General features: G+C 42.1%; 53 protein-coding genes and 2 other annotated features. Of the genes, 47 read left to right on the top strand and 6 right to left on the bottom strand.

Going from position 1 to position 55,420, the window contains the following annotated elements:
• Positions 1-423 precede the first annotated feature (423 nt).
• On the top strand, positions 424-1,122 hold the full coding sequence (locus tag FKZ59_RS11530; RefSeq protein ID WP_141602910.1) for a hypothetical protein: 699 nt from the start codon (positions 424-426) through the stop codon (positions 1,120-1,122).
• A gap of 1,091 nt (positions 1,123-2,213) precedes the next feature.
• On the opposite strand, the gene FKZ59_RS14785 is transcribed toward FKZ59_RS11530, so the two are convergent.
• From FKZ59_RS14785 to FKZ59_RS14980, 3 genes are all read right to left on the bottom strand, one after another.
• Complete coding sequence (locus tag FKZ59_RS14785; protein WP_181733281.1) at positions 2,214-2,360, bottom strand: hypothetical protein; 147 nt, start codon at positions 2,358-2,360, stop codon at positions 2,214-2,216.
• A 320-nt stretch (positions 2,361-2,680) separates the two neighbouring features.
• Positions 2,681-2,995, bottom strand: coding sequence for a DUF4368 domain-containing protein (locus FKZ59_RS14985; protein WP_246045881.1), 315 nt, complete (start codon positions 2,993-2,995; stop codon positions 2,681-2,683).
• 71 nt (positions 2,996-3,066) lie between these two features.
• Entirely contained in the window at positions 3,067-3,381 is a 315-nt protein-coding gene (locus tag FKZ59_RS14980; protein ID WP_246045882.1) for a recombinase zinc beta ribbon domain-containing protein, read from the bottom strand.
• A gap of 317 nt (positions 3,382-3,698) precedes the next feature.
• Here FKZ59_RS14980 and FKZ59_RS11515 point away from each other — a divergent pair, with 317 nt between their 5' ends.
• The 32 genes from FKZ59_RS11515 to pheA all read left to right on the top strand — a co-directional run bounded on the left by FKZ59_RS11515 (position 3,699) and on the right by pheA (position 36,627).
• Positions 3,699-4,691, top strand: coding sequence for a tetratricopeptide repeat protein (locus FKZ59_RS11515; protein ID WP_141602909.1), 993 nt, complete (start codon positions 3,699-3,701; stop codon positions 4,689-4,691).
• Between the two features lie 110 nt (positions 4,692-4,801).
• On the top strand, positions 4,802-6,094 hold the full coding sequence (tig, locus tag FKZ59_RS11510) for a trigger factor (protein ID WP_141602908.1): 1,293 nt from the start codon (positions 4,802-4,804) through the stop codon (positions 6,092-6,094).
• A gap of 203 nt (positions 6,095-6,297) precedes the next feature.
• Positions 6,298-7,572 carry an ATP-dependent protease ATP-binding subunit ClpX gene (gene clpX, locus FKZ59_RS11505; RefSeq protein WP_141602907.1) on the top strand — a complete coding sequence of 425 codons (1,275 nt, stop codon included), beginning with the start codon at positions 6,298-6,300 and terminating at the stop codon, positions 7,570-7,572.
• Between the two features lie 329 nt (positions 7,573-7,901).
• Positions 7,902-10,220, top strand: a complete 2,319-nt coding sequence (gene lon, locus FKZ59_RS11500; protein ID WP_141602906.1) for an endopeptidase La — start codon at positions 7,902-7,904, stop codon at positions 10,218-10,220.
• Positions 10,221-10,802 (top strand): ribosome biogenesis GTP-binding protein YihA/YsxC, encoded by a 582-nt coding sequence (gene yihA / locus FKZ59_RS11495; protein ID WP_141602905.1) that lies wholly within the window; start codon positions 10,221-10,223, stop codon positions 10,800-10,802.
• A gap of 276 nt (positions 10,803-11,078) precedes the next feature.
• Positions 11,079-12,434, top strand: coding sequence for a glutamyl-tRNA reductase (gene hemA / locus FKZ59_RS11490; RefSeq protein WP_141602904.1), 1,356 nt, complete (start codon positions 11,079-11,081; stop codon positions 12,432-12,434).
• A 101-nt stretch (positions 12,435-12,535) separates the two neighbouring features.
• Positions 12,536-13,357, top strand: a complete 822-nt coding sequence (gene ccsA, locus FKZ59_RS11485) for a cytochrome c biogenesis protein CcsA (RefSeq protein WP_141602903.1) — start codon at positions 12,536-12,538, stop codon at positions 13,355-13,357.
• Between the two features lie 18 nt (positions 13,358-13,375).
• A complete protein-coding gene (hemC, locus tag FKZ59_RS11480) occupies positions 13,376-14,305 on the top strand; it encodes a hydroxymethylbilane synthase (protein WP_141602902.1) in 930 nt (309 codons plus the stop codon).
• A complete protein-coding gene (locus FKZ59_RS11475; protein ID WP_141602901.1) occupies positions 14,298-15,050 on the top strand; it encodes a uroporphyrinogen-III synthase in 753 nt (250 codons plus the stop codon). Before hemC ends, FKZ59_RS11475 begins: the two co-directional genes overlap by 8 nt.
• Positions 15,050-16,030: a porphobilinogen synthase gene (hemB, locus tag FKZ59_RS11470; RefSeq protein ID WP_141602900.1), complete on the top strand. Its 981-nt coding sequence runs from the start codon at positions 15,050-15,052 to the stop codon at positions 16,028-16,030. Before FKZ59_RS11475 ends, hemB begins: the two co-directional genes overlap by 1 nt.
• Before the next feature lies 1 nt (position 16,031).
• Positions 16,032-17,321: a glutamate-1-semialdehyde 2,1-aminomutase gene (gene hemL, locus FKZ59_RS11465; RefSeq protein ID WP_141602899.1), complete on the top strand. Its 1,290-nt coding sequence runs from the start codon at positions 16,032-16,034 to the stop codon at positions 17,319-17,321.
• 106 nt (positions 17,322-17,427) lie between these two features.
• Positions 17,428-18,309 carry a hypothetical protein gene (locus FKZ59_RS11460; RefSeq protein ID WP_141602898.1) on the top strand — a complete coding sequence of 294 codons (882 nt, stop codon included), beginning with the start codon at positions 17,428-17,430 and terminating at the stop codon, positions 18,307-18,309.
• 279 nt (positions 18,310-18,588) lie between these two features.
• Positions 18,589-18,812, top strand: a binding site (T-box leader).
• A 54-nt stretch (positions 18,813-18,866) separates the two neighbouring features.
• Positions 18,867-21,515 (top strand): valine--tRNA ligase, encoded by a 2,649-nt coding sequence (locus FKZ59_RS11450; protein ID WP_141602896.1) that lies wholly within the window; start codon positions 18,867-18,869, stop codon positions 21,513-21,515.
• A gap of 212 nt (positions 21,516-21,727) precedes the next feature.
• Positions 21,728-23,035 carry a bifunctional folylpolyglutamate synthase/dihydrofolate synthase gene (locus FKZ59_RS11445; RefSeq protein WP_141602895.1) on the top strand — a complete coding sequence of 436 codons (1,308 nt, stop codon included), beginning with the start codon at positions 21,728-21,730 and terminating at the stop codon, positions 23,033-23,035.
• Positions 23,019-24,287 (top strand): bifunctional folylpolyglutamate synthase/dihydrofolate synthase, encoded by a 1,269-nt coding sequence (locus FKZ59_RS11440; RefSeq protein ID WP_141602894.1) that lies wholly within the window; start codon positions 23,019-23,021, stop codon positions 24,285-24,287. Before FKZ59_RS11445 ends, FKZ59_RS11440 begins: the two co-directional genes overlap by 17 nt.
• 162 nt (positions 24,288-24,449) lie before the next feature.
• A complete protein-coding gene (locus FKZ59_RS11435; RefSeq protein ID WP_141602893.1) occupies positions 24,450-25,082 on the top strand; it encodes a hypothetical protein in 633 nt (210 codons plus the stop codon).
• 96 nt (positions 25,083-25,178) lie between these two features.
• Entirely contained in the window at positions 25,179-25,766 is a 588-nt protein-coding gene (locus tag FKZ59_RS11430; RefSeq protein ID WP_141602892.1) for a Maf family protein, read from the top strand.
• A gap of 14 nt (positions 25,767-25,780) precedes the next feature.
• Positions 25,781-26,479 (top strand): RadC family protein, encoded by a 699-nt coding sequence (radC, locus tag FKZ59_RS11425; RefSeq protein WP_141602891.1) that lies wholly within the window; start codon positions 25,781-25,783, stop codon positions 26,477-26,479.
• A 351-nt stretch (positions 26,480-26,830) separates the two neighbouring features.
• Positions 26,831-27,850 carry a rod shape-determining protein gene (locus FKZ59_RS11420; RefSeq protein WP_141602890.1) on the top strand — a complete coding sequence of 340 codons (1,020 nt, stop codon included), beginning with the start codon at positions 26,831-26,833 and terminating at the stop codon, positions 27,848-27,850.
• An 11-nt stretch (positions 27,851-27,861) separates the two neighbouring features.
• Positions 27,862-28,776, top strand: a complete 915-nt coding sequence (mreC, locus tag FKZ59_RS11415) for a rod shape-determining protein MreC (protein ID WP_141602889.1) — start codon at positions 27,862-27,864, stop codon at positions 28,774-28,776.
• Positions 28,776-29,306, top strand: a complete 531-nt coding sequence (gene mreD, locus FKZ59_RS11410) for a rod shape-determining protein MreD (RefSeq protein WP_141602888.1) — start codon at positions 28,776-28,778, stop codon at positions 29,304-29,306. Before mreC ends, mreD begins: the two co-directional genes overlap by 1 nt.
• Before the next feature lie 27 nt (positions 29,307-29,333).
• Complete coding sequence (locus tag FKZ59_RS11405; protein ID WP_141602887.1) at positions 29,334-29,999, top strand: septum site-determining protein MinC; 666 nt, start codon at positions 29,334-29,336, stop codon at positions 29,997-29,999.
• A gap of 1 nt (position 30,000) precedes the next feature.
• A complete protein-coding gene (minD, locus tag FKZ59_RS11400) occupies positions 30,001-30,798 on the top strand; it encodes a septum site-determining protein MinD (RefSeq protein WP_141602886.1) in 798 nt (265 codons plus the stop codon).
• Positions 30,799-31,013: 215 nt separating this feature from the next.
• Complete coding sequence (locus FKZ59_RS11395) at positions 31,014-31,565, top strand: M23 family metallopeptidase (RefSeq protein ID WP_181733280.1); 552 nt, start codon at positions 31,014-31,016, stop codon at positions 31,563-31,565.
• Positions 31,538-32,176 (top strand): M50 family metallopeptidase, encoded by a 639-nt coding sequence (locus tag FKZ59_RS11390; RefSeq protein WP_141602884.1) that lies wholly within the window; start codon positions 31,538-31,540, stop codon positions 32,174-32,176. The genes FKZ59_RS11395 and FKZ59_RS11390 overlap by 28 nt, the downstream gene beginning before the upstream one ends.
• Before the next feature lie 38 nt (positions 32,177-32,214).
• Positions 32,215-32,295 (top strand) — a sequence feature (ribosomal protein L21 leader region).
• Between the two features lie 14 nt (positions 32,296-32,309).
• Complete coding sequence (gene rplU / locus FKZ59_RS11385; RefSeq protein ID WP_141602883.1) at positions 32,310-32,618, top strand: 50S ribosomal protein L21; 309 nt, start codon at positions 32,310-32,312, stop codon at positions 32,616-32,618.
• A gap of 11 nt (positions 32,619-32,629) precedes the next feature.
• The gene (locus FKZ59_RS11380; protein ID WP_141602882.1) at positions 32,630-32,986 is read left to right on the top strand and encodes a ribosomal-processing cysteine protease Prp; all 357 of its coding nucleotides are present in this window, start codon (positions 32,630-32,632) and stop codon (positions 32,984-32,986) included.
• 5 nt (positions 32,987-32,991) lie between these two features.
• A complete protein-coding gene (gene rpmA, locus FKZ59_RS11375; RefSeq protein ID WP_141602911.1) occupies positions 32,992-33,282 on the top strand; it encodes a 50S ribosomal protein L27 in 291 nt (96 codons plus the stop codon).
• A gap of 136 nt (positions 33,283-33,418) precedes the next feature.
• A complete protein-coding gene (locus FKZ59_RS11370) occupies positions 33,419-33,934 on the top strand; it encodes a Spo0B domain-containing protein (RefSeq protein WP_181733279.1) in 516 nt (171 codons plus the stop codon).
• A 4-nt stretch (positions 33,935-33,938) separates the two neighbouring features.
• Positions 33,939-35,225, top strand: coding sequence for a GTPase ObgE (obgE, locus tag FKZ59_RS11365; protein ID WP_141602880.1), 1,287 nt, complete (start codon positions 33,939-33,941; stop codon positions 35,223-35,225).
• A gap of 13 nt (positions 35,226-35,238) precedes the next feature.
• Entirely contained in the window at positions 35,239-35,694 is a 456-nt protein-coding gene (locus FKZ59_RS11360) for an ACT domain-containing protein (protein WP_141602879.1), read from the top strand.
• 60 nt (positions 35,695-35,754) lie between these two features.
• Positions 35,755-36,627, top strand: a complete 873-nt coding sequence (pheA, locus tag FKZ59_RS11355) for a prephenate dehydratase (protein ID WP_141602878.1) — start codon at positions 35,755-35,757, stop codon at positions 36,625-36,627.
• 139 nt (positions 36,628-36,766) lie between these two features.
• Here pheA and FKZ59_RS11350 read toward each other — a convergent pair whose 3' ends face one another.
• Positions 36,767-37,294, bottom strand: coding sequence for a transcription repressor NadR (locus FKZ59_RS11350; RefSeq protein WP_141602877.1), 528 nt, complete (start codon positions 37,292-37,294; stop codon positions 36,767-36,769).
• Positions 37,295-37,434: 140 nt separating this feature from the next.
• Between FKZ59_RS11350 and FKZ59_RS11345 the strand changes: the two genes are divergently transcribed.
• From FKZ59_RS11345 to FKZ59_RS11310, 8 genes are all read left to right on the top strand, one after another.
• Positions 37,435-38,652: a LysM peptidoglycan-binding domain-containing protein gene (locus FKZ59_RS11345; RefSeq protein ID WP_181733278.1), complete on the top strand. Its 1,218-nt coding sequence runs from the start codon at positions 37,435-37,437 to the stop codon at positions 38,650-38,652.
• Positions 38,653-39,513 carry a phosphotransferase family protein gene (locus FKZ59_RS11340; protein ID WP_141602875.1) on the top strand — a complete coding sequence of 287 codons (861 nt, stop codon included), beginning with the start codon at positions 38,653-38,655 and terminating at the stop codon, positions 39,511-39,513.
• A 120-nt stretch (positions 39,514-39,633) separates the two neighbouring features.
• Positions 39,634-40,254: a Holliday junction branch migration protein RuvA gene (gene ruvA, locus FKZ59_RS11335; RefSeq protein ID WP_141602874.1), complete on the top strand. Its 621-nt coding sequence runs from the start codon at positions 39,634-39,636 to the stop codon at positions 40,252-40,254.
• A 15-nt stretch (positions 40,255-40,269) separates the two neighbouring features.
• The gene (ruvB, locus tag FKZ59_RS11330; protein ID WP_141602873.1) at positions 40,270-41,274 is read left to right on the top strand and encodes a Holliday junction branch migration DNA helicase RuvB; all 1,005 of its coding nucleotides are present in this window, start codon (positions 40,270-40,272) and stop codon (positions 41,272-41,274) included.
• 16 nt (positions 41,275-41,290) lie between these two features.
• A complete protein-coding gene (gene queA, locus FKZ59_RS11325; RefSeq protein ID WP_141602872.1) occupies positions 41,291-42,334 on the top strand; it encodes a tRNA preQ1(34) S-adenosylmethionine ribosyltransferase-isomerase QueA in 1,044 nt (347 codons plus the stop codon).
• Between the two features lie 45 nt (positions 42,335-42,379).
• Positions 42,380-43,525, top strand: a complete 1,146-nt coding sequence (tgt, locus tag FKZ59_RS11320; protein WP_141602871.1) for a tRNA guanosine(34) transglycosylase Tgt — start codon at positions 42,380-42,382, stop codon at positions 43,523-43,525.
• A gap of 113 nt (positions 43,526-43,638) precedes the next feature.
• A complete protein-coding gene (gene yajC / locus FKZ59_RS11315) occupies positions 43,639-43,899 on the top strand; it encodes a preprotein translocase subunit YajC (RefSeq protein WP_141602870.1) in 261 nt (86 codons plus the stop codon).
• 113 nt (positions 43,900-44,012) lie between these two features.
• Positions 44,013-44,660 (top strand): DUF421 domain-containing protein, encoded by a 648-nt coding sequence (locus FKZ59_RS11310; RefSeq protein WP_141602869.1) that lies wholly within the window; start codon positions 44,013-44,015, stop codon positions 44,658-44,660.
• Here FKZ59_RS11310 and FKZ59_RS11305 read toward each other — a convergent pair.
• Positions 44,631-46,148, bottom strand: coding sequence for a putative polysaccharide biosynthesis protein (locus FKZ59_RS11305; protein WP_141602868.1), 1,518 nt, complete (start codon positions 46,146-46,148; stop codon positions 44,631-44,633). The genes FKZ59_RS11310 and FKZ59_RS11305 overlap by 30 nt on opposite strands.
• Before the next feature lie 94 nt (positions 46,149-46,242).
• On the opposite strand from FKZ59_RS11305, the gene FKZ59_RS11300 reads away from it, so the two are divergent.
• The 6 genes from FKZ59_RS11300 (at position 46,243) to dtd (ending at position 55,152) form a co-directional block, all read left to right on the top strand.
• Positions 46,243-46,569, top strand: coding sequence for a post-transcriptional regulator (locus tag FKZ59_RS11300; protein WP_141602867.1), 327 nt, complete (start codon positions 46,243-46,245; stop codon positions 46,567-46,569).
• Between the two features lie 243 nt (positions 46,570-46,812).
• Entirely contained in the window at positions 46,813-49,080 is a 2,268-nt protein-coding gene (gene secDF, locus FKZ59_RS11295; RefSeq protein ID WP_141602866.1) for a protein translocase subunit SecDF, read from the top strand.
• Between the two features lie 214 nt (positions 49,081-49,294).
• On the top strand, positions 49,295-51,616 hold the full coding sequence (gene recJ / locus FKZ59_RS11290; protein WP_141602865.1) for a single-stranded-DNA-specific exonuclease RecJ: 2,322 nt from the start codon (positions 49,295-49,297) through the stop codon (positions 51,614-51,616).
• Between the two features lie 13 nt (positions 51,617-51,629).
• Positions 51,630-52,142, top strand: a complete 513-nt coding sequence (locus tag FKZ59_RS11285) for an adenine phosphoribosyltransferase (protein ID WP_141602864.1) — start codon at positions 51,630-51,632, stop codon at positions 52,140-52,142.
• A 354-nt stretch (positions 52,143-52,496) separates the two neighbouring features.
• The gene (locus FKZ59_RS11280; RefSeq protein ID WP_141602863.1) at positions 52,497-54,692 is read left to right on the top strand and encodes a RelA/SpoT family protein; all 2,196 of its coding nucleotides are present in this window, start codon (positions 52,497-52,499) and stop codon (positions 54,690-54,692) included.
• 19 nt (positions 54,693-54,711) lie between these two features.
• Positions 54,712-55,152, top strand: a complete 441-nt coding sequence (gene dtd / locus FKZ59_RS11275; protein ID WP_141602862.1) for a D-aminoacyl-tRNA deacylase — start codon at positions 54,712-54,714, stop codon at positions 55,150-55,152.
• Between the two features lie 129 nt (positions 55,153-55,281).
• On the opposite strand, the gene FKZ59_RS11270 is transcribed toward dtd, so the two are convergent.
• On the bottom strand, positions 55,282-55,420 hold a 139-nt coding region (locus FKZ59_RS11270), incomplete at its 5' end, for a transposase (protein WP_141602861.1).

Here is a 55,420-nt window from a genome sequence, read left to right as displayed (position 1 = left end):
TGACTTCCTCCTTATGGATTTTTGTGGTTTGGTCACTTCAAAATTCTACAAATAAGGGGTGAAGTCCTTTTTTATGCTTTAGAAAACCTTATGACTCTTGGGTTGAAAAATGTGCAAAATGCTCAAATAAAAAAACCGCAGAATTACATAGCCTAATTGTTTTGGGCTATATAACCTCTAAGGTTTTCGCTTGGGTTTCTTATTACTTAACCCATTTGTGAAAACAAGAATTTATAATAAAATCTAATAACTTATTAGAATTTCATCATTTTAAAAAAATTACAATATTTTGAATATTAGTAATTTATATTCTAATATGTAATATTTTTTTGTTATTATTTATTTAACTCGAGTTAATTAGATTGCTATAGCAGTCATTAAAAAATTAAATTTCATTTAGAAAATCTAAAGTGGAGGGTTATAATGAAACGTAAATATGTCTTTAAAAATTTAGCGATATTCATGTGTACTATCTTACTAATCTCTACACTTGGATTTGGATTACCACAAGATGCATCTGCAGCAGAAATTGATTATATTGCATTAGAAGAGAATTTACATGAAGAAATCCTTAAGGAAGGAATCCTTGATGAAGAGATTTCAAACCTTTTATCCACAGACAATGATTTATACAAATTTTTAGAAGGACTTGAACAATTACCACCCGGAATTGAAAAACAAGGCCCGAATAAAATTGCAAAGTGGATTACTAATAAAACTGGTGTAGAAGTAATAGTTGAAGGTGAGAATTTAATTGTACCTTCTTTAGAAGATTTTGGTGAAAATATACCAAGTTCAATTTCAAGTGAAATAAATAATGATAAAATTGGTACTATGGGAGTAGTGGACTGTATTATAGCTGTTGGATTAGCAATTGGTTCAGTTGGATTCCCTGCTTCAAAACTTTTAAAATTAAAAAGTGCTTTAAACCTTCTTGGTGGTATTAATAAAACTGTACAAAAAATATATGATCGATATAAACTGTTAAAAAGTTGGAATTATAGAACATCAGCTGCTTGGAAATATTCAATTGAGTATGTTTCAAAAAGTCTACCAAGTGATCTTCGTAATGCATTTTTAGACTTTTTTGGCATAGCGAATATTATTAGGGCATGTACTTAAGGTGAGGAGGATAAAATGAGAAAGCCCGTGATTCCTTCTAATTTAGCTTTTATTCTTCTAGCATTAATTCAACTATATATAATATTTGCTAATTGGGGAGGAGACACTCTAACTATTATTTTTTCTTTTCTAATTTTTATTGGCTGCATAGCTATTTTAATTGTAAGTATACTTTATAAAAAAATATAAAATAATCAAATAAAATACTATAACATAATAAAGCTATTAAATAGTTTTTTCAGTATTTTATAATATAGCTTTTCCAAATAAAAATTGGCTTGGAGGGAAATTTTTTCCTCCAACCTTTTATTTTAGCTTACTTTACATTTGCTATTATTCGACATACACTTTGTAAGTATAAGTATATTTCTAATAGATTTTCGTAGATTGATAATTTCCTCAAACTCATCCTGCGTTATTATCTTTTTACTCATTGCTGTTTGTAAATTACTCTCTAGTTTGCTTAGGCGCGTCAAAGCATTGTTGAAAAACCTATTCTTAACACCGAAGTATAACTGTTTAAATTCAGCAATATTAGCTACAGTGAAAGTAGCATACTTTTGTAAACTATATAACGAGTCCTTCTATCTCCAAAAACTTCGTTTCCTAGTAATTTCGTAAATTTTATCCGTTAATGTTAAAGCAATCTCATATGCTTTAATTTTTTTACATCCATTCCGTTTTTTTCTACTCGAGAGTGTCCAGTGTTTACACGCTAGTTTTAAACTACAAAAGATTATGTGGAATTTTATGCGGTATTATATGGTAATTACATTATGTGTTTTTGTCAATATAAAATTGAGCCAGAGCGATTACATCAAAATTGAGCCACTTACTCATCGGTAACTAATTGAATCATTGGGAATGAGTGGTTCATTTTTTATATAAGTTTCTCACTCTAAATATGTTGCTTTTCCTCTGATTTCTGATGTTTCAAACTTTCCCTGAAATGATAGGATTCGCCATTCAGTAAAAGAGGATATGGGCTTTATGGGTTAAACGGTCCAGTAATGCAGCTGTGATCTTTTCATTCCCAAACAGATTGGTCTATTCAGAGAACGTCTTTGACGTTGTTTTTCCTCCCGGGTTTGCTATTCCGCCTCCAACAATACCAATAGAAACTGTTTATAACTCAGATTCCGTTCTTCCGCTTCCCATGCAATGGAACGGTATTGTTTTCCGATGGTCGGCATTCGCAATTGTTTTACAATATGATTAAGCAAAATTTCCGTATCCACTTCCTCCGACCTCCTGTTAATTGCTCGTATTGCGAAATGTTTGCCCTTTTCACTTTGTAGTTTAATAGATTGACAGGCGTATCCTCTTTGGATAATCATGTAATTATTTTGAGATTTTAAAAACATACTTTTTGTAAAAGTAGGTGTATCATGGAAATATTTATCATAATAAACATATCACAAAAATAAAAGGGAATCTTAGTATAAGGCAAACACTGCTACATCAATATGTCTGCGATTACCACTCAAGTCACGTTGAGTGTGTATCGCAGTTAATTTTAAAATGAAAAATAAGGCAAGATGAGTTTCCTTATCTTGCCTTATTCAATTTTAGGTATAGAAAATCGATAGTAAATAATTGGTGAACCGTCTGCCTTTACCTCGATTCGATCAATCAGACGATGAAGCATATCCTCAGTTAATTCATCAAAATTTAGGAACTGCAGCAATTCTCTTTTTAACTTTTCAAGAGTTTCTAAAGTATTTTCGCTTTCCATTAGCGTAAGAAGTTCATTATGTTGTTTCATTAATTCGTTTAATTCCTTATTTGTTGCTTCAATGCTCTCATGATAGTCATCCTGTGTAATAATTCCATCAGCAAGTAAGTTAATGAATTTTCTTTTTCTATTTTTCAAAACGTCTATCTTTTGATTAATCCTGTTAATTTTCTTTTGAGTTTCTGATTTTGTGCTTTTAGCCTTTTTTTCTATTTTTTTATATATTGTTCTTTATCAATTTGTTGGGTTAGGGATTTAATGTCATTTAGAATCATTTCTTTTAAAACATTCTCTTTTATTGTGTGGGAGGTACAAGCTTTTTTTCCGTGGCGCGCATAAGAGCCACAAATATAACCGTTTCGATTACTGCGATACCACATTCCTGTACCACAGTCGGCACAAAAAAGGATGTTGGTGAAGAGATGCAGTTTCGGTGCTGTAATATATTTTTTTCTGTTTTTAAGTTGATTTTGTACAGCTTCAAATGTTTTTCTAGATATGATGGCTTCATGTGCGTTTCTTATAATAAATTGTTCTTCAACGGGCGTTCTTTTTTGTTTTTAAAAAAATGGTCCATTTTTATGCAATGTGATTCGGAAGAGCTTCATCCTTTTTATTTTCTAATGACTTTCTTATGGCTTGCCTATAAAATTATGTCCAACGAAAGCAAAGCGCTTCAATAAATTAGAAATTCTTTACTATAATAAGAGCAGTGTTGTCATTGGTTGAAAAGATGGAAAATAGGGGATTATATAGAATTAGAACGAAAGGTGTTTAACCTGCACGGAAAAAAGGTAAGGTAATGATTGAACCATCTTCTTCTTTTTATGGAGTGAAAAATGTGAAAAATAAAAAATCTTCCAGTAAAACATTTCAAAATGTGATTGTATTTCCCGGAACAGTGGAACGGCTATTTTCGGAAGCCCTGAAATATATGAAAAATAACCAATTTGAAAAGGCCAACCGGTTTTTTGAAGAAGCGCTGCAATTTGCGGAAGACGATGAGCATTTGATGAGCATATATGCTTATTCATTATATGAATCAAAATCCTTCCGGAAAGCAAAGGAAATTTGCGAGAGGCTTCTTCGGATTGGCCCGGCCATGTATTTTGAAATAATGGAATTATATTTGACCATTTGCATGCAATTAAAAGAATATCATAAGGTTGAAAAAATCATTTCTTCCCTTTTGGATGAAGGGGCGATTCCGGATGAGAAAATTGAACAATTTAAAAGATTGAAAGAATTAAATGCCAATATCAGCGAAAAAATGGGCAAGCAGGACGACAAGACGAGCACGGTCAAGCAATTCGATCCTGAACAGTTTGAACCGGAGCATTTTTTTTCGTTGCATCTTGCGGAACAAGCGGGCAAATTAAACGAGCTGGCCTTTGCAAACATCCGCCCGATTCTCTTACAATTGAAAGAGATTATTGAAAACCGGGATACCCACCCTTTTGTAAAAAGTCTCATCCTAATCTTGATGAAGGAGCAAGGCGTTGACACGGAAGTAGAAGTGGAAAAATTTAACCGGGTTATGTTGGTAAATCCCTCTAAAATTGGGTTGCCAACGGAGTTGACACAATATAAAATGATTTCAAATATAGTAAACGATCAGCTCCAACAAGAGCCATCAATTTTGGAAATGGTTGAAGATATAATTGCAAAACATTCAATTGTAACGTATCCTTTTGAGTGGCTGGATTTTCAGCCGCAGGAAGTGGCCGAATGCTATATTCATTTTGTTCGCCAAATGTTTGGACAACACAGCGAAGGAAATCAGGAAATTCTTGGTTTTATCCGGGAATTAGAAAGCTTTTCAGAACTGCAATAAACATGAAATATGTTGAAACTCTAGCCACTTATGTTATACTAAAATGGTTGTCAAAGTCGTATAAACTTAAAGTTTAAAATATGCAATTTATTTTTGGAGGTATTAATAATATGTCAGCAAAATGGGAAAAGAAAGATGGAAATACTGGAGTATTAACGATTGAAGTTCCTGCTGAAAAAGTAAATAAAGCATTGGATCAAGCATTCAAAAAAATCGTAAAACAAATTACAGTGCCTGGATTCCGCAAAGGAAAAGTGCCACGCAAAATCTTTGAAAAACGTTTCGGCGTAGAAGCGTTGTATCAAGATGCCTTGGAAATTTTGGTTCCTCAAGAATATTCAAGAGCAGTAGATGAAACTGGCATCTTCCCGGTAGATTATCCGGAAATCGGAGAGCTTGACGGTTTTGAAAAAGACAAAGATTTCACATTTACTGCAAAAGTAACGGTAAAACCTGAACCAAAACTTGGCGAATACAAAGGGTTGGAAGTGAAAAAATTAAGCACGGAAGTAACGGATGAAGAAGTGGAACAAGAAATTCAAAATTTATTGAACCGCAAAGCGGAATATGAAATTTTGGAAGACGAACCAATCGCTGAAGGCGATATCGCTTTGATCGATTTTGAAGGATTCATCGGCGATGAAGCCTTCGAAGGAGGTAAAGGGGAAGACTATCCTTTGGAAATCGGTTCCGGCCAATTCATTCCTGGTTTTGAAGACCAATTAGTGGGGGTAAAAGCCGGCGAGTCCAAAGATATCCAAGTAACTTTCCCTGAAGAATATCATGCGGAAGAACTTGCCGGTAAAGATGCGACATTCAAAGTGACTGTAAAAGAAGTGAAAAGAAAAGTGCTTCCTGAATTAAACGATGAATTCGCCAAAGAAGCGGATCCGGAAGTTAATTCGGTTGACGAGTTGCGCAGCAAAATCAAGGAAAGATTGGCTGAACAAAAGAAAAATGAAGCTGAGAGCACGCTTCGCGACGAATTAGTGGAAAAAGCTGCCGAAAATGCTGAAATGGATATTCCTGAAGCAATGATTAATACAGAAATTGACCGTATGATTAATGAGTTTGCTCAACGTCTTCAAATGCAAGGCATGTCGCTTGATCTTTACTATCAGTTCTCCGGCCAGTCAGAAAAAGACTTGCGCGAGCAATTTAAAGCGGATGCAGAAACACGCGTGCGCATTTCTTTGACATTGGAAGCAATCGCAAAAGCTGAAAATATTGAAGTGACCCAAGAAGACATCGACAAAGAACTTGAGAAAATGGCTGAGCAATTCAAAATGGAAAAAGATCAAATCATCACGGCTTTAGGCGGTACAACGGAAATTTTGGAAAACGATATCCGCACGCAAAAAACAGTAGAATTTTTAGTTGAGCATGCCAAAATAACTGAATAATTTTTTGTTTTCCTTTAAAATAGATAATGAGGATAATTGAATATGTTATGAACAAGGTACGGCATAAACTACCGTGCCTTGTTTTATACCGCAAATAAAATCACTACATACTTACAGATAGAAAAACGTTGCATCCGGTACTTCTTATTTGCTAAAGCGCTCAATATCTTGTAAGATTGTTGCTTGAATAGGGGTGAAGCAAATTGTTTAAATTTAATGATGAAAAGGGCAATTTAAAATGTTCTTTTTGCGGGAAACCGCAAGAGCAAGTACGTAAATTGGTGGCTGGACCCGGTGTTTACATTTGCGATGAATGTATCGAACTTTGTTCGGAAATCGTAGTGGAAGAATTGGGTGCAGAAGAGGAAATCAACTTTCAAGATGTACCTAAACCAAAAGAGATCCTGAGCATTTTGGATGAATATGTCATTGGACAAGAACGGGCAAAGAAAGCACTTGCCGTTGCTGTATATAACCATTACAAACGAATCAATTCCAACAGTAAAATAGATGATGTCGAATTATCAAAATCCAACATCATTTTAATCGGGCCTACAGGAAGCGGTAAAACGCTCTTGGCCCAGACACTCGCCAGAATTCTCAATGTGCCTTTTGCGATTGCGGATGCTACTTCGTTGACGGAAGCAGGTTATGTAGGGGAAGATGTTGAAAACATCTTGTTAAAGCTGATCCAGGCCGCTGATTATGACATCGAGAGAGCGGAAAAAGGGATCATTTATATAGATGAAATTGACAAAATTGCCCGCAAATCTGAAAACCCGTCCATTACCCGCGATGTTTCCGGTGAAGGTGTCCAACAGGCATTGTTAAAAATTCTTGAAGGTACAGTTGCCAGCGTTCCTCCTCAAGGCGGCCGCAAGCATCCTCATCAAGAATTTTTGCAAATTGATACGACAAATATTCTATTTATCTGCGGCGGAGCCTTCGATGGAATCGAAAATATCATTAAACGCCGTTTGGGGCAAAAAGTCATCGGTTTTGGTTCGGATATGAAAAATAAAAACGTGGAAGGCGATTCATTGCTTTCACAATTAATTCCGGAAGATTTATTAAAATTTGGTTTAATTCCGGAATTTATCGGCCGTTTGCCTGTAATCGCAACCCTCGAGCAATTGAATGAAGATGCATTGGTGAGAATTTTGACGGAGCCGAAAAATGCTTTAGTGAAGCAATATCAAAAAATGCTGGAATTGGATAATGTGGAATTGGAATTTGAAGAAGAAGCTCTACGCGCAATTGCAAAAGAAGCGATCGAACGCAAGACTGGCGCCCGCGGACTTCGCTCCATCATCGAAAATATCATGCTCGATATGATGTATGAATTGCCGTCCCGTGATGATATCGTAAAATGCATCATTACAAAGGAAACGGTGACGGAGAAAGCGCAACCAAAATTAATTTTAAAAGATGGTACAGAATTGAAGGATTTGAAGGACAATAAAAAAACTTCTGCATAAAGTAGTAAGAAGTATGAATATATAAGGAAACCTTAAGGAGCTGACTGCGATTTTGCGTTTGCATTCTCGTTAGTCAGCTCTTTATAACGAAAGTGTAAATTACATTTTTTTACAAAACTGTTTAGATATTTTATTGAAAAGTTTTTTTATTTCTTTTTCAATAATGAGTTTGTGGAAAAAATGATTCATGGAAATGATGAAATTTAGATCCCTAAACAAAAATTCAGGAATTGCTATGTAAATCCAAGTGAAAACTTCTTATTTTTTCACATACTAATCTTGAGAAGCGGGTGCATTCTTTAAGAAGATAATGGAGGTGAAGGGCCCGCATGACTGAAATAAAGAAAAATGTTCCGCTGCTTCCTTTGCGTGGACTGCTCGTTTTCCCTTCAATGGTGTTACATATCGATGTCGGACGGAAACGTTCAGTCGCAGCATTAGAACATGCAATGATGAACGACAATAAGATTTTCTTGACCGCTCAAAAGGATTTGCGCATAGAACTTCCGGAAAAAGAAGATTTATATATGATCGGCACATATGTCTCCGTGAAACAGATGCTGAAATTGCCGAACGGCACATTGCGCATCCTAGTGGAAGGCATTTGCCGCGGAAAGATCATCAATTACCAAGAAAATGAAGATTTCACGACGGTGGATGTTGAATTGCACGAAGATTCAAAAGAGAAAGACGCCGAAACGGAAGCGTTAATGCGCACCGTGATGAATTATTTTGAAAAGTACGGAAAGGCTTCCAACAAAATCACGATGGAAACAATCCAATCGGTGGCAGATATTGAGGAACCGGGAAGGTTTGCAGACATTGTCGCTTCCCATCTGCCTTTTAAGGTGTCAGAAAAACAAGAAATTCTCAGCATGTTTAATGTGAAGAAAAGATTGGACCATCTCGTCATCCGCCTGCATGATGAACAAGAAGTTTTGGATCTTGAAAAGAAAATCACGTCAAAAGTAAAGCAGGCGATGGAACGTACGCAGAAGGAATATTATTTGCGCGAACAGATGAAAGTGATTCAGGCCGAACTGGGAGAGCGCGAAGGAAAGACCGGTGAAATTGCGGATTTAAGAAAACGGATTGAAGAGTCCGGAATGCCGGAATCCACTAAAAAAGTGGCGTTAAAAGAGTTGGATCGTTACGAAAAATTGCCCGCAGCCAGCGCCGAGAGCGGCGTGATCCGAAATTATATCGAATGGCTTGTGGCGCTTCCTTGGAAAGAGAAAACCGAGGACCGGCTTGATATTAAAGTAGCGGAAGAAATTTTAAACCGGGATCATGACGGTCTGGAAAAAGTGAAAGAGCGCATTTTGGAATATTTATCTGTCCGACAGCTGAAGAATTCCATCCGGGGACCTATCCTTTGTCTGGTAGGACCTCCAGGCGTTGGGAAAACTTCCCTTGCAAAATCGATAGCGGAAAGCTTGAACCGCAAATTTGTGCGCGTATCCCTCGGCGGTGTACGGGATGAATCCGAAATTCGCGGCCATAGAAGAACATATGTAGGAGCGATGCCGGGCCGCATTATTCAAGGCATGAAAAAGGCCGGTACCATCAATCCTGTTTTCTTGTTGGACGAAATTGATAAAATGTCCAATGATTTCAGAGGAGATCCTTCAGCGGCGATGCTTGAAGTATTGGACCCCGAGCAAAATCATACCTTCAGCGACCATTACATCGAAGAGCCGTATGATTTATCGCAAGTCATGTTTATTGCGACAGCGAATGATTTAAGCACCATACCGGGGCCATTATTGGACCGGATGGAGGTTATCTCCATAGCGGGCTACACGGAAATTGAAAAAATAAATATAGCGAAAAACCATCTTATTCCAAAGCAACTAGAGGAAAACGGCCTGAAAAAATCTCAAATCGTTTTCAAAGACGAAGCGATTGTCGATTTGATTCGTTATTATACGCGGGAAGCCGGTGTCCGCGGACTTCAGCGCCAAATCGCAGCCGTTTGCCGCAAAGTGGCTAAAATCATCGTATCGGGAGAACGGAAACGGGTGACGGTCAATTCAAAAACTTTGGTTGAAATGCTTGGCAAGCACAGATATCGCTACGGCCAGGCGGAATTGGAAAACCAAGTTGGTGTGGCAACCGGATTGGCTTATACGTCCGTAGGCGGCGATACGCTGCAAATTGAAGTGTCGTTGACTCCTGGCAAAGGAAAATTATTGCTGACGGGTAAACTGGGAGATGTCATGAAAGAATCGGCCCAGACCGCCCTTTCATATGTCCGTTCCCTATCCGACCGGCTCAACTTGGATGCGGATTATTTCGAACAGCACGATATTCACATCCACGTTCCGGAAGGCGCTGTTCCAAAAGACGGTCCTTCTGCCGGCATTACGATTGCCACGGCACTTGTTTCGGCCATTTCCAATAAACCGGTAAAAAAAGAAGTCGGGATGACCGGAGAAATTACTTTGCGCGGCCGGGTTCTGCCGATTGGAGGACTTAAGGAGAAATCGCTGGGCGCTCACCGCGCCGGACTAAAAACCATTATCATCCCACAGGACAATGAGCGGGATATCGACGATATTCCGGAACAAGTCCGTGAACAATTGACGTTTAAACCGGTGAAAACGGCGGAAGAAGTATTAAAGATTGCCCTGGTTGGAGGGTTTTAAATGAAGGTTAATCATGCGGAAATGGTGATCAGCGCCGTAAAGCGGGAACAATATCCGAAGGACGGCCTTCCTGAATTCGCCTTGGCAGGGCGATCCAATGTCGGAAAATCTTCTTTTATCAATAAGATGGTCAATCGGAAATCCCTCGCCCATACATCGTCGAAGCCTGGAAAAACACAGACATTGAACTTTTATAAAATCGAAAATCAGCTATTTTTTGTGGATGTTCCAGGCTATGGCTACGCCAAAGTATCCAAGAAAGAACGCGAATCCTGGGGAAGGATGATCGAAAGTTATTTGACCGGGCGCAAAGAGTTAAAAGCCGTCATTTTAATCGTTGATTTGCGCCATTCTCCCACAGAAGATGACCGGATGATGTACGATTTTCTCAAATATTATAATCTGCCGGCAATTGTTGTGGCCACAAAATCGGATAAAGTTCCAAGAGGAAAGTGGGAGAAACATAAAAAGATGGTGCGTGAAACTTTGGGTATGGAAAAGGGGGAACCCTTAGTCCTTTTTTCGGCGGAAACAGGGTTAGGAGTGGAAGAAGCATGGGCTGAAATTCAAAAGTTCATGTGATTCCATACATATGAATTCTTGACGGGCAAATTGGAAAGCTCCTTTAATTCCAATTTGCTCTTTTTTTAGCCCAAAAAGAGTAAATTGTCGGAATTTGATGAATAATAAATGGAAAGTGTAATATCATTGAAAATGCATGATTTATTTGTTATTCTTAAATTAGAATTATTTTAATTTAAAAACATGATTCATAACTTTTTCACAATTTAAGTATGGATAGCGCTTTCTTTGTGATAGAATTAAAGTTATGAAATAGTCGTGAGAGGTGTAAAGTTCATGCACACACTAGTTGTCGGCTTGAATTATAGAACTGCGCCAGTCGAAATCCGCGAAAAATTGTCATTTGTTGAAAGCGAATTGCCGCAAGCGATGGCTGCGTTAAAAAACGAAAAAAGCATATTGGAAGATGTAATCGTCTCAACTTGCAATAGAACGGAAATTTATGCGGTTGTCGATCAATTGCATACGGGACGTTATTATATAAAACGATTTTTATCCAACTGGTTCAACATTCCGATAGAGAAGTTTGAACAGTATTTGTATATCCATGAAAGCGATAAATCTTTGGAACATTTATTCCGGGTGGCTTCCGGAATCGATTCGATGATTCTCGGGGAAACGCAAATTCTTGGACAAGTGAAGAAAAGCTTCTTGGAAGCACAGGAAATCGGTGCAACAGGCACGATTTTTAACCGCTTGTTCAAGCAGGCGGTCACATTCGCAAAAAAAGCCCATAACGAAACAACGATCAACGAAAATGCTGTTTCTGTTTCTTATGCTGCCGTTGAACTTGCAAAGAAAATTTTCGGCTCTTTAAAAAATAAGCACGTGACGATTTTAGGGGCAGGCAAAATGGGCGAGCTTGCAATGGAAAATCTTTATGGAAACGGTGTCGGAAAAGTAACGGTCGTCAATCGTACGTTTGAAAAAGCGGTTTCGCTTGCAGAAAAATTTAATGGACATGCAAAATCGATTAAAGAGCTCCAATGCACTTTGCTTGATACGGATATTCTCATCACTTCGACCGGTTCAACTGAATATGTCATCGATTATGAACTCATGCAGTTTGTAGAGCGTTTGCGTAAAGGAAAGCCTCTATTTTTGGTGGACATTGCGGTGCCGAGGGATATTGACCCGCGGGTAGGAGACCTGCCAAACACTTTCTTATACGATATCGATGATCTGCAAGGCATTGTAGAAGCGAACTTGGCTGAACGGAAACGAGCCGCCCGGCAAATTGAGAAAATGATTGAAGAGGAAATCGTGGACTTCAAAGATTGGTTTGCAACGCTGGGCGTAGTGCCGATTATTGCTGCTTTGCGCAAAAAAGCGGACATGATTCAGCAAGAAACTATGAGAAGCATCGAAAATAAAATGCCGAATTTAACAGAACGGGAACGTAAAATTTTAAATAAACATACGAAATCCATCATCAATCAGCTATTAAAAGAGCCGATCCTTCAAGTGAAGGAGATTGCCAACTCTCCTAAAGCCAATCAAAACCTTCAGTTGTATCAGCAAATTTTTGGAATCGAAGAACTTGTACAGGAAGAATTGAAAAACCAGCGATTGAAGGCAGCGGAAAAGGCGAACGTCAAAGAATTTGAGAATCAGCCAAAATTATCATTTTAAGTAAGAAATTTGAGGCGTTTTCGTATCTATGTGGTAAACTATTGATACGGAAACGCTTTAGTTTTTGATTATTAGACGTTTTAAATGGAGAAGGGTTTCGTATGACTAAACTGATGACTGACCTTTATCAGATTATGGTTGTCCTTTATGCAATCAGCATTATGTTTTATTTTGTCGATTATTTTTATAAGAAAGTGATTATTCGCCGGACGGCTTTTTGGCTAATATCGATTGTTTGGATAATGCAAACCGCTTTTATTGTTATGAATGTGCTTGAAACAAGACGATTCCCGATTTTATCCCTTTCTGAAGGCATTTATTTTTATGCGTGGCTGCTTGTAACACTGTCGATCTTTTTGCATTGCATTGCAAGGGTCGATTTGCCTGTGTTTTTTATCAATATACTTGGATTTATCTTTATGACCATCCGGCTTTTTGCGCCAAATCATTTGAATCCGGTATTAAAAACTTTGGAATCTGAAATGCTGTTTATACATATAAGTTTTGCCATTTTGTCGTATGCAGCATTTTCGCTTTCCTTTGTTTTTTCCGTTTTGTATCTAATTCTTTATCGCCTGTTAAAAAAGAAAAAATATACAAAACTTTGGTCCAGGCTGCCTTCTTTGTCCCAGACGGCCCAATATATGAATTATTCCGTCATTGTCGCCATTCCGATCATGGTGATCAGTTTATTATTGGGGCTGGAATCGGCCTTTATGAAGGTGGATACCGTTTCCATTTTTGATGCGAAAATTGTCGGGTCTTTCATTGTGCTGATCATTTATGTAGCTGTTCTGATTTTAAAAAGGCGTGGAAAGATTACCGGCTTGTCCTATGCATGGGCGCAAGTCTATGCTTACTTTGTTGTGCTGATTAATTTCTTCCTGGGAAGCAAGCTTTCAGAATTTCATTTATGGTACTAGCAGAAAGGTAGGTTCATCATGAGAAAAATTGTGGTAGGTTCACGCAGAAGTAAATTAGCCCTTACTCAAACAAAATGGTTTATCAATGAATGCAAAAAAGCGGGCATGCCTTTTGAATTTGAAATCAAAGAAATTGTGACAAAAGGCGACCGGATCCTGGATGTCCAATTGTCAAAAGTCGGCGGAAAAGGGCTTTTTGTCAAAGAGATCGAAAAAGCTTTGCTCGATAAAGAAATCGATTTTGCAGTCCACTCGATGAAAGACATGCCGGCCATACTGCCGGAAGGATTGACGATCGGCTGCATTCCAAAGAGGGAAGATCCAAGGGATGTGCTCATTTCAAAAAATCATGTGAAATTTAACGATTTGCCGGAGGGGGCCGTTGTCGGGACAAGTTCTTTGCGGCGCAGTGCGCAACTATTGCAAGTGCGTCCCGATCTTGAAATTAAATGGATCCGTGGAAACATCGATACCCGTTTGAAAAAGTTGGAGACAGAAGGTTTCGACGCCATTATTCTTGCGGCTGCCGGTTTAAACCGGATGGGTTGGTCAAGGGATGTGGTGACAGAATATTTGGATGTGGACATTTGCTTGCCGGCTGTGGCCCAGGGTGCGCTGGGAATCGAGTGCCGCTCGGATGATGATGAACTGTTGACAGAACTTGCAAAATTGACGGATGAACATACAAAACAAGCGGTGATTGCCGAGCGGGCCTTTTTAGCGGCGATGGACGGCGGCTGTCAGGTGCCGATTGCCGGCTATGCGACGGTAAATGGGAATGAAATTACGATGACAGGCCTTGTGGCATCTCCGGATGGTTCAATTTGTTATAAAGAAACCGTGAAGGGTACGGATCCGGAAGAAACAGGAAGAAAACTCGCCCGAATCTTAACAGAACAAGGGGCTTATGATTTAATTGAAAGAGTGAAGGCGGAAGAAAATGCATAAGCCATTGGAAGGGAAAACCATCTTATTGACCGGCACCAAAAAGACGCAATCAATTATCGATCAAATCCAACGGCTTGGCGGCGAAGCGGTCGTGTGTCCGCTCATTAAAACCGTGGAAGTGATTCAGGAAGACGATTTGGAACGGTTGACTCTTTGCCGGACATATGACTGGCTGATTTTTACAAGCCAAAATGGCGTGGAGTTTTTTTGGAAAAAGCTGGTGCGGCATCAATTTCCTTTGTCGCAGATTTCTAGTAAAATTGCAGCTGTAGGTGAAAAAACTGCCGAATTGTTAAAACGGTACGGATTTTCTGTTCATTTTACGCCGTCCGTTTTCAGCGCCGACACTTTTGTACAGGAATTTCCTTCCGTCAGCGGCCATTCCCCGAAGTGTTTATTCATACGGGGAGAATTGGCAAAGGACACATTAAGGAAAGGGCTTCCTTTTCCAATTGATGAATGGACGGTTTATACAACGATTGAAAATAAAGAATCCATTGAAACCTTAATCGGCGCAATACGAAACAGCAAACAGCCGATCATTGTTTTTGCAAGTCCATCAGCTGTTGATTGTTTCAACAAATATGCAGCGCCGATTGTGGGCTGGAGTCGGGCAAAAATCGCCTGCATCGGCCATATTACAAAAGGGGCCGTTGAAAAATATGGGGCCCATGTTACATATTTTCCAAAAAAATATACAATGCAGTCTGTTATTGAAGCGATCACAAAAGGAGAGGAAATGTAATGTCACAATTAGAATTCAGAAGACACCGCAGACTTCGCGCAAACGCCACAATCCGATCCATGGTAAGAGAAAACCATTTGCACAAGGAAGATTTAATTTATCCGATCTTTGTCATTGAAGGGGAAAATATTAAAAACCCGGTAAACTCAATGCCCGGTGTGTATCAGCTTTCTTTGGACAATTTGGATGCGGAAATTGACGAAGTGGTTTCGTTAGGCATTCCTGCCGTCATTTTATTCGGCATTCCTGCCGAGAAAGATGCTCAGGGAACAGGCGCATTCCACGATCATGGCATCGTGCAAAAAGCGACCCGCCAAATCAAAGAACGTTATCCTGATTTAATGGTGATTGCAGATACTTGTCTTTGCGAATATACAAGCCATGGCCATTGCGGTGTAGTGGAGGGGGATAAAATATTAAATGATCCGTCCCTTGACCTGTTAGCCCGGACAGCTGTTTCCCAGGCAAAAGCCGGAGCGGACATCATCGCCCCTTCCAATATGATGGATGGGTTTGTCATTGCGATTCGCAAAGCTTTGGACGAAGCGGGATTCCAGGATGTGCCAATCATGTCCTATGCCGTAAAATATGCTTCCAGCTACTATGGCCCATTCCGTGATGCGGCGGAAGGAGCTCCGAAATTCGGCGACCGCAAAACGTATCAAATGGATCCGGCCAACCGTCTGGAAGCGTTCCGTGAAGCGGAATCCGACATTGAAGAAGGGGCGGATTTCTTAATTGTAAAACCTGCTTTGGCTTACTTGGATATTATTCGAGATGTGAAAAACCGTTATCCCGTTCCTGTGGTTGCTTATAATGTCTCAGGTGAATATTCGATGGTAAAAGCGGCGGCGCAAAACGGCTGGATCGATGAAAAAGCGGTTGTTCTGGAAACATTGGTTGGAATGAAGCGCGCCGGCGCCGACTTGATCATTACTTATCATGCGAAAGACGTAGCTCGATGGTTGGAGGAGAAGTAAGATGCGTACGTATGAAAAATCAATCAAAGCTTTTCAAGAAGCTGTAAACCTGATGCCTGGTGGGGTGAACAGCCCTGTCCGCGCATTCAAATCCGTCAATGGCGATCCGATTTTCATTGAGTCAGGGCAAGGCGCCATGATTCGCGATATTGACGGCAATGAGTATATCGATTATGTCTTAAGCTGGGGACCGCTGATTTTGGGACATGCCCATCCGGATGTGGTAAAAGCGATCCAGGAGCAGGCAGCAAAAGGCAGTTCCTTTGGAGCTCCGACATTATTGGAAAACAAACTTGCCCAAATCGTGATTGACCGGGTTCCTTCGGTGGAAATGGTCCGTTTCGTTTCATCCGGAACGGAAGCGACAATGGCGGCCCTCCGTCTTGCACGTGGCTACACCGGCCGTGACATTATTATGAAATTTGAAGGTTCTTATCATGGCCATGGAGATTCATTATTGATTAAAGCGGGATCCGGTGTTGCCACCCTTGGTTTGCCGGACAGCCCGGGGGTGCCGGCGGATGTCGCAAGAAATACAACAACTGTCCCTTACAATGATTTGGAAGCGGTAAAAGCAACTTTTGAAAAATTAGGGGACAAGATTGCCGCGGTGATTGTGGAACCGGTAGCAGGAAACATGGGGGTTGTTCCTCCGAAACCGGGATTTTTGGAAGGGTTAAGAGAAATTACAAAACAATATGGTGCATTGCTGATTTTTGATGAAGTGATGACAGGCTTCCGGGTGGATTACAATTGCGCCCAAGGCTATTATGGCATTGAACCGGATTTGACCTGCCTGGGCAAAGTGGTGGGCGGCGGCCTGCCAGTAGGCGCCTTTGCAGGAAAACGGGAAATCATGGAAAAGGTTGCGCCAAGCGGACCTGTCTACCAGGCAGGAACATTATCAGGAAACCCATTGGCGATGACCGCAGGGATTGAAACATTATCCCGTTTAACTCCTGAGACGTATGAATATTTTAAAAAGTTGGGCGACATGCTTGAAGAGGGTATTCGTGAAGCGGCAACGAAATACAATATCCCGCATACTGTCAACCGAGCAGGCAGCATGATCGGGCTCTTCTTGACAAATGAGGATGTGGTTGATTTTAAAACTGCCCAAACTTCCGATTTGGAACTGTTTGCCAAATATCATCGCCTCATGCTTGAAGAAGGCATCTACTTGCCGCCGTCCCAATTTGAAGGATTGTTTATTTCTACTGCACATACGGAAGAACATATCGAAAAAACGATTGACGCATTCCACAAAGTATTTGCCAAATTGGCCCGTTAATAATATGAGCGGCTTTTCCTTCTGATGGGAAAAGCCGCTCGTTTTATGGCCGAATTTTTATCATACTTCCGTTTCCCGTGCATAGAGTAGTACGGGAGGGAATCATATGGCAAAAATTGATTGGGAAATGATGACGCAATTTATCTTTTCAAAAGAATATGGAATTGTAGAAGAAGTCGTGTCGGTCCAAGTCATCCCCCGTTGGCAGCAATCTGAAACAGAAGACTCCATTCGTTTAACGGGCATTTATCATATCAAGGCAACCGTAAGATTTAACCCTGCAATCAAACCGACCTTCAGTGAAGGTACTTTAATCGAACATTTGGATTTAAAAGGCGATGAAGGATATTTCGAATATGCAATGCCTTTGGAAGTTGATTTGCCGCGTGAAAAAGTTGCAAAAGACTGCAAACCGGAATTGATTATTGATGATATTTCCTTCTTTGTATACGATGGATCAAGCTGCACATTCAAATGGGAAGTGAATTGTACTTTTGATGAGCCGGTGGCGGGCGCGTTGTTTCAAGTGGAATCCGAAGAGGAAGCGGCTGAAAGTGCGGCAGAAAAAACAGCAGAAAGAGTGGCTGTTGTTGCCACAAATACGGGAGAGGTTTTGGAAACTTCGAAGACGGATCAGCCGCCGGCCACGTTGGAACATCGTCTGGTGAACGAAGAAAGGGAAAAAGGGCAAACGTCAGAAACGCTGCATTTGTTGGAAGATGAATCATTGACAAACTTTGAAAGGTTCAAAAAGCCGTTGAATGAAACGGATCATAAAGAAGCATCAAAGAAAGAAGAAGCAGTTCAAACGTACAACTTTGTAGAAGAGGCGAAAAAGATCCGCAAAGAGGAGGAACAACAAGTAAAACAACAGGCAAATGAATCCTCCAATAAGCTGCATATTGATGACAGATTTAAGTCGCCCTCCGATACGGATGATTTTTATAACGAGCTTTCGGAATCATTCAGTATATTAAAATTCAGATAAGATCGGTCCACAATAGCCAACAGATCAGGGCAAGAAAAAACAATAGCAGCACGTCGCCCGTCGTTGGAACAAAGAGTGTGTGGATGGCGTGGAACACTGTAATCGGTATGCATATATGTTTTGCGTAGAAGCGGACTTTTCGGAGCCAAGGAGGTAATAACCAAGGATTGTAACTTCTTCTTCTTTTTTTTAATAATGACATGGAAATCACTCCTTTCATTTCCTTCGAACTTGAAAACTGCTGATAAATCTTATAAAATGATTTAAGCAATTGCATATATTGATGCGATGAACTGGAAGAGTAAAATGATGTTGCATGCTACAGAGAGGAAACGGCAGCTGAGAAGTTTCCGCATGCACTCATTTGAAGGTAGCCATGGAGCAGCTTTTATGAATGAAGTAGTAAAAGCCGGTTAAACACCGTTATCGGAATGAGAGCTGTTTAGACGTCTTTTGTCTAAATGGAAAAAAGGTGGTACCGCGAAAACTCCTTCGTCCTTTTCGGATAAGGAGTTTTTTATTTTGTCAAAATCGTATAAATTAAAGGAGGAACGTTCATGACAGAAAACATATCAATGCCGACAAAATATGATCCGAAAGCTGTCGAACATGGCCGTTACAAATGGTGGCTGGAAGGGAAGTTTTTTGAGGCGCAGCCTGACAGCGGCAAGAAGCCGTATACGATTGTAATTCCGCCTCCAAACGTAACAGGGAAGCTTCATCTCGGCCATGCCTGGGATACCACATTGCAAGACATCATTATCCGGATGAAACGCATGCAAGGGTATGACGCTTTTTGGCTGCCGGGCATGGACCATGCAGGTATTGCCACACAGGCAAAAGTGGAAGCAAAACTCCGGGAAGAAGGGAAAACACGTTACGATCTTGGCCGCGAAAAGTTTCTCGAAAAGACATGGGAATGGAAGGAAGAATATGCAAGCCATATCCGTGAACAATGGGCGAAATTGGGATTGTCTCTTGACTATACAAAAGAGCGTTTCACGTTGGATGAAGGATTATCCGATGCAGTAAAAGAAGTGTTCGTGAGACTGTATGAAAAAGGACTAATCTACCGCGGCGAGCGCATCATTAACTGGGACCCGGTGGCCCAAACGGCATTATCGGATATCGAGGTCATCTATAAAGAAATTCCGGGCGCTTTCTATCATATGAAATATCCGCTTGCGGACGGTTCAGGCTATTTGGAAGTGGCGACGACACGCCCAGAAACGATGCTTGGAGACACGGCCGTTGCCGTTCACCCTGACGATGACCGTTATAAACAATACATCGGCAAAAAGGTGATCTTACCGATTGTCAATCGTGAAATTCCGGTGATTGCCGATGATTATGTCGATATGGAATTCGGTACGGGTGTAGTGAAAATTACGCCTGCCCATGACCCGAACGACTTTGAAGTGGGCAACCGCCACAATTTGGAACGGATTTTAGTGATGAACGAAGACGGCACAATGAATGAAAATGCGGGCAAATATCAAGGTTTGGACCGCTTCGAATGCCGCAAACAAATCGTGGAGGACTTAAAGGAACAGGGCTTGTTGATCAAAATCGAAGAACATGTGCATTCCGTTGGGCATTCAGAGCGGACTGGCGCCATCGTAGAGCCGTTTTTATCAAAACAATGGTTCGTGAAAATGAAGCCTCTTGCGGAAGCTGCATTAAAATTGCAAGAAGATGAAGCGAATAAAGTGAATTTTGTTCCGCCGCGTTTCGAAAATACTTATCTTCATTGGCTGGAAAACATCCGGGACTGGTGCATTTCCCGTCAGCTTTGGTGGGGCCATCAAATTCCTGCCTGGTATCATAATGAAACAGGCGAAATTTACGTAGGAAAAGAACCGCCGAAAGATGCGGAAAATTGGACGCAAGATCCGGATGTGTTGGATACTTGGTTCTCCAGTGCCCTATGGCCGTTCTCCACAATGGGCTGGCCGGACACAGAAAATGAATTGTATAAACGCTATTATCCGACAGACACCCTTGTAACGGGCTATGACATCATCTTCTTCTGGGTGGCACGCATGATTTTCCAAGCCATCGAATTTACCGGCAAACGTCCGTTCAAAGATGTGCTCATCCACGGTCTGGTGCGCGACGGCGAAGGACGCAAAATGAGCAAATCCCTTGGAAACGGCGTCGATCCGATGGATGTCATCGAAAAATACGGTGCCGATTCCTTGCGATACTTCCTTGCAACAGGTTCCTCGCCTGGCCAGGACATTCGCTATACAAATGAAAAAGTGGAAGCCGTTTGGAATTTCGCCAATAAAATTTGGAATGCATCTCGTTTTGCCCTTATGAACATGAACGGTTTAAAATACGAAGAAATCGATTTGACTGGTGAACTGAACGTAAGCGACAAATGGATTTTAACACGCTTGAACGAAACGATCGAGAAAGTGACGGATTTGGCGGAACGTTATGAATTCGGCGAAGTGGGCCGGGAATTGTATAACTTCATCTGGGATGACTTCTGCTCCTGGTACATTGAAATGGCGAAGCTTCCGTTGTATGGCGATGATGAAGCCGCTAAACTGACAACCCGTTCCGTGTTGGCTTATGTGCTTGACAATACGATGCGCCTGCTTCATCCAATGATGCCGTTCATCACGGAAGAAATTTGGCAACATCTTCCTCACAAAGGAGAATCCATTACGGTTGCCGAATGGCCGAAAGTAAGACCGGAATTCAATTTCAAAGAAGAGTCCAAACATATGAAGCTTCTCATGGACATTATACGTTCCGTGCGTAATATCCGTGCAGAAGTGAATACGCCAATCAGCAAAAAAGTGCCGCTGTATATCAAAGCGAAAGATGCGGATACAGTAAAAATCCTGGAAGAAAATAAAGCTTACCTCGAAAGATTCTGCAATCCGGAACCATTGGTAATCGGCGAACAAATCGAAACGCCTGATAAAGCTATGACAGCCGTGGTGACGGGCGCCGAATTATTCTTGCCGCTTGCCGGATTGATCGACTTGGATGAAGAAATTGCCCGTCTTGAAAAAGAGTTGGATAAGTGGGCGAAGGAAGTAAAATTAGTAACCGGCAAACTATCCAATGAGAATTTCGTGAAAAAAGCGCCTGAAGCTTTGGTTGCCAAGGAAAGGGAGAAATTAAAGGACTATCAGGAAAAATACGATACAGTGAAAAAACGGCTGGATGAATTGAAACAGATGAAATAATTAAAATTTGACGGAAGATCCGCTCAGACCGATGAATGGTTTGGAGCGGATTTTTTTATGGACGGGATTATATTTTTTAAGGCCTGGGGCTATTCTCACAAAAGAAGGTGATAACTGAAACGATAATGCAATCCAATATGGATCATGCCAAAATGATGATACCCCGTTTCATTTGGAGTAAAATAAAGTGGAAGTTAGGAGGCGAATTCATTTTGTTCACATCAATGGAAGATTGCACAAACTTTATGTACCGTTTAAGGGCTGAGAAACATAAAGGCGAACCTTTTCGGGCCATGAATGCCATTTTGCCTTTGCTCAAGAATCCCCATGAAAAGGTGCCTTTTATACATATCGCAGGCTCCAACGGAAAAGGTTCCACAGTAAATTATTTGAGGGAAATTTTGCAAACCGCGGGATATAAAGTGGGAGCCTTTACATCACCCCATTTGGAACGGGTCAACGAACGGATTTCCATCAACGGGTCGGAAATTTCTGACGGGAGATTTTTGGCATTGGCCAACCGATTGTTCCGCGTTATTGAAGAGGAACTTGATGGGGACTATCCGAACTTTTTTGAATTGATGACGCTCATTGCATTTCAGTATTTTGCCGAGGAGCAAGTGGATATTGCATTGATCGAAGCGGGAATCGGCGGACGTTTTGATTGCACGAATGTCATCTCTCCCCTCTGTTCCATCATTACAACGGTTTCCCTTGATCATACCCATATTCTTGGAAATTCTTACAAAGAAATCGCTTATCAAAAAGCGGGAATCATTAAAAGAAATGTCCCTGTCATAACGGCGGTTGCGAACAAGGAGGCATTGGAAGTCATCTGCCGGGAAGCCCGGCAGCAACATGCACCCCTTTTCCTTTACGGGGAAGATTTCTTTGTTTCGGACATACAAACGGATGAAAGGAAACAAAATTTTGCCTACCATTTGGGGAATGTCCATTTAAACATTACTCTAAAAATGATGGGGGCGCATCAAATCGCCAATGCGGGCTGCGCAATAACCGCGGCGACCATATTGAGGAGCATCGGCTTTGCCGGCATTACGGATAAAATCATCCAAACGGCTTTGGAAAAAGCTTTTTGGCCGGGGCGTTTTGAACGGGTGGGCAGCCAAATCATCCTGGACGGCTCCCATAATCCGGAAGGAACTGAAGCGTTGATTCATACGCTAAAACGCCAATATCCGGATAAAAAATATAAATTTATTTATTCAGTCATGGAGGACAAAGATTATCATAAAAGCATTGCGATGATCGACAAAGTGGCCCATGCGGTTTATTTTACGGAACTTCCGGTTCCAAGGGCTGCGAAGGCGGAGGAATTGGCACATTGCTCGGGACATCCTGACAAAGCGGTAAACAAAGACTGGAAAGCGGTCGTGGAACAAGAGATGTCCGGTCTCCAGGAAGATGAACTGCTGGTTGTCACAGGTTCGATCTTTTTCATCGCAGAAGTGCGGAAATTTTTAAAAGCGAAGGAAGAAGCCTATGATTATAAATTTTGACCAATATAAGGAAAGATGGGGTATCCAAAGCGATCCCGCCATCAAGCCGGGCCTTGAAGGAATGACCAGGGCATTGGCCCTTTTAAATAATCCCCATGAAAAACTAAGGGTGGTACACGTGGCGGGAACCAACGGAAAAGGTTCCACCATCGCTTTTTTGGAGCAAATGGCCCTTCATCACGGGCTTTCGGTCGGAAAATTCACTTCACCGTGTATCGTGGACGTCCATGACCAAATTCGAGTAAATCTGCATCCGATTAGCCGAAAAGAAATGGACCGGGTGTTCGAAACAATGAAGAATGCGGGAATAAGCGGATTGTTGACGGATTTTGAGCTCCTTACTTGCGCGGCATTCCTGCATTTTGCCAATGAACAAACGGATTTGGTTCTCCTTGAAACGGGTCTGGGCGGATTGGAAGATAGCACAAATGTCGTCGATCCGCTTGTTTCCATCATTACAAGCATTGATTTTGACCATACAAACATTTTGGGCGATACCCTTGAACAAATTGCCCATCATAAAGCCGGAATCATTAAGAAAGGAAAACCTGCGATCATCGGCAGTTTGCAGGAGGAGGCCCTATCCGTCATAAAAAGGAAGGCAGCCTTGGAAAATTCCCCTTTATCCGTTTATGGGAAAGATTTTTATGTCCATCCAGGCAGGGAGGGGGAAGAATATATCTATTTGAAAGCAGATGTGGCAATTGATCGGCTGACAAGAAAAATGGCTGGGGCTCACCAACGGATCAACATGGCTTTGGCAATTACCGCCTTTTTGGAAGTAGTTGAAAATCTCCGGTTGAATGCAAATGTTGATTCCATCCGAAAGGCGGTGGAAAAGACAAGCCTCGCCGGCCGCTTTGAACAAGTGTTTCCGAAGGTGTATTTTGACGGAGCCCATAATCCCGCAAGCATCGGGAAACTTGTTGAAACCATCAAGCAGCAATTTCCAAACGAAACCATACGATTTGTCATCGGCATGGTGAGGGATAAGGACATTGAAAATGTGCTGCGTTTGCTGGAAACCGTCAGCGATGAGTTTTACTTTGTCGATTTTGAAAATCCCCGTGCCGCAAAAGCAAAGGATCTAATGCAACTTTCAAGAGCGAAGAAAAAAGAAATAGTGGAAAATTGCGCATCTTTTATCCAATCAAGCGCACATTTTGATGGAGTAACGATTGTCACCGGCTCACTTTATTTGCTTGCGGAAATCCGGAATCAATTAATATCTTCATCGGCATTAGCTGAATGAAATAGATTCATGCATTGAATTGCATAGCAGTAGTTTCACCCTTTTCTAACGAATTCATCTATTTGGATTATCATTTTCAATAACAATGAAACATATGAAATAATGTGGACATGGTTCGGCCATCGGAAATGTCCGGATTTGTATATCGAAAAGGGTGATTCGATGAAGTTTCCTCATATCATTGGCCGGAAAGAAATGATCAGGGCAGCTCTATCGGGTTCTATTACGGGACTGGTCGGTGTTCTAGTATTTATGATTATATTGAATTCCATGAATTCCACTTACACTGAAGAGAAGCAGCAAAATGAATTGATTCCCGTAAGTTCCCAGCAAACGGAAGAGAAAAAGGAGAATGAATACTCCGAGCAATTTTATGCGAAGCAGCACGGAGTTTTTTCCACTTTTGAGAAAGCGTCGGAATTTGTTTACGGCCATTCCAGTTTAAATACAAGCGCTGTCGTTGAAATCGACGGTAATTTTTATGTATGGTCAGGCGTCGCGACCTCCAAAGATGACATCGTTTTAACGGAGGATCCGCCATCCTTTGTAAAACCTTTTACGCTGTCAGCGGAAGGGTGCAAAAAGCCGGCTTTAAAAAACCTCCCGTCCTTGCTGAAAAATGACGATTCTCTAAAATTAAATTTTGAGGGGGGCAAAAAAATGGGCGACCTGCCTCCGGATTGGGAGTCGATCACCTTTGCATTATCAAGCATCTCAAACGATTTGTCGGTTGTCCGGATGCATCTGTTGGCCCATTATTTTACTGAAAATGACTGTTTGAAAATTAAATTTTAATCCCCAAAAAAGGGTCAAATTTTAAATTTCCTATAGTTCGATGAGTTTTTCAAAATGCCATTCCTCGGCTATATTATGATTATAGGAGGAATGGAAATGAAATTTAAAACAAAACATCAACTCGTTTTAGCGTCAGCCTCACCAAGAAGAAAGGAACTGTTTTCAAAGCTGGGAGTCCCTTTTGAGGTGATTCCGAGCAGCGTTGAAGAAACCGGTGTGCATGCATCGGATTTTAAAGACTATGTTCAAAAAGTGGCTCTGTTAAAGACGAAAGATGTGGCAACGAATTGCCCGGGTAAAACGGTTATTGGCGCGGATACGATTGTTGTTTTCAACAATGAGCTTCTTCATAAACCAAAAACGCCGGAAGAAGCGATACGGCATCTGGAAAAGCTTTCATCGAATCGCCATCAAGTCATGACGGCCGTGGCAATCATCACAAAAGACAGGCAAGCGGAATCCTTTGTGGAAGTAACGGACGTGTATTTTAAAAACCTTCCTAGAAAATTGATAGAAAAATACGTGGAAACAAAAGACCCTTTTGATAAAGCCGGTGGTTACGGAATCCAGACGGGCGGGGCTTTGTTCATTGACCGCATTGAAGGGGATTACAATACGGTTGTCGGATTGCCGATTGCATCCCTGTTTGAAAAATTGGTGGAACTTGATATCATCGAACTATAGGAGGTATGTGGAGGATGTCCGTCAGGGCTTTTCCTGACTTGATGATTCGCGATTTGCACGTGGATGATCGTCCGAGGGAAAGGCTTATTAAACAGGGGCCGCAAAGTTTATCGAATCAGGAACTGATCGCGATTTTGTTAAGAACGGGAACGAAGCAGGAATCGGTGTTGTCAATAGCCAACCGGGTAATCAATTACTTCGAAAAATTGCATGAATTAAAACATGCCACATTGGAAGAAATCATGTCGATAAAAGGGATTGGACAAGCCAAAGCGGTTCAGCTGCTGGCGGCAATCGAACTGGGCAGGAGGCTCTCCCAGAAGCAGGTGGATTCACGCTTTACCATCAGATCCCCCAAAGATGCCGCCTCATTTCTGATGCCTGAAATGTCTTCTTTGCAGCAAGAACATTTTGTGGCGTTGTTTTTGAATGTGAAAAATCAAGTGATTCATAAACAAACCATCTTTATCGGCAGCCTGAATTCCTCCATTGTCCATCCCCGCGAAATTTTTAGAGAGGCGGTAAAGCGTTCGGCAGCGTCCATCATTTGCGCCCATAATCATCCAAGCGGGAATGCCTCGCCGAGCCCGGAAGACATCGAAGTGACAAAAAGGCTGCAGGAAGCCGGATTTATTATCGGCATTGAATTGATTGATCACATCATCATTGGCGATCATCAATATATCAGTCTGAAAGAACAGGGATATATTTAAAAAAAGTGTCAACTATGACATATTGGTTTCAAAAAAGTCGAAAGGCCCTGATTGTCCGGGTTTTCGACTTTTTTCGTGACATTTGCGTTTCAGCGAACCTTAATTCGTCATGTTCGTCTTAATTAAAGCGGGCTTTGTAAAAAGATTGTAAAATTTAACAAGGGTTTTTTCATTGTCTCATTCACAATTTCGCAATACAATGATAAATGCGAAAAATGTAGGGGCTGCATAAATAAGTGGGAAAAAATGTTTGCACCACTATAATTTTTCGGCTTTATCCGCTATAATAAAATTTATGATTTTGGACAGTCTTAGAGAAATAAAGGAGTTAATAGAAAGGGAGTACAAAATTTGTTAGGACTAGGGAATAAAGACGTAGGTATTGACCTTGGCACAGCGAATACATTAGTTTTTGTCAAAGGAAAAGGAATCGTTTTACGCGAGCCATCCGTTGTGGCGAAAAATACAAAAACGGGAGAAATTGTTGCGGTAGGCAATGAAGCGAAAAAGATGATCGGCCGTACACCCGGATCCATAGTTGCCATTCGTCCGATGAAGGATGGGGTGATTGCGGATTTTGACATTACGACTGCAATGATTCAATATTATTTGAAACAAGCATTAAAAAATTCCGGATTAAAATGGAAAAAACCGAATGTCATGATTTGCGTACCTTATGGCATCACTTCCGTCGAAGAACGGGCGGTGATTGATGCGGCCCGCCAAGCCGGTGCAAAAGAAGCTTTTACAATCGAAGAACCATTTGCTGCCGCCATTGGCGCAGATCTTCCGGTTTGGGATCCGACAGGTTCGATGGTTGTGGACATCGGGGGAGGAACGACGGAAGTTGCCGTCATCTCTTTGGGCGGCATCGTCACAAGCGAATCGGTTCGGATTGCCGGCGATGCGATGGACCAAGCAATCATCAGTTATATCCGCAAAACATATAACTTGACGATTGGTGAACGGACGGCAGAACAAATCAAAATGGAAATCGGTACTGCACGCGTCGATGATGTGGACGAAACGATGGAGATCCGAGGAAGAGACCTTGTGACGGGCTTGCCAAAAACGATAGTCATTTCAGCAAGCGAAATTTCGGAATCTCTGAAAGAAGCGATTGCCGCCATCATAGACGGCGTGAAGAAAACATTGGAAAAAACTCCGCCGGAACTTTCCGCCGATGTGATGGAAAGAGGCATTGTACTTACCGGCGGAGGTGCGCTATTAAGAAATCTTGATAAAGTTATCAGCGATGAAACGAAAATGCCGGTGTTTATTGCCGAAAATCCATTGGATTGTGTAGCGATTGGTACTGGAAAAGCGCTGGAACATATTGATTTAATTCGTTCCCAGCAGTTGAAAAAATAGGGGGGATAGCGATGCCACATTTGTCCAATAAAAGAATTATCATGATTTTAATTGGTTTGATTGTGATTGTGGCATTGGTCAGCTTTTCATTGCGCGATCGTCAAAATGCGACTCTCCCCGAACAATTTATCAAAGATTCAGTTGGCTTAGCACAAAGCATTGTTGCTAAGCCGGCTAACTATATAACAAACCTTTTCCAGGATATCCAATCTCTGTTAAATACTTATGAAGAAAACCAGCGATTGAAAATGAGATTGGAAGATTTCGCTGCTCTTCAGGCGGAAGTGAATACTTTAAAATCGGAAAATAAAGAGTTGCGAAAACTATTGGACAATGAAGATAGTTTAAGAGATTATGAGCCAATCCGTGCCACGGTCATTGCAAGAAATCCCGATCAGTGGGAAGAAAAAATCATTATCAATAAGGGGTCTTCCCATGGGGTTAAGAAAAACATGGCCGTTATGACGACAAGCGGATTGATTGGAAAAGTGAGTTTAGTAACGCCATTTACGGCTGAAGTGGAATTGTTATATACAAATAATCCAAATTTCCGGGTGTCAGCAATGGTTCAAAGTGAAAAAAATGTCGCTTATGGTTTGATTGAAGGATATGACGAAAAGCGTAATGAATTAATTTTGAAACGCATCGATTCCAGTTTGGAAATTAATAAAGGAGATAAAGTAGTCACTTCCGGATTAGGGGGAATCTTCCCGAAAGGCATTCTGATCGGCGAAATTTCAGAAGTGACAACGGAAGATTTCGGCTTGACAAAAATGGCTTATATACGGCCTTCAGCCGATTTTTCCATGCTTGAAAAAGTGATGATTGCCAAACGCAGTGCAACAGTAATTGATGGTGCAGACGGTGAAGGAACAAATGCAGACTTGACAAATAATACGGGCATACCAGGCGAGGGTGAAGATTGATGTGGATCCGTTTCATGATTCCGGCTGTAGCAATCATATTATTTTTATTGGAGCCCGAGTTTGCTTTGTTCTCACCGATTGAATGGAACGGGGAACTCTTTTATTTTGTGCCCCGTTTTCTTATACTTTATTTAATTTTTCTCTCCATTTATTACAATCCTAAGCGTGCGGCTACCTACGGTTTGATTTTTGGACTCTTGTATGATGTGTTTTACATTGATATTATTGGATTGTATACAGTGTTGTACCCATTGATGTGTTTTCTTGCCAATTGGACCATCAAATATATCCACCAACACTTGACTTTTACAACAATTTTATCCGTATTGCTGGTAGCCTTAATGGAATTGGTTTTATATATTTTTTTCCATCATATTATTCACTTTACGAATTTGGCATTTACTGAATTTTTCGTTAAGCGATTAATTCCTTCAATCTTTGCAAACTTGATTTATTTAATGATGCTTGGTTGGGCATTTAAATATTTAATTGACGCCCGGGTATTGCAAAAGCTTCGTGAACTTTCTTAATTTAATCTGGCGAGAGGTGTCACTCTTATGAAAAATCAGCTTGTCCATATGAAGGGGACAAAGGACGGTTTAGTGCTTCGGCTTGATGACCAGTGCGCCTACCAAGACTTAGTGGAAGAACTTGAGAGGAAAGTATCAGAAGGTGGAATTGACGGCAGAGTGAATGTCTCTCTCGATTTAGGCTATCGCTACCTTCTTGAGCAGCAGAAACAAGAATTGATCAATATCATTGAGCACCCCGGTAAAATGGTCGTATCGAAAGTGCTTAGCAATGTCATTACGGTGGATGAAAACAATGCAAAGATGCAAGGCAATCTATGTGATACATATGTAGGCATTGTACGTTCAGGACAAGTTATACAGGCCCCGGGAGATATTATCGTGATCGGTGACGTAAATCCAAACGGAAAAATTGAAGCCGGCGGAAATATATTTGTAATGGGGAAGTTGAAAGGCATTGCACATGCAGGCATTGGCGGGGACCGGGAGGCGATTGTCGCCGCTTCCTGGTTTGAACCGACCCATGTTTATATTGCTGATGTAATTGAAGTGATGTCGAATGAAAAACCAATCGTAAAAGAACATGCGGAGCAATTATTTGCATATATAAATAAAGAAGGAAACATTTCTTATGACCGGTTGCAGGAAGCCCGAAAAATACGGCCATTACTCAACACTAAAGGAGGTAGCTAATGTGGGGGAAGCGATTGTAATAACTTCAGGTAAAGGCGGAGTCGGAAAAACTACGACAGCAGCTAACCTAGGTACAGCACTGGCACTTCAAGGCAAAAAAGTATGCCTGGTGGATACTGACATTGGTCTCCGAAATTTGGATCTCGTACTTGGTCTGGATAATCGTATCATCTATGATTTGGTGGATGTGGTGGAAGGGCGCTGCAAAATTCATCAAGCCTTGGTGAAAGACAAACGTGTTGATGATAAGTTGTATTTGTTGCCTGCTGCCCAGACGACAGATAAAAATGCCGTGACACCTGAACAAATGAAAGAATTGATCAATGAGTTAAAAAGGGAATTTGAATACGTTTTAATTGATTGTCCTGCGGGCATTGAACAAGGATACCGGAATGCGATAGCCGGTGCGGATAGTGCAATCGTTGTTACAACCCCTGAAATATCCGCAGTAAGAGATGCGGACAGGGTGATAGGTTTGCTTGAAAAAGAAGAAATTAATCCCCCTAAACTGATTATCAACCGGGTCCGAAAAGATTTAATCAATCAGGGGGATGCAATGAACATTAATGAAATTACAACACATCTTTCCATTGATCTATTGGGAATCATTGTTGATAACGAAGATGTCATTGCCTCATCCAATAAAGGGGAACCGATTGTCATGGATCCCAATAACAAGGCTTCTTTAGGCTATCGAAACATCGCCCGTAGAATTTTGGGTGAATCGGTGCCATTAATGACTTTGGAAGAAGAACATAAAGGGGTATTCAAGAAATTAATGTCTATTTTTTCAAGATGATAGATTTGCAGGAAAAAGACTGTAAAAAGATTCGACGCTTTGTGATCGGACAACCATTGCCACATCGATGAGAAAACGGAACAAGCAAAGCGGACGGAACTTTTAAACAGTCTTTTTTTCTATTTTTCTTCCATTCTCATTTTCAAAATTCAAACTTATAGAATCGTATTTTCTTATCCTTCATATACTAAGGAAAAATGAGAATGGATGAGGGTATGGGCAAAAAATGGAAATGGATTGCTGCGTTTTTCCTTTGTGCGGGCGTTCTTGTAAGCAACTATCTTTTTTCGTCAGGAAAAATTTCGTTTGATGTGAAAAAAATTGTATACAGTTCTGAAGATTTAACGTTTATGCGCAACCTTTTAAGAGAAATTTTTGACAAAGAATCAAAGGATACCATTGCCGTTTCTTCAGATCCGATCAACCAAGAATTATTAACTTTTGTACAAGTTAAACCATATTACAAGGGCTACCTGCTGACCTATGAAGAAGCGGTCCCGTTAATCGCCGTCGACCATGGTCTCGTCGTGTATACCGGCTATAACAAAGATACAGGGAAAACGATTTCGGTTTATTACGAAGACAATACGACGGTGACTTATGGAAACGTGGATTCTTTTTCATTGCTTCCTTATACATCCATAGAACGGGGAAGTATAATCGGCAAGAAAGAGGCGGGAGATTTGTATATTCAGGTAGAGAAGGATGGGAATATTCTGAATTTGGAAGAAACATTAACATGGATGAAAGAGCATATGCGGCCATGAAGCGTATGACGATTCATCCATTATTTTTGCCTCTTTTATTTGGACTAATTTTGTATGGTAATGTTTCTTATTATGCCTTGATTCTATCTTCATTGCTAATTCATGAATTTGGCCATATTCTTGTTGCCTGGCTTCTTGGGGTCAAAGTGGAGCGTTGCGTCATCATGCCTTATGGCGGGGAAATTGAGCTGGAGGGAGGATACGCTTTATCTCCCCAAAAGCAGCTGTTGATCAGTTTAGGAGGTCCCATAGCCACCGTTTGCTGCATGCTGGTCGCCCCTTTTTTGGATCCTTTATTGGCCAAGCCGCTCATTAAGATTCAAATGATTTTGCTGCTGATCAATCTGATTCCTGTATGGCCCCTTGACGGCGGAAGAATTGTCTTTTCGCTTATCCTGATTTTTTCGAAAAAAGCGAAAGTTTATGAAATGTTCATAAGCATTTCTTTTATTCTGATTACCTCAACGGTCATCATTACCTTTATCTTGCTTCCAAAAACTTTATTTTTATTTTTGCTGAGCCTCTTTTTATGGATCAATATCATCCAGGAATGGAGATACCGCAAATATCGGGTTGCCTTTGAAAAATATGTAATGAATCGATTGACTTAAACTTTTTAGTATGATAACATTTCACTTGTTATGTAGCACCTGTGCTACAACCGCTCTGGGAAGGTTTTTAAAGCATCAATTGTTTGATCACCTTTCCGCAGGCGAGTCTTAGACAAAGAGGAGGTGCAATGAAATGTACGCAATCATCGAGACTGGCGGTAAACAGTATAAAGTTGAAGCTGGACAAGAAATTTACGTTGAAAAATTAGGGTTAGAACCTAACGAAACAGTAACTTTTGACAAAGTTCTTTTCGTTGGCGGCGAAACAGTGAAAGTTGGTACACCTACTGTGGAAGGTGCCACTGTTACTGCGAAAGTGATTAAAGAAGGCCGAGGCAAAAAAATCACTGTGTTCAAATACAAACCTAAGAAAAACTATCGCCGTAAACAAGGTCACCGTCAACCTTATACAAAATTGGTGATTGAATCCATCAACGCTTAAGAGGTGGCCGGATGATCACAGTTACGATTCATCACGACGAAAACCGTCGTGTAGCTGCTTTTGAATTTTCAGGCCATGCCGAATACGATGAATCGGGGAAAGATTTGGTCTGTGCAGGTGCATCGACCATCGCGATCGGGACGGTCAATGCAATCTATGCACTGTTGAATATTGAACCGAAAATCGAGCAGGCCACTGAAGGCGGAGGCTACTTAAAGGTGGACTTGCCGACGGATATAGATCCTGAATTGGATGAAAAATTGCAGCTGATTGTGCAAGTGATGACAGCACAAGTCTATTCAATGGTACAAAATTACGGTCAATATATTCAAATCAAGTACAAGCATGCAGGAGGTGGAACACAGTGAAATACTTGTTAACATTAGATCTACAATTTTTTGCTTCCAAAAAAGGGGTAGGTTCTACAAAAAACGGACGTGATTCCGAAGCGAAACGCCTTGGTGCGAAACGTGCGGATGGCCAGTTTGTTACCGGCGGTTCAATCCTTTACCGTCAACGCGGTACGAAAATCTACCCAGGTTTGAACGTAGGCCGTGGCGGCGACGACACACTTTATGCAAAAGTTGATGGTATCGTACGCTTCGAACGCATGGGACGCAATAAGAAAAAAGTAAGTGTATACCCTGTTGCACAGGAAGCATAATTCAAATGAATTCCAAAGGACTGCAAGATTGCAGTCCTTTTTTATGTATAAAAAACCCTTATCAGATAGAAGAAATAAGAGAAAAAAATTGTTATACTTAAATAAGGTATCGCTTAGCATTATGGGAGTGGGGGAATTGACGAAACTTTCTGTTAGTGAAATCTTAAGGGCTGCGAATCATGATTTCATCAACCAATTGCAATTAATCAAAATGAATTTGGATCTAAACCGGATTGATGATGCAAAAAAAATCATCGAAAATTATTGCCATCAATATAAATCTTATTCCAATCTGAATAAATTGAATTGGCCGAAAACGGTCGAATGGATACAAACTTTCCATTATCGTTTTCCTTCCATTGAATTTTTATTAAAAAGTCATGTGGCAATGACGCCGAGTGTGAAAAAGGATGCGGAAACGGTTGAATACTTGGAAAAAACCATTCAACATGTTTCCCCTCATCTCGACCCATACAGCGAACATCGATTGCTGATAGAGGTTGAAGCGACTGAACGGTGGGTAAAAATTACCTTTGATTTGCACGGGAAATGGGATGTTGAGCCTTTGCGCGACAAACCATCGGATTTGGAAATTTCAACGGAGAAAGAAACCTGCAATGATTGGAAATATGTTTTAAACTTTAAGGAGTGAAATTATGTTTGTCGATCACGTGAAAATATACGTAAAAGGCGGAGACGGCGGAGACGGGATGGTTGCCTTTCGCCGCGAGAAATATGTGCCTTATGGCGGTCCTGCAGGGGGGGACGGCGGACATGGAGGCAATGTCATCTTTGAAGTGGATGAAGGTTTGCGCACGCTAATGGATTTCCGCTATCAGCGCCATTTTAAGGCGCCCCGCGGAGAAAACGGCAAAAGCAAAGGAATGCACGGAAAAAATGCGGAAGATTTAGTTGTGAAAGTCCCGCCGGGAACCGTTGTCATCAACGAAGAAACCGGAAGAGTCATTGCGGACTTGGTGGAGCATGGGCAGCGCTCCATTGTTGCAAAAGGCGGCCGCGGCGGACGGGGCAATATGCGTTTTGCCACACCGGCAAATCCCGCACCTGAAATTGCGGAAAAAGGGGAGCCGGGTGAAGAATTAAATGTAATATTGGAATTGAAATTATTGGCCGATGTAGGGCTTGTGGGTTATCCAAGCGTCGGGAAATCCACATTGCTCTCTGTTGTTTCTGCCGCAAAACCGAAAATCGGCGCATATCACTTTACAACCATTGTTCCGAATCTTGGGGTAGTCGAAACGGGTGACGGACGCAGCTTTGTCATGGCGGATTTGCCAGGGTTGATTGAAGGAGCCCATCAGGGTGTCGGATTGGGCATGCAGTTTTTGCGCCATATCGAAAGAACGAGGGTCATTGTGCACGTTGTGGATATGTCCGGAATGGAAGGGCGTGATCCTTATGAAGATTTTGTGAAAATCAATAATGAGCTGGAGCAATATGATTTGCGCCTTACGGAACGGCCTCAAATCGTCGCTGCGAATAAAATGGACATGCCCGGTGCAGAAGAAAATTTAAAGGAATTCCGGAAAAAAGTGGGCGATCAAGTAAAAATATTTCCGATTTCCGCTTTGACAAAGAAGGGGCTGCAGCCCTTGCTGCATGAAATCGCGGACTTGCTGGAAGTCGCTCCTACTTTCGAATTGTATGATCTTGCCGATGAAAGCGACGCGACCGTTGTATATAAACATGAGAAAAAAGGTGCCGATTTCGAAATTGTCCGTGATGATGATGGAGCATTTGTATTAAAAGGGCAAAAAATTGAACGTCTATTTAAAATGACAGACTTCAGCCGGGATGAATCCGTCCGTCGTTTTGCAAGACAACTTCGCCATTTGGGGGTTGATGATGCTTTGAGGGAACGGGGTGCCAAAGACGGGGATACCGTTCGAATTCTGGATTATGAGTTTGAATTTATTGAATGATGGGGGGATGGAGATGAAAAATGTCGCAGAACAACGATATTATCTAGTGCGGGAAGATGTGCTTACCGATGCCATGCAAAAAACATTGGAAGCAAAGCGGCTATTGGAATCAGGGAAAGTCAACTCGATTTGGGATGCGGTGAAACAGGTAGACCTTTCCAGAAGCGCATTTTACAAATACCGGGACGCGGTCTTCCCCTTTCACTCCATCGTAAAAGAAAGAATTTTAACGATGATCATTCAGTTGCAAGATCAAAAGGGAACGTTGGCCAAAGTGTTGGAAGTCATTACAGAAGCCCATTGCAATATATTGACAATCCACCAAACGATACCGATCCAGGGCCGGGCCAATGTAACCCTTTCCTTGGATGTAACGAGCATGGCCATGGATTTGCATGAATTAATCAAAAAATTGAATGATTTGGAATTCGTGGAATCTGCCGAAGTAATCAGTTCGGGAGCATTATGATACAATTGATTTGCAGTTGAGATGGCAATAGCCATTAGATGGTTGATAGGAGGCTTAATGGTGACAAACAATGAATGGAAGTACCGGGTCGCCTATTTGGGTCCGGAGGCTTCTTTTTCCTATTTAGCGACAAGAGAGCTTTTCCCTAATGAATGGAACATTGCATATAGAACCATTCCTGAATGCATTGACGCTGTAACGAATGAAGTGGTGGATTTTGCGGTGGTGCCTTTGGAAAACGCAATCGAAGGTTCCGTGCCGCTTACAATCGATTATTTATTCCATGAAGCGGATTTATATATTGTCGGTGAAATCAAATTAAAAATCCAACAGCATTTAATGGTCAATAAAGCGCAAAAAGACAACTGGGAAAAAATTGAAGGGATTTATTCCCATCCCCATGCTTTAGCCCAATGCCATAAGTATCTGTTTTATCGTTTCAGCCATGTGCCATTGCACCAAACATCATCCACGGCTCAAGCGGCGAAAATGGTTGCGGAGAATCCGGACAAATGTATCGCGGCCATTGGCAATGCCACATCCGCGGAAAAGTATGGGCTTGTCATCGTAGAAAAAAATATCCATGATTTTCATTTTAACCATACCCGCTTTGTGGTGTTATCGAAATATAATACCCGCTTGCCGATTGAAAATTCGGATGGACAGCCGAAAACGATGCTTATGCTCACATTGCCCCACGATGACGCGGGGGCCCTGCATCGGGTGCTTTCGGTTTTTGCATGGAGAAGATTGAATCTAAGTAAAATCGAATCCCGCCCATTAAAGACGGGGCTGGGCAATTATTTCTTCATCATCGATGTATTGGCAGACGAAAATGAACCGATGATGAAGTGGGCATTTGAGGAATTGAATGCCCTTGGTTGCACGGTAAAATCACTCGGTACGTATTATACATATAATGCATCGGAGTGATGGAACTTGAAGGGCCGGCTGATTTTGCAAAAATCCCGGCCGATGGAGCCGCCGTTTGCAGACAATGAACCGTTGAAAAGAGCGGCCGGAATGTTTGAACTGCACCTCCAATCCCTGGAGGTGCAGTTCTTTTTTATTTTTATTCCTCCACCAAATATCCCTTTTTCCGGAGTCTTCTTTCGGCTTCTTCGATCTGCTCCATCGTTGGAGCGGAAATCACGTGCAGATGGGTGCCGTTCGTTAAAACCGATAAGTAAGTGGCGTTTGTTTCTTTCACTTTTTTTAGAAACTTTTCCACGTCGATGCGGGAAGACAGCATCATGGATGCAGTAATTTCCCCGTAAACCGGGTGTTCCACAATGACATTTTTTATGGTCACCCCGCAATCGACAATCGTCATCATTTCATCTTCAGCTTCTTCTGCCGTATGTACACAGACAATTTTCTTTTCAACCTGGAAAGCATCCTCTTGATTCATATAAAAATAGCCCTGGCTCGTTGAAATAATCGGAATATTGCGGGCTTTCAACAAATTCATATCGTTGACAATCACTTGGCGGCTGACATTTGCATATTTTGCTAATTGAGTTCCCGTAATTGGCTCTTTTGAATTCTTCAGTAATTTCAATAGTTCATTTCTGCGTTCTTCTCCGAGCATTTTTTTCATCGAATCACACCTTCTAGCAAATGTTGTGTATACGGATAAGCCCTTAAAACATAGTTTAACACGAGGCAAAGGAAAGGGTATATTTTTGTGACCTTTTTGTTGTAACAACATATTATAAAACGAGAAAAGGAGGATGTCTGTTGCGAACTCACATTGTACAAAAAGGGGATACGCTTTGGAAAATTGCCAAACAATATGGAATCGATTTTGAAGAGTTGAAAAGGCTGAATGCCCATTTGGCCAACCCGGATTACATCGTGCCGGGCATGGAAATCATTTTGCCTGACGATGTGCCGGGCCGGAAACCGTCTTATGACCAGAAAGAAAAGGCGGATAAATCCAAAATAAAAGATAGCGCTGCGAAAGAAAAGAAAGCGGAAGTCCCGCCAAAAGCGAAGCCGGTTGAAAAGCCGCAAATGAAGCCGCCGGCGGGGGAAATGAAAGTGCCTGAAATTCCTCCGATTCCGCCAGTGCCGCAACCGGCTCCGATACAACAAATGCATCCGCATGAAAAAAAGAAATTCCATTTTGATTTTTCGCCGCAATTCAGCATTCAACGCCCTATTCCGCATCCGCAGTTTATGCCGCTTCCGCAACCTGTGATGCCGCAGCCGATTTTTATCGAAATTCCTCAGCAAATTCAGCAGCCTGCAAAAGAAGAAAAGAAAGAAGAGAAAGAAGTGGTGGTAGAAAAAGAATATATCCCTGTTCCTCAAACCCATATAGAATATGTTCCGGTACCGCAGCCGATCTATATTCCATGCATGCCGCATCCGGTATCTCCTTGCCACCATGGACCTCAAAAAACGGGACACTGCGGCTGCAGAGGCCAAGGTCCTATGCACCATCAAGTCCAACCTTATTTTACAAGTCCTCATGGGCTGCCTGCATGTCCTGGGTATCCGGAAATGCATGGAGGAATGATGCCGTATGGATATGACATGCCATATCCGGTTCAGCCGGCACCAGAGTTCAGAGATATGGAAGGGTACGAAGAAAACGGCGATGCACCTCTTGTAGAAGCAGAAGTCGAAGAAGTTCAAGACCACAGCACGGATTGGCTGTTTGAATCCACTTCAAAAGAGGATGGGGAACAGAAAGTGAAAGATATAAGCAAAGCGCAGGAAGAACAACAAGGATTCAAAGATTTTGAACAAGCAACAATGCCTTCATACGGATACTATGGAATGCCGCAAGAAGGTTATATCCCTATGGAACAAGGACATTATGCACCAATGCATCCATTTGCCCCTCAACCGGTTTATCCTCCAATGGAACAAGGGATGGCACCATATAGCCAGCAACATCAGCCATGGATGAATCCTTGCGCACCATACTTTAAATCGTGGGCATACTAAATGCAAATAAAAAATAATATATGGAAACAACACAGCGGGAATGAAACACTTTTCATAAAAAAATATGATCAAATACATGTATTCGAAAAAGTAGCGCTGATTCATGAAAAATTGGAGAAAATCCGGTTTCCGTATATCATTCCGCTAAAAAGGTCCAAAGAACCGTACCTGCTTGTGCAAAGTTGGCAAAAGAACAGTTACAGCGCTGATTTTTCCAAAGTGAAACACCGGAAAAAAGCGGTGAAAATATTAAAAGCGCTTCATGAAACGAATCAACATGTCGACTGGCATCTCTATTCCGAAATCCCGAAGCAGAAATTGATCCAAAAATGGCAGGCAAGGCTTGAACGGTTTCTGATGCAGGAAAAAGAACTGGTAAAATATTTGCGGCATCACTATTACGATATTGTGCTATATGCCAACAAAGCTTTGGAAAAGATCCAACAAAAACCGGGAACTGGACCGAAAACATTGACGCTTCTTCACGGGGATGTCGTCCATCATAATTTCTTGATTACAAAAGATGGAATGAAACTGATCGATTTTGATTTGGCGGTTGTCGGCGATCCGGCGGAAGAAATGATTTTATGGATGCATCGGGCGCTTCCAAATATGGATTATGATCTCGAAAGGCTCTTGCTGGAACAAAAATATTTGCGGGAAATTTGCCTGGCGAAATTACACTACCTTCAGTATCCAAATGAATTGTTAAGAGAATGGCAATATGTGCTGCATCTGGGGGATCATGAAAAAGATGTTTTCTTAGAATATATAATGCCGTTTACGGAAAAGGCATTAAGGCATTGGCCTGACTTGATGTCGGCAACGGAAAAAATTCAAGAAATGTTTGAAGTAGGATAAAATACGAGATTATGATAATATAAAATGGAATAGTAAATAGGTGACCGTCACAATATGACGGTCTTTCTTTTGTTTCTGTAAGTGTTGGAAAAAAAACACTGCGAAATGCGAGGAATAAAAATGTATGATTATATCATTGGAAAGGTGACGAGAATTACCCCTGAGTATATTGTGCTGGAACAAAACGGGATTGGCTATCGAGTCTTTACGCCCAATCCATATGCCTTCCGTGTGGACGAGGAGATCCGAAAAGTCTTTATACATATGTATATCCGTGAAGATGCCCAGCAATTATTCGGATTTAAAACATTGGAACAGAGGGAATTATTCCGGAAACTGATCCAGGTTTCCGGAATCGGGCCAAAAAGCGCTTTGTCCATTCTTGCCAGCGGGAATCCTTCACAAGTCATAACGGCCATTGAAATGGAAGATGAATCATTTTTAGTGAAATTCCCCGGTGTCGGAAAGAAAACGGCGCGGCAAATGATTCTTGATTTGAAAGGAAGGCTCGGCTCCCTTCTTGAACATGTGGAACTGCCAAGTGCCCAGGATGAATTGCCTCTATTCGGCGGAAATGCCCATCGGCAGGAAATGGAGGATGCGATGCAGGCTTTGCGGGCGCTCGGCTATTCCGAAAAAGAATTGGCGAAGATTTTGCCCGCATTAAAAGAGAGGGACGATCTGGAAACAACCGAAAGCTATATGAAATATGCCTTAAAACTTTTGTTAAACACGAAATAACAAGGAGGGCGGCAAGTGGATCGAATCGTATCTGGCGAAGCAAATGAATTGGATCGGCAGTTCGAACTTTCGCTCAGACCCCAAAGACTTTCCCAGTATATAGGACAACATAGAGTAAAAGAAAATTTAAAGATTTTTATTGAAGCGGCCAAATTGCGGCAGGAATCATTGGATCATGTGCTGCTTTACGGTCCCCCCGGGCTCGGGAAGACAACCCTTGCCAATGTGATTGCCAATGAATTGGGCGTCAATATCCGGCTTACAAGCGGACCTGCGATCGAGCGCCCGGGAGACTTGGCGGCCATTCTCAACGCCCTTGAGCCGGGCGACGTACTGTTTATCGATGAAATCCATCGCCTGTCCCGCACAATCGAAGAGGTGCTTTATCCGGCTATGGAAGATTTTTGCCTTGATATTGTCGTCGGAAAAGGTCCGGAAGCACGCTCAATCCGGCTTGATTTGCCGCCTTTTACACTGGTCGGTGCAACCACAAGGGCGGGATCTTTGTCAGCCCCGTTGCGGGATCGTTTTGGTGTATTGTTGAGATTGGATTTTTATGACGAAGCTTCATTGATTGAAATTGTGAAAAGAAGTAGTAAACTGTTTGAAGTGGAGATTGATGACGAAGCCGCACAGGAAATCGCGAAACGTTCCCGTGGAACACCCCGAATCGCCAACCGCCTGTTGAAGCGGGTAAGGGACTATGCGCAAGTGATAGGGGATGGAACGATTACCGTAGCCATTGCTAAACAGGCTTTGGAATTGCTTCAAGTGGACCGGTTCGGTTTGGATCAGATCGATCATCAATTATTGGAATGCATGATTCTTCAATTTAATGGCGGCCCTGTAGGCTTGGATACTTTGGCCGCATCCATCGGCGAAGAGCGCATTACCATCGAGGATGTATACGAACCGTATTTAATGCAAATCGGCTTTATTCAAAGGACGCCCCGGGGACGTGTCGCGACAAAGTTAGCTTATGAACACCTTGGTTATACTTATAACGATGAAATAAAGTAAAAGGAAGAAGTAGCGTATGAAAATTGATGAATTTGATTTTGATTTGCCCGAAGAACTGATTGCCCAAACACCATTGAAAGACCGGGCGGCAAGCAGGCTTCTGGTCGTTAATCCATTTACAAAGGAAATTGAACATCATCAATTTCCGCATATCGTGGAGGAGCTCAATCCGGGTGACTGCCTTGTCCTGAACGATACCCGGGTGATGCCGGCAAGGCTGTTCGGAGTGAAAGAAGAAACCGGCGCCCATATTGAAGTGCTGTTGTTAAAGCAAATTGGCGAAAACCGGTGGGAAACATTGGTCAGACCGGCGAAAAGGGTTAAAGTCGGAACGACCGTCAGCTTTGGAGATGGATTGATGACCGCTACATGCACAAATACCCTTGAACACGGCGGACGCGTATTCGAATTCCATTACGATGGCATTTTTTATGAAGTGTTGGACAAATTGGGGGAAATGCCGTTGCCGCCGTATATTCACGAAAAATTGGAAGACAAGGAACGATATCAGACGGTCTACGCAAAAGAAATCGGTTCCGCGGCCGCTCCGACAGCAGGCCTCCATTTTACGGAAGAGCTTCTGGAAAAGATCCGGAATAAAGGGGTGGAAATTGTCTTTATTACCCTTCATGTGGGGCTGGGCACTTTCCGGCCTGTAACGAGTGATACGATCGAAGAACACAAGATGCACTCGGAGTTTTATAGCATCAGCGATAGCGCGGCCGAAACGATCAATCGGGTGAAAGCTCGCGGCGGAAAAGTGGTCGCTGTCGGAACCACAACGACCAGAACCCTTGAAACCGTCGCCTCGAAATATGACGGAAAAATAAAAGGGGAACAAGGATGGACAGATATTTTTATTTATCCGGGTTATGAATTTAAATGCATCGACGGGCTGATTACAAATTTCCATTTGCCAAAATCGACACTCGTCATGCTCGTTTGTGCATTGGCCGGAAAAGAAACGATTTTCCACGCTTATTCGGAAGCCATTAAGGAACGTTATCGTTTCTTCAGTTTTGGGGATGCGATGTATATCCGTCCAAAAAAGTCGAATTAGATGAATGAAGACACTTTTTCACTATTGAAAAGAGAGGAATCATGGATGACACAACCTGCAATTCGTTATGAACTGATTAAAACTTGCAAACAATCAGGAGCGAGGCTGGGAATTGTGCATACACCGCACGGTTCCTTTGAAACGCCTGCTTTCATGCCAGTTGGTACTCAGGCGACCGTGAAAACCATGTCGCCTGAGGAATTAAAGGAAATAGGGGCAGGCATCATTTTGTCGAACACATATCATCTCTGGCTCAGACCGGGAAATGATATTGTGAAGGAAGCGGGCGGCCTGCACAAATTCATGAACTGGGACCGGCCAATTCTGACCGATTCGGGCGGATTCCAGGTCTTTTCCTTGAGCGACCTTCGCAAAATTAAAGAAGAAGGGGTTTATTTCCGCAACCATTTAAATGGAGACAAGCTCTTTTTGAGCCCGGAAAAATCCATTCAAATCCAAAACGATTTAGGGGCAGATATCATCATGGCATTTGATGAATGTCCGCCATATCCGGCGACGTATGAATATATGCTGGAAAGTGTGGACAGAACTACCCGTTGGGCGAAACGGTGCAAAGAAGCGCATCAGCGTCCGGAAGAGCAGGGGCTATTCGGCATTGTCCAAGGCGGTGAATTTGAAGATTTGAGAAAACGTTCCGCTGAAGCCCTTGTGGATTTGGATCTGCCCGGGTATGCCGTAGGAGGGCTATCGGTCGGGGAACCGAAAGAAGTCATGTACCGGGTGCTTGAATTTACCACTCCACTGTTGCCTGTAAATAAACCCCGCTATTTGATGGGAGTAGGTTCACCGGATGCGTTGATCGAAGGGGCGATTCGGGGCATCGATATGTTCGACTGTGTATTGCCGACGAGAATTGCCCGCAATGGCACCCTCATGACTTCACAAGGCCGTCTCGTCATCAAAAATGCCCAATATGCGCGGGATTTTGGCCCGCTTGATCCGAACTGCGACTGTTATGCATGCAAAAACTATTCACGGGCTTACGTCCGCCATTTGATTCGATCAGGAGAAATTTTTGGATTGCGATTGACGACTTATCATAATCTGTACTTCTTATTAAGATTGATGGAAAAAGTGAGACAAGCCATCCGGGAAGACCGGCTGCTTGATTTCCGAAACGAATTTTTTGAGCAATACGGCTTCAACAAACCTAACGCAAAGAATTTCTAGCGGACAAAAAGAAAAAAAAGGGTTTTTTTCGAAGAAAGTAGAAAAATAAATCGATTTTTAGCATGATTTTATACTATACTTATGAAGTGAGAATTAGAAAGGGGAGTAAACAGGTGGAAACATTATATAATCTATTGCCAATTATTATTATGTTTGTCGCGATGTGGTTAATTTTAGTTCGCCCTGCACAAAAACGTCAGAAAGCGACGCTTGAAATGCAAAAAAATCTAAAGCGTGGAGATAAAGTGGTTACAATTGGCGGGCTTCATGGCGAAGTGGATGCGCTGGAAGACACAGTGGTTTATCTGATAGTGGATGGAAAAACACGTCTCAAATTTGAACGTCAGGCCATTGGACGAGTAATCAATGAATAATTGGCAAGAGAACATTATTAAAAAGGTTTATCTGCTTCCGGGAGCAGGTAAACCTTTTTTTTGTATAGTAGCAAAAGGTTTGGCAAACAATAGAAAGGAAAGGATGTGATGGTTTGGAAATTTATTTGGGAATCCTTTTCAGAACCGTTTTTCTTTATTTGCTCGTGCTGGTCGTTTTTCGCCTTATGGGAAAACGGGAAGTCGGCGAACTGAGCATCATGGACCTGGTTGTATTTGTATTGATTGCGGAATGCGTTGCATTTGCCTTGGATGATATAGAGAAGCCGCTTTTTGAAAATGTCTTTCCCATCATCATTTTGCTTGGCATCCAATATTTGAATTCCCTTCTTGCACTAAAAAGCAAAAAGATCCGCGATTTGATTGACGGAGATCCATCCATCATTGTGGAAGACGGCGTCATTAATCAAGAAGAAATGCGAAAGCAGCGCTACAATTTGGATGACCTGTTCCAGCAAATGAGGGAAGAACGGATTCCATCGGTACAGCAAATCAAATACGCCTTCCTCGAACCGTCCGGAAAACTATCAATCTTTTTAAAGGACGATGATCCGCTCATTTTTCCGCTGATAGTAGACGGATATATTGTAGACCGGCATCTGAAGTTTATTGAAAAAGATCGGGAATGGCTATTGGAAAATTTAAAAAAGAAAGGGTACAAACCGGAAGACATTTTTTATTGTTGCTATGAAAATTATGATCTGCATATACAGCTAAAAACGGCGAACAAAAACGGAACGTAAATATCTGAAATCATTCCATTTAAACTGGTTTGTGGCCAATAATAGAACCGTCAATACGATAAGGGTTAACGCGCTGTTCGCCCAGAAACCGAAAGAAATTTTGCTGAACAGATAGCTTTGGATAAAACAAGTGATGATAAAATCAACATAAGGAATGGCAAAGAACCGGAAACCGGAACTGATCATCTTGTGCCCCCTCAACGTTGCCATATGCAGAAAGGATGTCACCAAAACACCGAAGCCGATGGCAATGATTGCCCCGTATTCTTGAATAAATGGTTGGGAAGCCAATACAAACATTACGAACAGTTTGCCGATTCCTCCGTAAATGGAATTCATCATTGCGGGTCTTGCTTCGTCGATCGCTTGAAGGATGGAATGTAGAGGGCTTTGAATATAGTAAAAATAGAAGATTGGGGCCAGAATTTTCATAAATCCTCGGTTTTCCTCCAAGTGAAAGAGTCGCATGGCGAGCTCATCGCCATGGAGGAAAAAATAAGCTGCAGCATATGCGCCGATGATGGATGATAAACGCAAACTTACACCAATCCGGTCGTTTAATAATCGCCGATTGCCCCTGGCTACGGCATCACTGACTGCAGGAATCAGCACAATGGCCAATGCGTTCGGGATAAAAGAAGGAAACAGCAACAAAGGAACATGGACGCCGGAAATAATTCCATATAGGGTTGTCGCACCTGCGGCGGTAAGTCCTGCGATTGTCAATGCTTTCAAAAAGACGATCGGTTCCAAAAACCAGGTAAACGTTCCGAACAATTTGCTTCCTGCACTCGGAACCGCAATCCGCAATAAAGGCATTGCCGGATAGGGTTTAGGGGAAGAAGATTTTTTTAGTTTTTTCTTTTTCGCTACATAGTGGATATATAAATAGATGAATGAAACCATTTCGCCTATGGCTGTGATTGCCATTGCGTAAGCGGCCGTCAATTCAGGGTTGTCCGGCACGACGAAAAATGGCAGCGCCAAGGATATTAATACAATCCGCACCAATTGTTCAATCATTTGCGACCATGCAGTTGCCGATATGATGGCAATCCCTTGCAAATATCCCCTGATCAATCCGGAAAATACGATGATTGGTACGGCGCCTAATGCAATATACAATGTGATTTTTGTTCCTTCATTATGTAAAAGCGTTCCTGCGAGATATGGAATAAACATCGCCAAAATGGGCGTGAATAGAATAATGGACAAAATGGACCATCTAGCGGCAGTTTTCATGACGGACTGAAGTTGTCCCAATTGGCGTTTCGCGAAGAGTTCCGCGATGACTTTTGCCACCGCAATAGGTATGCCGAGCTGCAAGACCGAAACGAAAAAGATATATGCAGGGTAGGCGGTCATATAGACTCCTACGGCTTCTTCCCCTGCCACTCTCATAAACTGCATTCTATATATAAAGCCGAAAAGTTTTGATAAAAAAATGACAACGGTGAGAAAAATTGTCCCTCTAACAAATGATGCCATTCCTACAGTCCCTTCTCATTTTTTCTCTTTTTCGTTACAATATTTGTATGCTTTCCAAAAAACAGTTTAGTCAGAACGGTGGAGTGATGTTCCCATGGCCGAACAAGAGCGCTTATTTCAAAAAGTTTTGCCCGTCCTAAACAGCAAATTAGAAGAATTGAAAATAAACGGATACGAGGGTATTGCAGCCGAAGATCTTTGGAATTACTGTCTTCACAAGAAATGGCGAAAGAAAAATATTGATGAACTCCGCATCCACGAAATCGTGTCGACCATTTTTTCATTGAAACCTTCGGAGGTTGTGAATCATCTTCAAATACAGCAATTTCAAACGGTTGATTGGTTTTCCGAGTTGAATCAGGAAGAGTTGAAAGAATTGTTGAATCCGAAAAGAGATAACAATTCTGACACAGAAAAGTAATATATGAAAGTTTGACAGGCCGATTTTCGTGTTCCATAATTAGTTTGTTACATAGGAACAGAAAAGGATATTTTTGCAATAGTTTCGAACGGTGCGCATTTCACTTCAAGTGTATTCTTCAGCGGATGGAAATATCACGACAAAATTTGTGGCGCCCTGCATTCAAGAGATTATTGTAAAGATATGCTTTCAGGGGTGTATGTATGTACAAGCGTTTGTACATTGCATTGAGGAGGATTTTAAATGAAATCAACGAGCCGTATCATTGCCTTCGTATTGGCCGTAGCCGTTTTATTTGGAGCGATGGCGTTCACTGTGGAAGGCGTATTGAAGAATGTAAAACTTGGACTTGATTTGCAAGGCGGATTCGAAGTTTTATATGAAGTCGAACCATTGAAAGAGGGCCAAAAAATTACACAGGATGTTCTCGCGAATACCACTACCGCTTTATCGAAGCGTATAGATGCCCTTGGTGTAAGCGAGCCGAGCATTCAAGTGGAAGGGGAAAACCGTATTCGCGTGCAGCTGGCGGGGATTGACGACCAGTCATCTGCCCGGGAGATGTTATCCAGCACGGCAAATTTAACATTCCGTGATGTAAACGATAATTTGTTGCTGGACGGATCGGACCTAAAGGAGGGCGGTGCTGCCGCTTCCTTTGATAACCAAAACCGTCCAATCGTAACGCTTACACTCAAAGATGCGAAAAAATTTGCCGAAATCACTTCGAAAATTTCCAAAATGCCTCGTGGCGAAAATTTGCTTGTCATTTGGATGGATTTTGAGGAAGGGAAAGACTCTTTCAAAGAAGAAGTGACAAAGCCAAATCCCAAATACATTTCGGCAGCTGCCGTCAATGAAACGTTAAATACAACGGACGTCATGATTTCCGGCAATTTCACGGTGGAAGAAACGAAAAATTTGGCGAGCATTTTGAATGCAGGCGCCCTTCCTGTAAAATTGACGGAAATCTATGCGACTTCCGTCGGCGCCCAATTCGGTGAAAAGGCGTTAAAAAGCACCGTATTTGCCAGCGTTGTCGGTGTAGCATTGATTTTTGTTTTCATGCTTCTTTACTACCGGTTGCCGGGCTTTGTATCCATCATAACATTGACCGTCTTTGCTTATTTGGTGCTGCTCGTTCAGAATTTGCTGGGAGCCGTATTGACTCTTCCTGGTATTGCGGCATTTGTGCTCGGTATCGGCATGGCCGTGGATGCGAACATTTTGACGGCGGAGCGGATCCGGGAAGAATTGCGGATTGGCTTATCCCCTCAGGAAGCCTTTAAAATCGGTTCCAAAGTGTCATTAAGCGCAATCATTGATGCCCAGTTGACGACATTGTTGGCTGCGGCGGTGCTGTTCTACTTTGGTACAAGTTCCGTTAAAGGTTTTGCGACAACATTAATGATTTCCATTGTATTAAGTTTCGTCACATCTGTATGGTTGTCCCGCGTGCTGCTCGGACTGCTTGTCAACAGCGGCAAATTCAACAGCCCATTCTTCTACGGGGTTCGGAAATCAAAAATCCATGACCCTTCAGAAGGCGTAGATACATTGGATTTGTCTACAAATTTTGACCGTTTTGATTTTGTTCATAACCGCAAGAAATTTTATGCGTTCTCCATGGCGGTCTTGCTCATCGGCCTTGTCCTGATTGGCATTTTCAAATTGAACTTGGGCATCGATTTTTCAAGCGGTACCCGCGTGGAAATTTTAACGAATGAACCGGCAGCGCAAGACGAAATGGCCGATTATTTGGAGAAAATCGGTTTTGCTCCGGATAAACTGGTGATCAGCGGCGAAAATAGGGATACAGCCGTCGCAACGTACAAAAAGGATTTCACACAGGAAGAAACATTGAAGTTGAAAGCGGCAGTCGCGAAAGACTACGGTCATGAACCGAATGTCAGCACCGTTTCTCCAACGGTTGGAAGGGAATTGGTGAAAAATGCGATAAAGGCATTGTTGATTGCGGCACTGGGCATCATTATTTATGTTGCCATCCGCTTCGAATGGAGAATGGGTGTCGGCGCGATCGTATCCTTGTTGCATGATGTATTCTTTATGGTGTCACTCTTCAGCGTATTGCGTTTGGAAGTGGATATAACATTTATTGCGGCAATTTTGACGATTGTCGGTTACTCCATTAACGATACGATTGTCACTTTTGACCGCATCCGCGAAAATATCGACCGCAAAGGTGAAATTAAGACGAAAGAAGAACTTGCGGACATTATCAACAAATCGCTCCGTCAAACGATGACGCGATCCGTCAATACGGTGTTGACGGTGATTATCGTAGTCGTGGCCCTCTTGATTTTCGGGGCGCCGGCCATCCGGAATTTCTCGATTGCCTTGCTGATCGGGCTCATAACCGGCATGTATTCGTCCATTTGTATCGCGGCCCAGCTCTGGTACACGCTTAAAACGAGGGAAATGAAAAAGAAAGGTACAACCGTGAAGAAAAAAGAGAAAAAACAATGGGGTTCAGACGAGCCGGTTGTATAATGAACAATTGTCTTCGGAGGGTGTCCGGAAAGTGTTTGGCTTTCCGGACACCCTCCATCTTTTCCGATATGACTTTTCAGACGTTTTTTTCTTCCCGGGAATCAAAAAATTTTATGAATCTTGTTTTCTTTCATGACCTTTGAAGGAATTAGAAACTTTTCTCTCCAATGCCTGCGAAATTTCTGTATAATGGACTTCGTGAGGAAGTGAGAACATGATTCAATCGTCGAAAAAATGGAAGATACAAAAACCGGACGAGAGTTTTGTCGGACAATTGCGAAAAGAATTGAACATTACGAGTTTAACTGCAAAAATCTTGGCTTCCAGAGTAAAAACAATCGAAGAAGCCAAAAATATTTTCTATATGGATGACCGACATTTACATAATCCTTTTCTGTTGGCGGGAATGAAGGAAGCCGTGGAACGGATCGAACTGGCGCTGGATCGGGGAGAAAAAATATTAATCTACGGCGATTATGATGCGGATGGAATTACCAGCACGACGATTATGCTGAATGTGCTGCTCGATTTGGGGGCGGATGTCGAGTATGAAATCCCAAACCGCTTTACCCATGGGTATGGTCCTCATGAAGAATTGTTCAGAAAAGCTCATGAAAATGGAATCCAATTGATTATTACGGTCGATAATGGAATTAGCGGGATTGAACCGATTCGCCTGGCAAAAGAACTTGGCATGGATGTGATTGTCACGGACCATCACGAACCGGGAGATGAACTTCCACCTGCGGACGTCATCGTCCATCCAAGAATCCCGGAAGGGCACTATCCTTTCGGAGAATTGGCAGGAGTAGGGGTGGCTTTCAAACTTGCCCATGCTTTGTACGGTGAAGAGCCTGACCATTTATATGAATATGCAGCAATCGGCACCATCGCAGATCTTGTGCCTTTGACCGGGGAGAACCGATACATCGCAAAAAAAGGAATTGAACAGATCCGCAAATCCAATAGCCCCTGGGTCAAGGCTTTGTGCGAGGCTTCGGGGGTAAAACAGCAGGAAATTGATGAAGAAATCATCGGTTTTTATTTTGGCCCCCGGTTAAACGCAATCGGCCGTTTAGGTGATGCCAAACCCGGCGTGGAATTTTTAATGAGCGGGGATTTGGAATTTGCCCTTCAAGGCGCAAAATTGTTAAATCAAAAAAATAATGAAAGGAAAGAATATGTCGCTTCCATTACGGAAGAGGCAATCGGAATGATTGAAAATGACCCTCGCATCGGAAATTCCTTGGTGCTTGTCGTTGCCAAAGAAGGATGGCATGCGGGCGTCATCGGGATTGTCGCTTCCCGTTTGGTGGAGAAATACTATAAACCTGCCATTGTGTTTTCCATCGATCCGGAAACGGGGCTTGCGAAGGGATCGGGAAGAAGTATTGAAGGCTTCCATTTGTACAATGAATTGGCAAAAAATCGGGATATCCTTCCGCATTTTGGCGGCCACCCAATGGCTGCGGGCATGACATTGTCCCGGGAGCATATCGATGAATTGCGGGAACGTCTTCACCGGCAAGCTTCCCAATGTTTGACGGAAGAATTGCTGACGCCGAAATTGTATATTGATGTGCCCGTCGATTTAGGGGAGGTATCCGTGGAGGCCATTGAAGAAGTCCAGTCGTTGAAACCTTTCGGCATCGGATTTGAAAAACCCGTTTTCGCCATTCAACAAGTATCCGTCCGTTCGATGAGAAAAATAGGAGCAAATGAAGACCATATCAAAATGGAGCTTGAAAATGAATATGGAATCCTTGATGCAGTCGGCTTTAATAAGGGATTTTTATACAATGAAATCACCTATGGCGTGAAAATATCCATTGCAGGAGATTTGCAGATCAACGAGTGGCAAGGACGAAAAAAGCCGCAGTTTTTCATTTTGGATGTCCAAACTTCTGAATGGCAATTATTCGATTATCGCGGAAAAGCGAACGTTCCGAATTTGTTGAACAACATCCCGATGGAATCATCTTTTGTTGCTTTCCGCAAAGAAACGCTGCAATATTTCGGCGAGTTTTTGCCATCCATCCAATTAATTGAAGATGAAATGTACGGTTCCTTGTCGCCTTTTCTGGTGCTATTGGATTTGCCGAAACGTGTTCAAGAGATGGAAAAGCTCATCGAAACCGCCAGACCAAAACGGATTTATGCGGTTTTTTATACCCCAAATTCCCTGTTCTTCAACGGCATGCCGACGCGAAAACACTTTGTCCATTATTACACGCTGATCAAGAGCCGCCCTTTCATTAATTTAAACGAACATCTCCGCCATTTATCAAAACATTTGGGATTAAATGCAGAGGCTATAAAATTTATGACAAAAGTGTTTTTTGAACTCGGTTTTGTTACAATAGAGAATGGGCTGATCAAGGTCAACCAATTTGCGGAAAAACGTTCTCTTACAGAAGCTGCGTCCTATCAACTGCGAAAACAGCAAATCGAATTGGAACAACAATTTTTATATTCCACTTATTCCGAACTTAAACAATGGTTTAATGAACGAATAAAGGAGTTTTCATATTCCTGAGGAGGAACATCGAATGGATTTAAAACAATATATTGCGATTGTAGAAGATTTTCCAAAAGAAGGAATTAGTTTCAAAGATATTACGCCATTGATGGATAATGGGTCAGCATTTAAGTATGCGGTGGATCAGATAGTCGAATTCGCCAAAGATGTAGGGGCGGAGATTATCGTTGGACCGGAGGCGCGGGGCTTCATCGTCGGATGTCCTGTGGCGTACGCATTAGGAATCGGCTTTGCACCGGTCCGCAAGCCTGGGAAATTGCCTAGGGAAGTTGTCAGTGTCGAATATGATTTAGAATATGGAACAAATACGCTCACCATGCATAAGGATGCCATTTCGCCAGGCCAGAAAGCGCTGATCATTGATGATCTGCTTGCGACAGGAGGAACGGTGGACGCCACAATCAAACTTGTGGAGAAGCTTGGAGGCGAAGTGGTCGGTTGTGCGTTCATTATTGAATTGACGGAATTAAAAGGCCGCGAGAAAATTAGAAATTATCCTGTCAAAACTTTGATACAATATTAATTATTTCAAGGGGCCGTCCAAGATTCGGCTGAGGCGGTTCCTTAACGGCTGACGCTATCGCTTTCGCCGCAGGTCAGTTGCGGCCGGGATAGTGGAAATGATTTTCGGGCAGGAGCAAAGATTTAGTGAGAAATTGACTATAAATGGGAGGGTGTCCAGAAAGTCAAAAACTTTTAGACACCCTCTTTCTATTATAAAAAATATATGCAGTAGAAAAATTTTGACAAATTCAAACAGTATTCTAAAATGTTGATTGAAAGGAATATTAAAAGACTTAACTTTACATTTCGTATATACTTTTTATAAAATAAACTTTATACTATTAAACAGAAAATTTTTGAAGGTGGACAAATCATGGCGAAGGAGCAAATTTTGACGCCCGAGGATGTATTCGAAAAAGTTCGAACTTATATGAATGAAGAACATGTTGAATTTGTAAAAAAAGCTTATGAATTTGCAAAAGAAGCCCATAAAGAACAAACCCGCAAATCGGGAGAACCATATATCATTCACCCTATACAAGTAGCCGGAATATTGGCGGATCTTCAATTGGATCCGCCTACTGTCGCTGCGGGCTTTCTCCATGACGTAGTGGAGGACACTTCAGTGACCCGCGAAGACCTGGTGGCTGAATTTGGCGAAGAAGTGGCCATGCTTGTAGATGGGGTAACAAAGCTTGGAAAAATCAAATATCTGTCCAAGGAAGAGCAGCAAGCCGAAAACCACCGGAAAATGTTTGTTGCCATGGCGCAGGATATCCGTGTCATTTTGATTAAATTAGCCGACCGCCTTCATAACATGCGTACGTTAAAGCACCTTTCCGCAGAAAAGCAACGGCGAATCGCGAAAGAAACGTTGGAAATTTTCGCCCCTCTTGCCCATCGCCTCGGAATTTCGAAGGTGAAATGGGAACTGGAAGATACGGCTCTCCGTTACTTAAATCCTCAGCAATATTACCGTATTGTAAGCTTAATGAAACGAAAACGCACGGAACGGGAAGCGTACTTGGAGAACGTGATGGATGAAATACGTTCCCAGCTAAAAGCGGTGAACATTGAAGCGGAAATCTATGGCCGTCCAAAGCACATCTATAGTATCTATCGGAAAATGGTTTTGCAAAATAAAGAATTTAATGAAATTTATGACTTATTGGCTGTCCGGATTATTGTTAATAGCATTAAAGATTGCTATGCGGTGCTCGGAATTGTGCATACTCTTTGGAAGCCGATGCCCGGCCGTTTCAAAGACTATATCGCAATGCCGAAACAAAACTTATATCAATCCCTGCATACAACCGTAATCGGTCCTTATGGCGATCCATTGGAAGTACAGATTCGTACGAAAGAAATGCACAAGATTGCGGAATACGGGATTGCCGCCCACTGGGCCTATAAAGAAGGGAAAACGGTTAATCCAAACAAGGAAAGCATTGATCAGAAGCTAACATGGTTCAGGGAAATTCTGGAATTCCAAAACGAATCTTCCAATGCGGAAGAATTTATGGAAGCGTTGAAACTGGATTTGTTTTCCGACATGGTGTATGTGTTCACTCCGAAAGGGGATGTCATTGAATTGCCGGCGGGCAGCGTCCCGATCGATTTTGCTTACCGCATTCATACGGAGATCGGAAACCGTACCATCGGTGCAAAAGTGAACGGAAAAATGGTTCCTCTCGATACGCCTTTAAAAACTGGAGACATTGTGGAAATCTTGACATCCAAACAATCTTTCGGGCCAAGCCGGGATTGGTTAAAAATTGCCCAAAGTTCTCAGGCGCGGAACAAAATTAAACAATTCTTCAAAAAGCACTTGCGTGAAGAAAACGTTTTAAAAGGAAAAGAATTGATTGAAAAAGAGATTCGGGCACAGGAATTTGAAGTGAAAGAAGTGCTTTCGGAAGAAAACATCCAGCGGGTATTGAATAAGTTGAATTTTGCAAATGAAGAAGATTTGTATGCGGCGGTGGGCGTCGGAGGAATCACTCCTCAACAGGTCGTCAATCGCCTTGCGGAAAAGAAACGCCGTGAACGGGAACAGGAAGAAGCCCTTGAGAAAATCCAAAAAGAAATGACCAAACCGAAACAAAAGAAAAGCAGCGGGGACGTTGGAGTTGTTGTCAAAGGCATTGACAATTTGTTGGTCCGTTTGTCCCGATGCTGTACACCTGTTCCTGGAGACGAGATTGTCGGATTCATTACGAAAGGAAGAGGCGTCTCTGTGCACCGCAAAGACTGTCCAAACGTTCAAACAGGCAGCCAGGACCGGCTGATTGAAGTGGAATGGGAACATAGCGAAACATCCACGAAAAAAGAATATCCGGTGGATATTGAAATCTCCGCGTTTGACCGTCCAGGAATATTAAATGATGTGATGCATGCGGTGACAGATACAAAAGTCAATATCCTGGCCGTATCCGGACGAGCCGCCCATGACAAAATCGCAACGCTTCATTTGACCCTTGCCATTTCCAATATTTCTGTGTTGCATCGGGTGGTGGAGAAAATCAAACAAATGCCGGATATTTATTCCGTGCAGCGAGTGATCAATTAGTTTTGAGGTGTGTTTGTCAATGAGAGTGGTTTTGCAACGGAGCAAAGAAGCAAAAGTAACTGTGGACGGAAAAGTGACAGGACAAATTGAAAAAGGCTATGTACTGCTTGTGGGCATTACCCATACCGATACGATGGAAGATGTAAACTATCTCGCAAGAAAAATCGCCGAGATCCGACTTTGGGAAGATGAACAGGGAAAAATGAACCGCTCCATTAAAGAGCATGGAGGGGACATTTTATCCGTTTCCCAATTTACGTTATACGCTGATGCCAGAAAAGGCAGAAGACCAAGCTTTGTGGAAGCTGCCCGGCCGGAACAGGCTGAACCTTTGTGGAATGCTTTCAATGAGGCGTTAAGGGAGCAAGGGCTGAAGGTGGAAACGGGCATTTTCGGAGCCATGATGGAAGTATCCCTTGTCAATGATGGCCCGGTGACAATCATTTTGGAGTCGAAATAAAAAAGAAGGCTGCCCGGAATGATTCCAGGCAGCCTTCTTTTTTGGTTCTTTGTCAAATAGTGTTGGTGAAAAAATTTTGTGACTTTCCTGGTATATGCAACCGCACAACTTAGAGGAACTTCGATTCCTCTAAGCTTTTTTCATTGTCATTAAATTTTGGGTGATCAGAATCCGAGTTTTAAAATGTCGGAAACAGCGATAGCCGAAAGAAATACGCTTTATCACCTTAATTTTGTTATTAATCCCTTCTAAAATACCGTTGTTATAA

Origin of the sequence: Ureibacillus terrenus, assembly GCF_006569205.1 — a bacterium.
In the GTDB taxonomy this organism is placed as follows: domain Bacteria; phylum Bacillota; class Bacilli; order Bacillales_A; family Planococcaceae; genus Ureibacillus; species Ureibacillus terrenus.
Note: the sequence above shows the minus strand (reverse complement) of the source record. Positions and strands in the feature narration are given on the sequence as shown.

Excerpts from the sequence above, each read along its gene's own strand:
- FKZ59_RS11280 (WP_141602863.1), top strand. The coding sequence starts at position 52,497 with ATGGCGAAGGAGCAAATTTTGACGCCCGAGGATGTATTCGAAAAAGTT.
- ccsA (WP_141602903.1), top strand. The coding sequence starts at position 12,536 with ATGACTAAACTGATGACTGACCTTTATCAGATTATGGTTGTCCTTTAT.
- FKZ59_RS11360 (WP_141602879.1), top strand. The coding sequence starts at position 35,239 with ATGAAAAATGTCGCAGAACAACGATATTATCTAGTGCGGGAAGATGTG.
- obgE (WP_141602880.1), top strand. The coding sequence starts at position 33,939 with ATGTTTGTCGATCACGTGAAAATATACGTAAAAGGCGGAGACGGCGGA.
- FKZ59_RS11285 (WP_141602864.1), top strand. The coding sequence starts at position 51,630 with ATGGATTTAAAACAATATATTGCGATTGTAGAAGATTTTCCAAAAGAA.
- FKZ59_RS11435 (WP_141602893.1), top strand. The coding sequence starts at position 24,450 with ATGAAGTTTCCTCATATCATTGGCCGGAAAGAAATGATCAGGGCAGCT.
- FKZ59_RS11450 (WP_141602896.1), top strand. The coding sequence starts at position 18,867 with ATGACAGAAAACATATCAATGCCGACAAAATATGATCCGAAAGCTGTC.
- hemA (WP_141602904.1), top strand. The coding sequence starts at position 11,079 with ATGCACACACTAGTTGTCGGCTTGAATTATAGAACTGCGCCAGTCGAA.
- recJ (WP_141602865.1), top strand. The coding sequence starts at position 49,295 with ATGATTCAATCGTCGAAAAAATGGAAGATACAAAAACCGGACGAGAGT.
- radC (WP_141602891.1), top strand. The coding sequence starts at position 25,781 with ATGTCCGTCAGGGCTTTTCCTGACTTGATGATTCGCGATTTGCACGTG.
- hemL (WP_141602899.1), top strand. The coding sequence starts at position 16,032 with ATGCGTACGTATGAAAAATCAATCAAAGCTTTTCAAGAAGCTGTAAAC.
- FKZ59_RS11305 (WP_141602868.1), bottom strand. The coding sequence starts at position 46,148 with ATGGCATCATTTGTTAGAGGGACAATTTTTCTCACCGTTGTCATTTTT.
- dtd (WP_141602862.1), top strand. The coding sequence starts at position 54,712 with ATGAGAGTGGTTTTGCAACGGAGCAAAGAAGCAAAAGTAACTGTGGAC.
- FKZ59_RS11390 (WP_141602884.1), top strand. The coding sequence starts at position 31,538 with ATGGATGAAAGAGCATATGCGGCCATGAAGCGTATGACGATTCATCCA.
- FKZ59_RS11430 (WP_141602892.1), top strand. The coding sequence starts at position 25,179 with ATGAAATTTAAAACAAAACATCAACTCGTTTTAGCGTCAGCCTCACCA.
- queA (WP_141602872.1), top strand. The coding sequence starts at position 41,291 with ATGAAAATTGATGAATTTGATTTTGATTTGCCCGAAGAACTGATTGCC.
- FKZ59_RS11340 (WP_141602875.1), top strand. The coding sequence starts at position 38,653 with ATGCAAATAAAAAATAATATATGGAAACAACACAGCGGGAATGAAACA.
- mreC (WP_141602889.1), top strand. The coding sequence starts at position 27,862 with ATGCCACATTTGTCCAATAAAAGAATTATCATGATTTTAATTGGTTTG.
- FKZ59_RS11300 (WP_141602867.1), top strand. The coding sequence starts at position 46,243 with ATGGCCGAACAAGAGCGCTTATTTCAAAAAGTTTTGCCCGTCCTAAAC.
- hemC (WP_141602902.1), top strand. The coding sequence starts at position 13,376 with ATGAGAAAAATTGTGGTAGGTTCACGCAGAAGTAAATTAGCCCTTACT.
- FKZ59_RS11475 (WP_141602901.1), top strand. The coding sequence starts at position 14,298 with ATGCATAAGCCATTGGAAGGGAAAACCATCTTATTGACCGGCACCAAA.
- rplU (WP_141602883.1), top strand. The coding sequence starts at position 32,310 with ATGTACGCAATCATCGAGACTGGCGGTAAACAGTATAAAGTTGAAGCT.
- tgt (WP_141602871.1), top strand. The coding sequence starts at position 42,380 with ATGACACAACCTGCAATTCGTTATGAACTGATTAAAACTTGCAAACAA.
- ruvA (WP_141602874.1), top strand. The coding sequence starts at position 39,634 with ATGTATGATTATATCATTGGAAAGGTGACGAGAATTACCCCTGAGTAT.
- mreD (WP_141602888.1), top strand. The coding sequence starts at position 28,776 with ATGTGGATCCGTTTCATGATTCCGGCTGTAGCAATCATATTATTTTTA.
- FKZ59_RS11440 (WP_141602894.1), top strand. The coding sequence starts at position 23,019 with ATGATTATAAATTTTGACCAATATAAGGAAAGATGGGGTATCCAAAGC.
- FKZ59_RS11380 (WP_141602882.1), top strand. The coding sequence starts at position 32,630 with ATGATCACAGTTACGATTCATCACGACGAAAACCGTCGTGTAGCTGCT.
- yihA (WP_141602905.1), top strand. The coding sequence starts at position 10,221 with ATGAAGGTTAATCATGCGGAAATGGTGATCAGCGCCGTAAAGCGGGAA.
- hemB (WP_141602900.1), top strand. The coding sequence starts at position 15,050 with ATGTCACAATTAGAATTCAGAAGACACCGCAGACTTCGCGCAAACGCC.
- FKZ59_RS11530 (WP_141602910.1), top strand. The coding sequence starts at position 424 with ATGAAACGTAAATATGTCTTTAAAAATTTAGCGATATTCATGTGTACT.
- FKZ59_RS11460 (WP_141602898.1), top strand. The coding sequence starts at position 17,428 with ATGGCAAAAATTGATTGGGAAATGATGACGCAATTTATCTTTTCAAAA.
- FKZ59_RS11350 (WP_141602877.1), bottom strand. The coding sequence starts at position 37,294 with ATGAAAAAAATGCTCGGAGAAGAACGCAGAAATGAACTATTGAAATTA.
- lon (WP_141602906.1), top strand. The coding sequence starts at position 7,902 with ATGACTGAAATAAAGAAAAATGTTCCGCTGCTTCCTTTGCGTGGACTG.
- tig (WP_141602908.1), top strand. The coding sequence starts at position 4,802 with ATGTCAGCAAAATGGGAAAAGAAAGATGGAAATACTGGAGTATTAACG.
- secDF (WP_141602866.1), top strand. The coding sequence starts at position 46,813 with ATGAAATCAACGAGCCGTATCATTGCCTTCGTATTGGCCGTAGCCGTT.
- FKZ59_RS11395 (WP_181733280.1), top strand. The coding sequence starts at position 31,014 with ATGGGCAAAAAATGGAAATGGATTGCTGCGTTTTTCCTTTGTGCGGGC.
- FKZ59_RS11405 (WP_141602887.1), top strand. The coding sequence starts at position 29,334 with ATGAAAAATCAGCTTGTCCATATGAAGGGGACAAAGGACGGTTTAGTG.